Origin of the sequence: Micromonospora thermarum (assembly GCF_012034245.1) — a bacterium.
Classification (GTDB): domain Bacteria; phylum Actinomycetota; class Actinomycetes; order Mycobacteriales; family Micromonosporaceae; genus Micromonospora; species Micromonospora thermarum.
In genome coordinates, this window is the sequence record NZ_JAATEO010000001.1 from 55,810 (window position 1) to 111,223 (window position 55,414).

Here is a 55,414-nt window from a genome sequence, read left to right on the forward strand (position 1 = left end):
CAGCTTCCGTTGCCGCCCGGCGTTCCTGCGCCCGGTCGCCGACCGGATCGGCACGTGGCTGCTCGGCCGGGACATCCGCCGCCGGATCGCCGGCTACGCCGCCGGCTGCGCGGATCCGCAGGTGCTCGCGGCCGCCCGGCGCTCCCTCACCGACGGCTGAGCCGTCGCTACTGTCACCCGCTGCTGCGGGGGCGGGCGGCGGCGATGAAGATACGCCAGGCGTCGGGGCGGAACGCGAGCGTCGGGCCGGACCGGTCCTTGCTGTCCCGCACCAGCACGACCCCCGGCAGATTGTCCGCCACCTCGACACAGGCGCCACCGGTGTCGCCGGAGCGCGTCGATGTGCGCCATCGCGGCTCGGCAGCACTCATGGCGTCACCTTCAGCTTCCGGATCAAGTCCCGCGAGGCGCCTGTGGACAGCGCCTCGCCGAGCAGGCTATCCCACTTGCGGTCGATCAGCCGGACGACCTCTGGGTCGTCGATGACGTGTCCCCGGGCCACGTCCTCCACATAGGTGACGCGTTCGCCGTCAGGCATTTCTGCCAGAAGGAAGCCGCCGATGAGGCCGACGTGTGCCCCCACGTCGAGAGGTATCACGTGCAGTCGGACGCTGGGCAGGGAAGCCACCTCCAGCAGCCGCCCGAGCTGCACGTCGAGCGTCTCCGGTCCACCGATGGGCCGGCGGAGGGCGCCTTCGTCGATGACGAAGACGCAGAGTGGTGGTTCTTCCCGACGGAGCAGCTGTTGACGCTCCATCCGCACCGCGACCAGTTCGTCGACGGTAGCCATGGGATGGAGGCCGCCAGCCGAGATGACGGCTCGCGCATACTCCTCCGTCTGAAGCAGTCCCGGGATCAGACATGGCTCGAATTCGCACAACCGGATCGCCTGCTGCTCATGGGTGCGCCAAGGCACGAACCAGGTCGGCAGCCGTTGGCGATCTGCCGCCTTCAACAGTTCGGCCAGGAGGCCGCCGGTGCCGAGGGCCTGGTCGGCGGCCACGGCGAACTCCATGGTCGGTCGTCGGCGGCCGGTCTCGATGGCGGCGACGGTGGACGGGCTCCACTTGATCAGTGTCGCCAGCCCTTCCTGCGACACCTCCGCGCCGGCCCGGGCTGCCTTGAGCGCCCGGATCCACATGTCGACGTTCATCCTTACGTCTCCGGTAAGTACGTGACCGCGTTCCGTAGTAAGCCCTGGCATCCTCCCCCGTCCCGGCCGGCGAGTCCAGGGTGGAGGATGCGCGGCCCGGCCGGTGGAGGCGACGACCCGGCGGCCGGTCCTGCGTCGGGCCGCCCCGGTCAATCCCCCGGTCGGGGCGGCCCCCGACCTGGAGGAGGCCCCCGATGTTCAAGCTGTTCCGGAGGAACGCCGCGCTGCGGTCGTACCCGGTCAGAACCCGGCCGGCACCGGCCGCGGTGCCGGGCGCGACGGCGTCGGACCGGGCCGTGGCCCGGCCGGAGGTTCCACCGGCCTGGGCGACCTGGCCGACCGTGGCGTTGCCACGACCTGGCCGGGCCGGGTGGCTTACCCCGGCGCAGACCTGGCGGGCCAACGGCGGTCGCTGGTGACCACCGGCCCCTCACACGCGGTGGCGCGGTCGTGAGCCGGCCCATGCCGCACGTGGCGATGCGTCCGCTCTGGCGGTGCCGGGCGTGCGGCGCGCACTGGCCGTGCCAGCCGGCCCGGCTGGCGCTGCTCGTGGAGTACCGGCACGACCGGCCAGCCCTGCTGATCTACCTGGGGACGCTGATGGCCGAGGCGTCGGCTCAGCTCGCGCAGCTCAACGGGAACGCACCGCCGGCCGGGCTGCACGAGCGCTTCCTCGCGTGGGCACGGGTCCGGGACGGCAGAATGTCCACGTGAATCATGAGCCCGGTGCCGAGATCCACCACACCGATCCGTTCGCCGTACCGGTGGACCGGCGCTCCCCCGTACGCCGGTTGCGCGGCCGGCTGGCGGCGCCGGTGACACTGTGGACGGCGCCCGGGCCGGCGGGCCTGACGGTCTCCTCCACGCTGGTGGCGGAGGGCGAGCCGGACCGGCTACTCGGCCTGATCGACCCGGAGGCCGACCTGTGGGCGGCAATGGAGGAGGCCGGCCGCTTCGCGGTCGCGCCGCTGAATCCGTCGCACCGGCAGCTCGCGGACCGGTTCGCCGGGCTCTTCCCGTCGCCCGGCGGCCTGTTCGCCGCCGGCGACTGGACGCAGACGGACTACGGCCCGGTGCCTTCCGACGCCGGCGGCTGGGCGGGCTGCCGGCTCGACACCGCGCGGGAGTACGGCTGGGGCCTGCTGGTGGAGGCCACCATCGAGACCGTCGAGCTGGCCGAGGAGACGGACCCGCTGCTGCACTACCGGGGCCGGTACCGCGAGCTGACCTGACCGGCTTCGACCTGGTCGCCCTGGTCCACGACGCATGGGGACCAGGCCGCCGCTCCGACACGACCACCCGGGGCCCACGCCACCGACCGGTCACCGGAGTGAGCCACGTCACTCGGCGCAGCCACCGTGCCGTTCGGCGCACCCGATGGCCGATGCCGATCTCACGCTTCCCGGGTCGGGAGTGCGCTCCTTACCGTGCGCGAAACTCCCCGATGCCTGTGAAGGTGGTGATCCACAGATGTCCACGGACACACCCGCGTCCGCCCCCGCCGAGTCGGCGGCGGAGCGCTATCTGGCCGTACAACGGTCGGACGAGTTCGCCGGGTTGCGACGCGCGCTGCGCGGCTTCGTCTTCCCGATGACCGTCGCGTTCTTCCTGTGGTACGCGCTCTACGTGATCCTGTCCGCGTACGCGCGGGACTTCATGGGCACGAAGCTCGTCGGCAACATCAACGTCGCCCTGGTCTTCGGACTGCTCCAGTTCGTCTCCACCTTCCTCATCGCCTGGCTCTACTCCCGGTACGCCGACCGGAAGATCGACCCGGTCGCCGACCGGATCCGCGCCGAGATGGGGGAGGTGACCCATGAACACGGTCCTCGCGGCTGAGGCGGGTGACACCACCGCCCGGAACCTCACCATCACGCTGTTCCTGGTGTTCGTGGCGGTGACGCTGGCCATCACGATCTGGGCCAGCCGGCAGACCAAGACGGCGACCGACTTCTACGCGGGCGGTCGCTCCTTCTCCGGCTTCCAGAACGGCATGGCGATCGGCGGCGACTACATGTCGGCGGCGTCGTTCCTCGGCATCGCCGGCATCATCGCCCTGTACGGCTACGACGGGTTCCTCTACTCGATCGGCTTCCTGGTCGCCTGGCTGGTGGCGCTGCTGCTGGTCGCGGAACTGCTGCGAAACTCCGGTCGCTACACGATGGCCGACGTGCTGGCCTTCCGGATGCGGCAGCGGCCGGTCCGCACGGCCGCGGCGGTCTCCACCATCACGGTGTCGATCTTCTACCTGCTGGCGCAGATGGTCGGCGCCGGCGCCCTGGTCGCCCTGCTGCTCGGCATCAAGCCGGGGACCACCTTCCTCGGCATGGACGCGGACGCCGCCAAGATCGCCACCATCATCATGGTCGGCGCCCTGATGATCATCTACGTGACGGTCGGTGGCATGAAGGGCACCACGTACGTGCAGATCGTCAAGGCGTTCCTGCTGATGGGCGGCGCGCTGATCATGACCGTGCTGGTGCTCGCCAAGTTCAATTTCAACCTGTCGTCGCTGCTCGGTCAGGCGGCCGAGTCGTCCGGCAAGGGCAGCGCCTTCCTGGAACCCGGGCTGCGCTACGGCGTCGAGGTGGCCGGGAACTCGACACAGACCTTCTACAACAAGATCGACCTGCTGTCGCTCGGCATCGCGCTGGTGCTCGGCACGGCCGGCCTGCCGCACATCCTGATCCGTTTCTACACGGTGCCGACGGCGAAGGCGGCCCGCAAGAGCGTGCTCTGGGCGATCGGCATCATCGGCACCTTCTACCTGCTCACCCTGGCGCTCGGCTTCGGCGCCGCCGCGCTGGTCGGCGGCGAGGCGATCACCGCGCAGGACAAGGCCGGCAACACGGCGGCGCCACAGCTGGCCGAGGCGCTCGGCGTCGACTTCCTCGGCGGTGATCTCGGCGGGGCCACCCTGCTCGCGGTCATCGCGGCGGTCGCCTTCGCCACCATCCTCGCCGTCGTGGCCGGGTTGACCCTCGCGTCCTCGTCCAGCCTGGCGCACGACTTCTACGCCAACGTCATCAAGGACGGGAGGGCGTCCGAGCGGCAGGAGGTGACGGTCGCGCGGGTCTCCGCGCTGGTGATCGGCGCGATCTCGATCGTGCTGTCGATCTTCGCGCAGAACCTGAACGTCGCCTTCCTGGTGGCGCTGGCCTTCGCGGTGGCGGCGTCGGGCAACCTGCCGGCGATCCTCTACAGCCTCTTCTGGAAGCGGTTCAACACGTCCGGCGCGGTGTGGGCGATCTACGGCGGCCTGTTCGCCGCGGTCTTCCTGGTGTTCTTCTCCCCGGTGGTGTCCGGGGCGCCGACGTCGATGTTCCCCGACCAGGACTGGCAGTGGTTCCCGCTGTCGAACCCGGGCATCCTCTCCATCCCGTTCGGCTTCCTGTGCGGGTGGCTCGGCACGGTGCTCTCCAAGGAGCGCGACGAGGACAAGTACGCCGAGCTTGAGGTGCGCTCGCTCACCGGGGCGGGCGCGCACTGACCACCCCGGGTGGGTCGTGCGGGAGTGCGCCGGCCCACCCGGCGGTGACAAACCCGGCCCCCGGTCGACGCCACGTCGACCGGGGGCCCTTCCTCGCCGGGTCACCCGCCGGGCCGCTCGGTAGGCTGACCGGCATGAAGGTTGTGCAGCGCTTCGGGCCCGGTCACCGCATCCTCGTCACCGGCGGCGCCGGTTTCGTGCCGTCGCACGTGGTGGACGTCCTGATCGGTCGCGGCTGCACGGTGGTCGCGGTGGACAACTTCGTCACCGGGTCGAAGGAGAACGTCGCCCACCTGGCCGACACGCCGACCTTCACCCTGGTCGAGGCCGACATCTCGGAGGGTCTGCCGACCCACCACCCCGCGTTCGCCGAGCGGTTCGACGCGATCCTGCACATGGCCTCGCCGGCCAGCCCGACGGACTTCGAGAAGCTGCCGGTGGAGATCCTGCGGGTCGGCTCGGTCGCCACCCTGCACCTGCTCGAGCGGGCGGTCGCCGACGGCGCCCGGTTCCTGATGGCGTCCACCTCCGAGGCGTACGGGGACCCGAAGGAGCACCCGCAGCGCGAGACGTACTGGGGCAACGTCAACCCGATCGGCGTCCGCAGCGTCTACGACGAGTCGAAGCGGTTCTCCGAGGCCGCCACGATGGCGTACCACCGCAGCCGGGGGCTGGACGTCGCGATCGTCCGGATCTTCAACACGTACGGGCCGCGGATGCGTCCGGACGACGGGCGGGCCATCCCGACCTTCATCTCCCAGGCGCTGCGCGGCGAGCCGATCACCGTGCACGGAACCGGCAACCAGACGCGCTCGATCTGCTACGTCGACGACCTGGTGCGGGGCATCCTGCTGCTGCTCGACTCGACGGAGACCGGGCCGATCAACTGCGGCACCGAGCACGAGATGAGCATGCGGCAACTGGCAGAGACGATCGTGTCACTCTGCGGCAGCAGCTCCGAGGTGACCTACATCACCCGTGCGGCCGACGATCCGGAGATGCGCCGCCCGGATCTCACGCTCGCCCGGGAACTGCTCGGATACGAGCCGCGCGTCACGCCCGAAGAGGGCCTGCGACGCACGATCGCGTACTTCCGCGAGCGGCTGGGGTAACCGGCCGGCGACGAGCGGTGGCGACGCCGGCTCCGCTTCAGGGCGACACTGGCCGGGCGTACGTACCCTGAGTTACATGTCAGCGACCACGCCCGCCGGTTTCCCGCTTCCGCACTCCGGGGGTGTCCCCCTGCACCGCAGCGCCGGGCGCGCGTCGGTGCCGGGCTCCGGCCCGGCTGGAGGCGCCCGGTCGACCGAGACGCAGTGGTATCCCTCGTACGACGACGAACCGTCGGCGGGCGGCCCCCGTGGCCCCGTCGGCCCCGGTGGCCCCGGTGACTTCGGCGGTGGCGACGGCGGTGCCGGCCGGCCCCGGCGGCGTGGCCCCCGCCCGCGCTGGGGCCGGATCGGTCTGGTGGCCGGCATCGCGGTGCTGGTGCTCGCGCTGCTCGGCGGCACCGGCGCCTGGTTCTACGCCCGCGGCCTCAACGAGGACCTGGGGCGCACCGACCCGTTCTCGCAGATCACCGGCGGGCGGCCGGCCAAGGCGGTCGACGGCGCGCTGAACATCCTGATGGTCGGCAGCGACTCGCGGGACCCGGACGCCCCGGTCAACGAGGCCAGCAAGTGGCGCGCGGACACGATCATCGTGATGCACATCCCGAGCAACCACCAGCAGGCCTACCTGGTGTCGATCCCGCGTGACCTGTACGTGCCGATCCCGGAGAGCGCCGGCGCGGACTGCGGCTCGGGCCAGCGCGGAAAGATCAACGCCGCGTTCGCGTTCGGCGGCCTGCCCCTGGCGGTCCGCACCGTGGAGTGCTTCACCGACGTACGCCTCGACCACGTGATGGCGATCGACTTCGCCGGCTTCAAGCAGGTCACCGACGCGCTCGGCGGCGTCGACCTGACCGTGGAGAAGACGATCACCTCGATCCACAAGCCGTACCGGACGTTCACCAAGGGCGTCAACCACATGGACGGCGCCGAGGCGCTCGACTGGATCCGGCAGCGCAAGCAGTTCCCGAACGGCGACTTCGACCGGATGCGGCACCAGCAGGAGTTCCTCCGCGCGCTGATGGACAAGGCCGCGAGCACCGGGACGCTCACCAACCCCGTCAAGCTGAACAACTTCCTGAAGTCGGTGACCGCCGCGGTCACCGTCGACGAGGGGTTCTCCCTGGTCGACATGGCGGTGCAGTTCCGCAACCTGCGCGGGGAGAACCTGACGTTCGTGACCAGCCCGCACAACGGCAGCCAGACGATCAACGGCGAGTCGGTGGTGGTCTCGGACCGGGAGAGGGCGCTCTCCATGTACCAGGCGATGGCCAAGGACACCATGGCGGACTGGGTCAAGGCGAACCAGAAGAGCGACGGCGGCAACTGATCACCCCGCCTTCCGCCACATCGACCCCGATCGTCACCGGTCGGTGGCTGACCACCCCGAACTCCGGGCGCCAGCCGCCGACCGGTCGTATCCGACCCCTCCGTTCGGTCGATATATTCATCGGGCGGCCTGGATAACGGCATTTGACCGTGGGGTGAACTCGCCAGGACGGGAAAGCGTCCGTACAGTGATCCCGCCCCCCGATCACGAGCTGGAGCACGCATGCCGGTTCAGACCAGCGGCCGCCCGCCGTCGCTGGAGGCCCCCCGCGCGTCGGCCCGGATGTCCGCAACCATCCCGACGCAGCCCGGGAGCGGTCGTCCGCCCACCACCACCCCCGCCAGTCGCAAGCGCCGCCGCAAGGACCCGTTGTGGGCGCGCATCACGCTGATCTTCGGTGCCGTCCTGATGCTCACCAGCGGCGTCGCGATCGTCGGCGGCAAGGTGATGATCGACCAGGCCACCGGCAACATCGACCAGCGCAACCTGCTCGGCGACGCCGGCAAGTCGGGTGCCGAGGGCGGCGCCAACCTCGACGGCCCGATCGACATGCTGCTGCTCGGCGTCGACGCGCGGCAGTCGTGGGCACCGGACGACGTCCGGGCCGACAGCATCATCGTGCTGCACATCCCGGCGAGCCACGACCAGGCGTACCTGATCTCGATCCCCCGGGACACCGAGGCGCGGATCCCGGCCTTCCCGAAGACCGGCTATCAGGGCGGGGTGGACAAGATCAATGCGGCGTTCCAGGCCGGCGTCCGCAACGGCGGCGGCTGGGAGGGCGGCGCGCAGCTGACCGCGCAGACCATCAAGCAGATGACCGGCATCAGCTTCGACGGCGCCGCGATCATCAACTTCGGCGGCTTCAAGCGCATCATCGACACCCTCGGCTCGGTCCGCATCTGCGTCAGCCAGGAGGTCAAGTCGCACCACATGGTGTACGTGGACGGCAAGCCGATGTGGAACGCGGAGGCGAAGAAGACCGGCAAGCCGATGACCCCGGTGGTGCACAAGAAGGGCTGCCGGGAGATGGCGGGCTGGGCGGCGCTGGACTACTCGCGCCAGCGCTACGGCCTCAAGAACGCCGACTACGACCGGCAGCAGAACCAGCAGCAGCTGATCAAGGCGATGGCGAAGAAGGCGACCCAGAACGGCACGTTGACCAACCCGGCCAAGATCAGCAAGCTGATCGACGCGGCCGGCGACGCGTTCGTCCTGGACACCGGCGGCGTGCCGGTCGCCGACTTCATCTTCACCATGCGTGGGGTCACCGGCAGCGACCTGACGATGCTGCGGACGAACGGCGGCACCTTCAACGGCAACGGCAACAACCGCGAGGCGCTCAGCGAGCAGACGCTGGAGATGTTCCGCGCCGTCAAGGAGGACCGGCTGGCCGACTTCGTGGTCGCCAACCCGGAGGTGCTCTCCACCCGGAAGTGACCGGGGTCGGGTTTCACCGAAGCGGCCCGGCGGAGACGTGCCGAGCCGTAGCCTGACGTGAAGAGGATTCGCGTACGGTGGCGGGGAGGAACCACGTCCAGGTCGGGGGGTGGACGGGAGCGGGCCGGCGCGGGCGTCCGACCCGGACCGCCCCGCTGGCCCCGCCTCCTGCTCCGTCTCGGCCTCGCCCTGGCGCTGGTGGCCGGGCTCGCGGTGGTCGGCCTCCGGGTGGTCGCCGAGCGGTACGACCGGGCCGTGGTCAAGGAGCGGCTGCTCGACGAGAGCGCCCGCCGGAAACGCACCGACCTGGACGGCCCCCTCAACTACCTCCTCGTGGGCACCGACCGGTGGCGGAGCGGCAGTGCCGCCGACCGGCGGTCGGACAGCATCCTCATCGTGCACGTGCCCGCGGGCGGGCGGGAGGCGTTCCTGGTCTCCGTACCCCGGGACCTGCTGGTCGCCATCCCCGCGACCGCCGGCTACGGCGGCGGGCAGGACAAGATCAATGCGGCGTACGAGCACGGCGGTGGTGGACTGCCGGGCAGCAGACTGCTCTCGGCGACCCTGGCCCGGTTGACCGGGATCCGCTTCGACGGTGCCGCCCTGATCGACTTCTCCGGCTTCCGCCAGGTCATCGACCTGCTCGGCGGCGTCCGCATGTGCGTCGACACCCAGGTCCGGTCGATCCACACCGACCGGGTCTTCACGCCCGGTTGCCAGCGGATGGACGGCGGCACCGCCCTGGACTTCGTCCGCCAGCGGTACGACCTGCCGAACGGCGACTACGACCGGCAGACCCACCAGCAGCAACTGCTGCGGGCCGTGCTGGACCGGGCCGGCGAGACGTCGCTGCGGACCAACCCCGTGAAGCTCGACCGGGTGATCCGCGCCGTGGGTGACTCCCTGACCGTGGACACCAACGGCGTACCCCTGGAGGACCTCGTGATCGCGCTGCGCGACCTGCCGGCGGACGCGCTGCGCGGGCTCCAGGTGCCCTCCCGGCCGCAGACCATCGGCCAGGTGTCGTACGTGGTGCTGGACGACGGCGGCGGCGGCCTCTTCGAGGCGGTCCGGACCACCCGGGTGCCGGAGTGGGCCCGGGCCAACCCGCGCTGGGTCACCCGCCTCTGAGCGGTACGGCCTGAACACGGCCTAAGCTTGGTACCCGTGTTCGGACCCCGCGTACCCACCGTGACCGTCCCCGAGATCGCCGACGACACGTACCTGCTCGACGTCCGGGAGGACGACGAGTGGGCCGCCGGCCACGCCCCCGGCGCCCACCACCTGCCGATGATGGAACTGCCGTCCCGGCTGGCGGAGGTGCCGACCGACCGGGACGTCGCGGTCATCTGCCGCTCCGGCGGACGATCCGCCCAGGTCGTCGCGTACCTCATGCGCAACGGCTGGGAGCAGGTCCGCAACGTCGAGGGCGGGATGGGCGACTGGGCCGCGGCCGGGCGACCCGTGGTCGGCGAGGACGGGCAGCCGGGCCGGGTCCTGTAGCGGAGAGGAACGCATGGACCGACCCCTGGTCTTCGCGCACCGCGGCTCGTCGTACGACCTCCCGGAGCACACCCTCGCCGCGTACCTGCGCGCACTCGACGAGGGTGCCGACGGGCTGGAGTGCGACGTCCGGTTGACCCGCGACGGGCACCTCGTCTGCGTCCACGACCGGCGCCTGGACCGGACCAGCAACGGGCGGGGCCTGGTGAGCGCGCGCACCCTCGCCGAACTGGACGCGCTCGACTTCGGGTCCTGGCACCCCGGCTGCGCCGACGGGGACGAGGTGCTCGACGAGTCGCACACCCGGCTGCTCACCCTGGAACGGCTGCTGGACGCGGTGCTCGCCGCCGGCCGGCCGGTCCGGCTGCTCGTGGAGACCAAGCACCCCTCCCGGTACGGGCGGGACGTCGAACGGCGGCTCGTCGCGCTGCTGCGCCGGTACGGGCTGACCGAGCCCCGGCCCGAGCACCCGGTCCAGGTCACGGTGATGTCGTTCTCGCTGCTGGCGGTCCGCCGGATCCGCGAACTCGCTCCCGCGCTGCCGACCGTACTGCTGCTGGAGATGCTGCCCCGCCGGGTGCGGCTGGGCCGACTACCGTTCGGGACCCGGATCGCCGGGCCCGGGGTGGCGCTGGTGCGGGCCCGCCCGGACCTGGTTCCGGCACTCCGCACGGCCGGCAACCAGGTGTACGTCTGGACCGTCAACGACCCCGCCGACCTGGACCTGGTGCTGGCCGCTGGGGTGGACGGCATCATCACCGACCGCCCGGCCCAGGCCCTGGCCCGCGTCCGGGGCTGAGCGACCGGCCGGACGGGGGTGTCCGGAGATTCGCTCGGCGGGGCACACTCGGGGCATGCCGGAGCGCACGGACCTTTCCGCTCTGATCACCGGCCACACGGTGGTCATCGAGATGATCAACTCAGGGGACGCGGGCCTGCCGGTCCTCACCCAGCTGCTCCGGGTGGCCCAGTCCGCGCTGGGCGCGGCCGGCATGGCGTTCGTCGAGTTCGCGCCCACCGGCGGCCGGGTGATCGCCGCCACCGGCGCCGTCGAGTGGACCCTCGGCCGCCCCCTGCCGGCCGACGACCCGGACACCGCCTGCCTGCTCTCCGGGCCCCGGGTCCGGCAGGTCCGGATCGACCGGCTCACCGGCAAGCTCGGCGCCGAGCTGGCCGACCGGGGACTGCACCGGGTGGTCGCCTCCCGCGCCGAGGTCGGCGGGCTCACCGTCGGGAGCCTGCACGCCCTCTACCACGCGGACGGCGACGACCCGGGCACCGACCAGCACACCGTCGTCGCGTACGTCGCCTCCTGCATCGCCCACATGTACGGCGACCAGAGCGGCCTGCCGGTGCACGGCGACGGCCCGGTGGTGGCCGCGATGGCGGACGGGCTGGCCGTGGTCGACCGCGACGGTCACGTCCGGCTCTGGAACCCGGCCGCCGCCCAGGTGACCGGCCGCTCCGCCGCCGACGCGCTCAACGAGCCGCTGCCGTTCCCCCTCCCCCCGCCCGGGCAGGTGCTCGACCACCGGCTGCCGGGCGGCCGCTGGCTGCGGGTCACGTCGGGCGAGCTGCCCGGCCCCGGCACGCTGCGGGTGGTCACCTTCCGCGACATCACCGACCAGCAGCGCCGCGACAGCGACCGCGATCTCTTCGTGGCGGTGACCAGCCACGAGCTGCGGACCCCGGTCACCGTCATCAAGGGGTACGCCGACACCCTCACCGACCACTGGGAGTCGCTGACCGACGCCGACCGGCGGATGGCCGCCCGCGTGATCGGCCAGCGCGCCAACGAACTGGCCCGCCTCGTCGACCGGTTGCTCTCCTCAGCGACCGAGGCGGGCCCGGGCGAGGAGCCGTCGGCCCCGTACGACCTCGGCGACGCCCTGCGGACGGCGGTGGCCGACCTTTCCGCGGAGCTGCGCCACCGCATCACGCTGGACCTGCCGGTAGGGCTGCCCAAGGCGCTCGGCCACCGGGCGAGCCTGGCCACGGTGCTGACCGAGCTGTGCACGAACGCCGGCAAGTACTCGCCGCCCGGCAGCCCGATCACGATCACCGCCGGGGCCGACGGGCAGACCGTCTCCTTCCGGGTCGCCGACCAGGGCATCGGCATCCGCCCCGAGCACGTGGAGCGCGCGTTCGACCGGTTCTGGCAGGGCGAGTCCGGCGACCGTCGCCGCTACCCCGGCGCGGGGCTGGGCCTCTATCTCGTCCGCCGGATCGTTGAACAACAGAATGGATGGGTATCCCTTCGGCCGAAGGCCGGTGGCGGTACCGTCGCAGAGGTGCGGCTGCCCCGCGGGTGACCGGCGGTGGCGGGGGTGTGGAGGGGCGACGGTGTCAACGGAAGGTGCCGAACGGGCGTGGTGCGTGGTGGTGCCTCACCACGGGACGGGTGCACGGCAGGCGAGGCACCGGCTCGCCGACGAGCTGACCGGGATCGTGAACCCGCCGCTGCTCGCGGACCTGGTGGCGGTCCTCGCGGAGTTGGTGGGCAACGCCGTACGCCACGCCGACCCCCTCCCGGGCGGGGTGATCCGGGTGGCCTGGCGACTCCGCGACACTGCCACCGGCCCCCGCGTCCACCTGCGGGTGACCGACGGCGGCGCGCCGGGCGGGCCGCGGATGCGGGAGGCCGACCCGGACGCGATGGACGGCCGGGGTCTGCACATCGTCTCGGGCCTGTCGAGCCGCTGGGGCGTCGACCGGGACGGGCTCGGCCAGACCGTGTGGGCGGAGTTCGAGCCGGCCGGCTCGGCGCAGCCCGACCTGGTGGTGGCGTGACCGGGGGGTGCGGGCGGGTCCTCCCCACGCCGGCCCACGCCGGCCTCTAGGCTGTCGACCCGTGAGCAAGCGTCGAAAGAGCCAGCGGGCCGCGGACACCACCGGTAAGCGCGAGAAGGTGCGGGACGTCTTCGTGCCCCGCCCCTTCGAGGGGCTGGCCGACGAGCCGGAGTGGATCGCGCTGCGCGAGCTGGTGCCGGCGGCCTCCGCGCCGCTGCGGCTCGCGCCGGACCTCGTCGAGGAGTACGGCGACCGCGAGGTCCTGCTGGCCACCGTGCTGCCGATGGCGGCGCCGGCGATGACCAAGCCGGACGGGCGGGTCTTCGTCGGTCTCCAGCGGCACCAGCAGTCCGGCGACATCTCGCGGGACCTGGCCGAGGCGCTGCTCTGCGCTCTGCGTACCGAGCCCGGTGGCCAGGTCACCGTGCCGCCGCTGCCCGGCCCCGGCCCCCGGCTCCAGGACGTGCTGGTCGACGGGCCGCTCGACATCACCCTGCACGACGGCTTCGAGTTCTGGCTCGACCCGGGCGCGGCGGACGACCCGACCGTGCAGGCGTCGCTGGAGCGGGCCAACGCCGCCATCTACCCCACCGTGCGGCTGAGCGCGGCGCGGGCCGCGTACTGGTGCCAGGTGCCGGAGAAGGCGCACGTACGGTGGGTGCTGCCCGACGACGAGGACGCCGCGCTGGACGCCCTGGCGCGACTGAGCGCGGCCGGCACCCTGACGCTCGGCGAGCAGACGAAGTTCGCCGGCATGTTCCGGGCGCACGGCCGCCTCGTACCGGTCTGGGACCTCCCCGAGGACACCCCGGCCGGCGAGTGGGAGCAGCCGGTGGCGGACTTCGCCAAGCGCTACGCCGAGGCCCTGGCGGACCCCACCCCGCTGGACGCCACGGCCCGGCGCGCCCGCCACGGCCTGCTCGGCCGCCAGCTCACGTTGCGCTGACCGGCGGGACGCGGCGGGTGCCGCGTCGCCACGGGGCGCTTACCCGCGCAGCGGGTCACGGACCAGCGGACAGGACATGCACCGGGGGCCACCCCGGCCGGAGCCCAGCTCGGAGCCGGCGATCGGGATGACCTCGATGCCGGCCCGTTCCAGCTGCGCGTTGGTCTCCGTGTTGCGCTCGTAGCCGACGCAGAGCCGGGGAGCGAGGGCGAGGGTGTTGTTGCCGTCGTCCCACTGCTCGCGCTCGGCAGTGACCGGATCCAGACCGGTGTCGATGACCCGGAGCTGGTCCAGGTCCATCGCGTCGGCCGCGGCCCGCAGGAACGGCGCCGGGCCGTCCACCCGCGGATCCTCGCCGTCGGCGCCGGCGATGACGGTGTACGCGGACAGCGTGCTCGCGATGTTCGGGTACATCAGCACGGCGTCGACGTCGACCATCGTGCAGACGGTGTCGAGGTGCATCGTGGCGCGCTCCTGCGCGATCGGCACGACGAGGATGGTGTGCGCCAGCCGGGCGGCGAAGACCTGGCGCGCGAGACGCTCCGCGCCCGCCGGTGTGGTGCGCTCACCCACCCCGACCGCCAGCACGCCGGGAGCGAGCAGGAGCACGTCGCCGCCCTCGAGGTGCTCCATCTCCGGGTGGTACACGAACTCACTGCCGGCGAAGCGCGGGTGGTGCCGGTAGATCGCGTCGGTCAGCGTGGTCTCCCGCCGGCGGGCCGTCATGGCCAGGCTGGTGACCGCGACCCGGTCACCGATCCAGACCGACGAGTCCCGGGTGAAGAGCAGGTTCGGCAGCGGGTCGATGACGAAGTCGTGCCGGTCCATCAGCGTGTAGACGAGGCCGCCGGGCCGGTCCCGGCTGATCCGCAGTTCCTCGTGCGCCAGGCCGGCGATGAACACGTCGGCCAGCGCCGCCGGGTCGAGGTACGCGAGGTGGTCGGCGACCCGGGCGCGCAGCGAGTCGCCGAGCCGGGGGGTGCGCAGCACCAGTTCGGTGAGTTCAGCACGCGCGTCGGCGACGGCGAGCGTCTCGGCCAGCAACTCGGCCAGGTAGAGCACCTCGACCCCCCGCTCGCGCAGGGCGGCGGCGAACGCGTCGTGCTCCTCCTGCGCGCGGCCCACCCAGGGGATGGCGTCGAAGAGGAGGGAGTCGTTGTTGCGGGGGGTGAGCCGGGCGAGTTCGGGCCCCGGCCGGTGCAGCATGACCGTGCCCAGCCGACCGACCTCGCTGTCCACGTAGTGGGTCACTCCCGAAGCGTAGGGCCTGGGTCGGCATCCCGGCGTCCGTCGCGTCGACTGGGGCGCCGAGGCAGGGTTTGGCGGCATCCGGCAAAACCGCTGTGGATGAATACGGCATTCATCCACAGTCACTCCGGCGCTCCAACTTGCCGACCGGGGGGAGTGGCAACGTAGGGTAGTGAGGACATAACTTCGAGGGACCTTTTGCCGGAGGTCGCGATGACTGTCTTCCCCGCTCGACGAGCCGTACCGTCGCCCCGGGCACTGCCGCCCGTCGCGGTGCCGCACCCCCGAACGGAGCCCCAGGGCGTTCTCAGCCCGGCCCGTCCGTCCCCGTTGGAGTGGGCCCGCCGCCTGCGGGCGGAGCGCGGGGCCCGGCGGCTGGAGGCGGCCGGCGCGCGGGCGCTGGGCCAGCTCGACCACCTGGGGCCCGCCTGGCACGTCATCGAGTGGCCCCGCACCGACGCCACCGACCTGCTGCGCGACCAGGCGGGTGACGACCGCGCCGGCTTCCTCGCCATCGGCCCGAGCGGCCTCTACGCGGTCACCGTCGCCGACCACGGCCGGGCCCGCGTGCTGGTGGCCGGCGACGTCGTGCAGATCAACGGCAAGCGCCCGCCGTACGTGGCCGAGGCCCGCCGCGACGCCAAACGGGCGAGCAAGGCCCTCTCCGACGCGGTGGGGCTGCCGATCCCGGTGACGCCGGTGCTGACCTTCGTCGGCTCCGGCGTGATCAGCGTCTACGGCCTTCCGAAGGACTGCCTGATGGCGACCCACCGGGAGCTGGACCGGCTGCTCGTCGCCGCGGGCAACCGGATCAGCCCGGCCACCGCCGAGAAGCTCTCCCGGGTCGCCCAACATCCGGCCACCTGGCTCAACGGCACCTACCGCCCGACCGCCGACTACCGGTGGTACGAGGAGGGCCGAACGGCCGCTGACAAGCCGGTCGGCCGGCGGTAACGTCAGCCGCGACGCCACGCGGCCCGGGTCGGATCGGCACCCGCCGGTCGCGCCGTCGCCGGCCGCCCGGTCAGGGCCTGGATCACCACCCGGCGGCCCGGTGACCCCGGCGCGGTCAGCGGCCGACCCCCGGACCAGCTAGCGTGGACAGACCGTCGGTGTACATAGGAGGCTCGGTGGCCCACGTCGAACTTTCGCTCTCGGAAGTGTTCGTGCCGACGGCAGGGACATCGCCAGAGCAGGGGTCCGACAACGTTGGGCAGTGGTCCTCGACGGTCTCCCGGGCGGACGAGCCATGCCTGCTGATCGACGCCGAGACCCGGGTGGTCGCCGTCTCCGCGTCCGGGTGCGAGCTGCTCTGCCTGGGCGCCCCGCGGGACGTGATCGGGCGACCGTTGCTCGACGGCAGCCTGCGGCTGCTCGACTTCACCGCCAACCGGGGCGAGCTGACCGAGCCGGAGATCGACAAGATCCCGCCGCTGCTCGCCCTCTCCTCGGGTCGCCTGGCCCGGGGGCTGCTCCGGGTCCAGGGGGCATCGCCGGACGCGCCCGACGCCACCGTCGACGCGATCTCCACCCCCGTCCTCACGGATGGGGAGGTCGCCGGCTCCCTCACCTTCTTCTCCGAGGTCTGACCTGCGTCGGCGTGTGGCGTGCGCCGCACGCGCCGAAGGTGGGGTACGCGCTCGCCGAGGCCGTAAGGTGCCCTCATGCTCGATATCGCTCTGCTGCCGGGTGAGTACGCCGTCTGCCGCCTCGCGGCCGGCTCCGCCCTGCCGCCCGCCCTGCCGCCCGCCCTGTCGGGCGGCCTGAGCGACGGCGATGTCGTCACGGTGAGCTGGACCGCCGACGGGGTCTCGGTGATCTGCCCCGCCGACCGGGCGCCCGAGCAGGCCGTCGTGGAGACCGCCTGGCGCTGCCTGCGGGTGGCGGGCCCGCTCGACCTCGCCGTCTCCGGCACCCTGGCCGCGCTGGTCGACCCGCTGGCCGAGGCCCGGGTCAGTGTGGTCGCGTTCTCCACCTACGACACCGACTACCTGCTGGTCCCCGCGGTACGCCTGGACGAGGCCGTCACGGCCCTGGACCGGGCCGGGCACCGCGTGCTCACCGGGCCGTGACGCCACGTCGCGGCGCGAACCGGCGAGGCGCGGCCGGGCGGTGACGCCGGCACCGGCTCCGGCTTCACCCGGCCGCCGGATGCTCCTACGATGGGCACGGCCTGCCCCGGCCGCAACGGTCAGCGTCGATGTCCTGAGGATCGGTCCGTGACGCCCACCCCGCCCCGCCGTGCCACCGCCCGTCCCCGTGCCGCTGTCGCCCTCCTGGCCGTGCTGCTGACGGCCGGCTGCGGCGCCCCACCCGAACTGCGGCAGCCCACACCCACCCGGGCCGCCCGGACCGCCACGCCGGGTCCCACCGGCACGCCCACCGCCGTCCCGAGCCCGCCGTTGACCGGGCTTCCCGGGCTGCCGGGCACCGGGTCGACACCCTCCCCCGGCCTGGTCGCCGCCCCCTGCACCGCCGGCCCGTCCGGTCAGCGGATCACCGACCTGGTACGCGGGCGTGACGTGCTGCCCCGCAACGCCCGCGTCCAGGTGAAGACCGGCCCGCTCTGCGCCGACGACTGGCACTACACCGTCCTCGACGTGGCGGGCCACGAGCCGCTCCAGGTGGTCACCCGCGGCCCGGGCGGCGCACCTCGCCTGGTCACCGCCGGGACCGACGTCTGCACCGTGGAGGTGCGGGTCGCCGCCCCGGTCGGCGTCCGGACGCTGGCCTGCGACGCCGGCACGGCCCCCGCCTTCGGTGCGTAGGCTGTCGCCATGCCGGGAACACCGCCGACCCGCTTCGTCTACCTCGGGCCCGAGGGCACCTTCGCCGAGCAGGCGCTGCGCACCATCCCCGCCGCCGAGCGGGCCAACCGTACGCCCGCCCGCAGCGTCGGGGAGGCGCTGGAGAGCGTACGGGCCGGGGACGCGGACGCGGCGCTGGTGCCGCTGGAGAACTCGATCGGGGGCGCGGTCGGGGTGACCCTCGACGAACTGGCCGAGGGGGACCCGTTGGTGATCACCCGCGAGGTGATCCTGCCGGTGGAGTTCGTGCTCGGCGCCCGCCCCGGCACGTCACTGCCGGCGGTCCGCAGCGTCGCCGCCCACCCGCAGGCGTCCACCCAGTGTCGGAACTGGCTGCGTGCGCACCTGCCGGACGCCGTGGTGGTGGACGTCCTCTCCAACGGGGCGGCGGCGGCCGGCGCCGCGGCCGGCGAGTACGACGCGGCGATCTGTGCCCCGATCGGCGCGACCCGGCACCGGCTCGAGGTGCTGGCCGACAAGATCGCCGACCATCCGGACGCGGTGACCCGGTTCGCGCTGGTGTCCCGGCCGGGTCCACCCCCGCCGCCGACCGGGGACGACGTGACCTCGCTGGCGGTCTACATCGCCCACGACCGGGTGGGGGCGCTGCTGTCGGTGCTGATGGAGCTGGCCGTCCGCGGGGTCAACCTGACGCGGATCGAGTCCCGTCCGACCGGTGAGGCGCTCGGCCGGTACGTGTTCTTCCTCGACTGCACCGGGCACGTGGCCGACGTACGCCTCGGCGAGGCGTTGCAGGGCCTGCGCCGGGTGTGCGCGGACGTCCGCTTCCTCGGGTCGTACCCCCGGCACCGCTGGACCGCGGCGGCGGGTGAGCGGCCGGTCCCCGCGCCGGCGGGGCTCTCCGACGCCGACTATGCCGACGCCGCCGCGTGGCTGGCCCGGCTGCGCAGGGGCGACCTGACCTGAGCGTCCGCCCACAGGTGCCGGGGCGCACCGCGTTCGCGGCGCGCCCCGACGGGCGTCAGCTCAGCAGGCCACCGAGGAGGCCGCCCTGCTGCTCCTGGGCGCCGCTGCCCATGATCGGCGGCTCCTCGGAGGGCTGGACGACCACGAAGCCCTGCCCGGCGAAGCTCATCGTGAACGCCTCACCGGTACGCCGGCCGAGCAGGGTGCCCAGGCCGAGCTGCTCCGCCCGGTGGTAGCCGGTCTGGAGGTTGGCGGACCAGCAGACCGCCGCCTGCGGGTCGACGTAGGTGGGGGCGTCGACGTTGAGGACGACGGGCGTGCCCTTGGTCGTGATGGCGATCCGGCCGTGGCCGCTGAAGACGCAGTTGAACAGGCCGGACGACGAGGCCATGCCGGCGCCGCCGACCATGCGGATGTCGTACTGGAGGGTGGAGTCGAAGGCGAGCACGCTCGATCCGTTGATCGAGAGGGCGTCGCCCGGCTCCAGCTCGATGATGTGCACGTCCTTGGCGAAGTCGGCCAGGAAGACGTCGCCCTGACCGGTGACCTTCATCAGCGGGACGCCCTCGCCGGTGAGCTTCTGCTTGAGGAACTTGCCGAGCCCGCCGGAGCCGAGTGCCTGGAACTGCACGTGCCCCTGGTAGGCCACCATCGACCCGACCCGGGCCATCGCCTCACCGTTGAGTTCGATCTTGAGCATCTTGGAGTTCTGCAGCCGCATACCGGGCTGTGCGGACTCCTTCTCCAGATTCTCGGAGGAGAAGAGCTCGCTGCGCATGGACGTGCCTCCTACAGTTCGCGGTGCCTTGGGCCCGACGGTAGGTCAGCAGCGCAACGGGCGGCCATCGGCTGACCGGAGCGTCAGCGGCTGCCGGGAAACCCCGGGGGCGGGTGTCCCGACAGCCTCTAGCCCCAGCCCAGCTCGTGCAGGCGGTGGTCGTCGATGCCGAAGTGGTGGGCGATCTCGTGGACCACGGTGATCGCGACCTCGTCCACCACGTCGTGCTCGGTGTCGCAGAGGCGCAGGATCGGGTTGCGGTAGATGAGGATGCGGTCCGGCAGCACACCCGAGTAGTCCCAGCCCCGCTCGGTCAGCGCGTGCCCCTCGTAGAGGCCGAGCAGGTCCTCACCCGGGGGCGGGTCGTCCTCGACCAGGATGACCACGTTGCTCATGAGGGCGAGCAGTTCCTCCGGGACCTCGTCGAGTGCCTCGCCGACCAGTTCCTCGAACCGCTCCCGGCTCATCTCCACCGCCACACCCCCATTCTGCCCACCGACCGACGCCCGCGAGATCCCCGCGTTCGCCGGGTACGGTGCCGCGCACTTTCACGGAAAGAGGCCCATCCGTCGCCGGATGGCCACTCCTTCCGTGAAAGTGCGGCGAGTGCCGGGTGGTGTGGGCGCCCGGGTGTCAGGACGTGAGGCGGGCGCTCAGGGTGATCTGGGCGCCCGGCGAGAGCAGGCGGGAGATCGGGCAGTTCTCCTTGGCGGCCTCGGCGAGCTTGGTGAACTGCGCCTCGTCCATGCCGGGCACCTGGCCGACCGTCTCCAGGTCGATCCGGGTGACGGACATGCCGGCGTCGGTCTTGTCGAAGTGCACCTTGGCGGTGGTGTCCACCGAGGTGCCGGTCGCGCCGGCGTCGGCGAGTTGCTTGGAGAGGGCCATCGAGAAGCAGCCGGCGTGCGCGGCGCCGATCAACTCCTCCGGGTTGGTGCCCTCGCCCTCCTCGAAGCGCGACTTGAAGGAGTAGTTCCCCTCCAGGCCGCCCTTGCCGGTGCGGACGGTGCCGGACCCCTCGGTGAGGTTGCCCTGCCAACGTGCGGAAGCGGTACGGATAGGCATGCACCCGACGCTAGCCGAAAGCGGACGCCGGGGCGACCGACCGGCGCACCCGCCGGTCGCGTACCGCCCGCCGGTCGCCGCCTGTGTCATGATTCCGCCCAGAGGCTGGCGTCAGCGCGGAAGGGGTGTCCCCCGATGTCCCAGGACCTCCCCATCCCCCGACAGGAAGACCGGTCCGACGACGGTGCCGCCGTCGTGGAGTGGGGCGGGTCGGATCCGCGGCCGCCCGGCCGGGCCGGGCGGCTTCTCACCGGCCTCGCCCGGGACCGCCGCCTGCCCTTCGTCCTCGCTGGCCTCGGGGCGGCGGCCGGCCTGGCGTCGCTGATCGGGGAGTGGGTGGTACTGACCATGCCGGCCGCCGGGCCCGACGGTGGCTCGCTCCGCCTCCCCGAGGGGGTCTCCAACGTCGGCGGGTTCGGCGGCGCGTACCTGGCCGGCCTGCTCGCGCTGGTGGTGGCGGTCGCGCTCGCCCTGCGGGGCACCGGGTCGGCCCGGCCGAACGCCCGCACCGCCGGCCTGGCGCTGGCCGGGGCGCTGCTTGCCGTGCTCACCGCCACGGCCGTGACGATCGGCGACGCCGACATGCGCGCCCTCTACTACGGCGGCCAGGACGGATTCGCCATCGAGTACGGACGCGGGCTGGTCGCCGCATTTCTGGCCTGCGCGTTGCTGGGAGCGGCGCTTCTGCCCACCCCGTCCGCCGCCGCGCCCGCCGGCGAGACGGAGAGCGGTGAGCCGATCCCGCCGCCCCGGCGCCGCTCCCGGCGGGACGACCCCGGCGAGTCCCTGCCGCCCCCGGCCGACCTCACCGTCGGGCCCGCCATCCCGTTCACCCGCCCGGAACCGCCGATCTGAGTCGGGCGGCAGCGCCTGGGCCTTCGTCCACGCGATGTGCCTCCGGGCAGCATCGACACGTCGGCGGCCGCCCGGCGCCGTCACCACAGGGCAGACGTTCCCCGTTGGCACCGGATTCGTCTGATCGCCATGGTTGGGACCGCTTTCGCGAGGTACGGTTGCTGCCCGCCGTCACGCCGGGTCACACGACCGGAACGGCTGGCCGCGACGGCGGCGGGCGAAGGAGGAACGATGACCCGCCCGGGCCTGCCCAAGCTGATCGCCACCGATCTGGACGGGACGCTCGTCCGTAGCGACGAGACCGTCTCCGCGTACACCCACGAGGTGCTCGACCGGGTGCGGGCCGCCGGCATCCCGGTGGTCGGCGCGACCGGTCGCGGTCCCCGGCTCACCGAACTGACCCGCAACGACATCCGTGCCGCGGACTTCCTGGTGATGGCCGGCGGCGGACGGGTGGTCGACCAGAGCGATCCGAGCGGGCCGGTGGTGCTGCGCGACGAGCGCCTCCCCGGCGCCGTCCTGGCCGGGCTGCTGGCCGACCTGGAGGCCGAGGTCGGCCCGCTGACCGTGATGGTGGAGGCGTCGGACGAGCACGACGCGCCGCTCTGGGGTGACTACCACCCGAGCTGGCCGTACCAGGACCGGTTCGAGGCGCGCACCCGCACCGAATGCCTCTCCCGGGATGTGATCAAGGCCTTCGCCCGTACCGCCGACCACCACGTCGACGAGCTGCTCGACGTGGCCCGGCGGATCGTCCCGGCGGAGGTCGCCACGCTCACCCAGGCCGGGCTCGGCTTCGTCGAGATCTGCCCGCCGGGCGTCGACAAGGCGACCGGGCTCACCGTGGTGGCGGAGCGGCTCGGCGTCGACCCGGCGGAGGTGCTGGTCTTCGGCGACCAGCCCAACGACCTGCCGATGTTCGACTGGGCCGGCTGGGCCCGGGTGGCGGTCGCCAACGCCCACCCGGCGGTCCGCGCGGCGGCCGACGAGACGACCCTGCGCAACGACGACGACGGGGTGGCGGTGTACCTCGACCGACTACTCTCCCGCTGATGGGAGAGCCACCCCGCCTGGTCGCCACGGACATCGACGGCACGCTGCTGCGCGACGACCGGACGCTGAGTCCGCACACCGCCGACGTACTGGCCCGGATCTCCGTGCGCGGCACGCCGGTCGTGCTGGTCACCGGCCGCCCCATCCGCTGGCTCAAGCTGGTGTACGAGCAGCTCGCCGAGCCGCTGCCGGCGATCTGCGCCAACGGCGCCGTGGTCTACGACCCGGTGGCGGACGAGGTGCTGCGGGCCGACCCGCTCGCCCCGGAACTGCTCGCCGAGGTGGCCCGGCGGCTGCGCGCCGAGGTGCCCGAGGTGACCTTCGCGGTGGAGATCGTCGACAGCCGGGAGATGCGGCACGAGGCGCACTACCCGCTGCGGTGGGACGCCGACCACGCCGCGATCCGGGCCGTCGAGACCCCGGAGGAGCTGCTCGCCGCGCCCGCGGTGAAGCTGCTGGCCCGCGCCGGGGAGCAGGACCCGGACGCGTTCGTCGCGCTGGTGGCCGGGGCGCTGGCGGGGCTGGCCGAGGCGACGCACTCGTCGTACTCGGGGTTGGTCGAGATCTCCGCCGCCGGCGTGACCAAGGCGGCCGGCCTGGCCTGGTACTGCTCCCGGCACGGGATCGACGCCGCCGACGTGCTGGCCTTCGGTGACATGCCGAACGACGTGCCGATGCTCACCTGGGCGGGCCGGGGCGTCGCGGTCGCCAACGCGCACCGCGCCGTCCTGGAGATCGCCGACGATGTCACCACGGCGAACACCGCCGACGGTGTCGCCGCGTACCTGGAGCGGGTCTTCGGGCTGGACTGAGCGGCCGGCTCCGGGCCGGCCGCTCAGTCACGAGGCCGAGCCCGCCGGTGCCGGGCGGGCCTGGCGGAACGGGCCCTAGAGGTACTGGCCGGTGCCGTGCCCCTCGCCGCCCTGCGGCTGGCCCATGCCGGGCATCCCGGGCACCATTCCGCCCGGTCCGCTGGGCAGCGCGGGCCGGCCGGAACGCATCTGCTCCAACTGGACCCGGGCCGCCATCTGCTGGGCGACCAGGGCCGCCTGGATGCCGTGGAAGAGCCCCTCCAGCCAGCCGACGAGCTGCGCGTGCGCGATCCGCAGCTCGCCCTCGCTGGGTGCCTTCTCCTCGGTGAACGGCAGCGAGATGCGCTCCAGCTCCTCCCGCAGCTCCGGGGCGAGCCCTTCCTTGAGCTCGACGATCGACCGCTCGTGGATCTCCCGCATGCGGTGCCGGCTCGCGTCGTCCAGCGGCGCGGCCTTGACCTCCTCCAGCAGCTGCTTGATCATGCTGCCGATCCGCATCACCTTGGCCGGCTGCTCGACCAGGCGGGACGGGTCCTCACCCTGCCCCTCGTCGGTCTGCACCGTGCCGACCGGCCGGCCGTCGGGCCCGACCACCACCACGGTGCCGGAGTGACCGGTGCCGTCCCGGCCCGGCTCGTCGTTCTGTCCAGCGGAATGCGCTTCGGTCATGGGGTCCATCTTTACCCAGCCGCGCGCCCGCATGCGCCCCGGGAGCCGCTGCCGACGACGATCGGGTGCCGGTGGCGCGCTACCGTCGCGGGCATGCCCAGCGACCCGCGAGCCGTGCTCACCCGCCCCGCACCGGCCCCGGACGTCACCGTCGCGTACGGCGACCACCCGGACCAGATCGCGGACCTGCGCCGGCCGGCCGGCACCGGACCGGCCCGGCCGCTGGTGGTCGTCGTGCACGGCGGCTTCTGGCGGGCCGAGTACGACCGGCGGCACACCGGTCCGCTCGCCACCGCGCTGGCCGCGCTCGGCCACCCGGTCGCCCAGATCGAGTACCGCCGGACCGGGCAACCCGACGGCGGCTGGCCGGCAACCCTCACCGACGTCCTGACCGGGGTCGGCCACCTGCCGCGGCTGGCCGCCGAGGCACTGCCCGGCCGGGTGGCCCCCGGCGCGCCGATCCTGGTCGGCCACTCCGCCGGTGGCCACCTCGCCCTGTTCGTGGCGGCGGTCGCTCCGGCCGAGGTCGGTGCGGTGCTGGCGCTCGCCCCGGTGGCGAACCTGGCCGAGGCGTACCGGCTGGACCTGGATTCCGGTGCGGTCGCCGCGCTGCTCGGCGGTGGCCCGGCCGACGTCCCGGACCGGTACGCCGCCTGCGATCCACGATCGTTGGTGCCGATCCGAACACGGAGCGTGATCGTCCACGGCGCACTCGATCAACAGGTGCCGGTCGCCATGAGCCGGGAGTTCGCGGCCGCGGCACAGGCCGCCGGAAGTGACGTACGCCTCGTTGAGCTGCCCGATTGCGAGCACTTCGGCCTGATCGACCCCGAGTCCGGAGCCTGGCCCGAGGTTGCCGCTGCGTTGCGGTCATTGCATGAAGATCACTAGGCATTGACGGAGCGTCGCGGAGCAGGTAGAACGCCGGAGGGGCGAGACCTGCCCCTGCACCCCTTCGGAAGGAACTCGGTGTCGCAGATGAACCGCAGGCGGGCCCTACAACTGCTGTCCGCGCTCGGTACGACCGGACTCGTCGGCGGATGCGGCACCGACGACAGCGGGGCAGAGTCCGCCCCTACGCTCAGCCCGATCAAGATCGGTCTTGTGGCGCCGCAGACCGGCGACCTCAAGCTCATCGGCATCGAGATCATCAACGGTTTCCAGCTCTTCCTCGACCTCAACCAGGCGCAGCTGGGCGGCCACCCGACGGAACTGCTGACCGCCGAGGAGGGTGCCGACGCGGAGCAAGGCAAGGCTGCCGTCGAGGGCCTGCTGAAGCAGGGCGTGCTGGCGCTCACCGGGGTGGCCAGCTCGGCCGTCATGCTGGGCATCCGGGACACGGTGGAGCAGGCCCGCGTGCCGCTCGTCGGGTCCAACGCCTCGCCGACCAGCCTCCAGAGCGTCGTCTACATCTGGCGGACGTCGTACGTGCTGGACGAGGCCGGTCGTGCGCTCGGTCGCTACCTGAAGGCACGGCTCCCGGCGTCGGAGCGGCTGGCCATCATCATGCCGAAGGGCCTGGCCAGCGAGGACGTGCTGCGCGGCTTCCGGCAGGAGTTCGGCGAGTCCGACCCACGGATCAAGGACCCGGTGACCTGGACGACGGGCGCCGCCGCGGACAAGGCCAACTACGCCGCGGACATCGATGCGGCGCTCGACCGCAGGCCCGCCGCGGTGTTCTGCTTCTTCACCGGCGACGCGGCGGTCAAGTTCATCAAGCAGCTTCGGGACGCCGGGTTCCGGGGCAAGGTCTACGCCCCCGGCTTCCTCACCGAGGGCAAGGTGCTGGAGAGCTTCCAGAACACGCCGGACGACGCGCTGAAGATCCAGACGGCGCTGAACTACTCCGCCGACATCAACAACGCGGCGAACCGGCTCTTCGCCTCGGCGTACCGCAAGAAGCACGGCAGCTCGCCGACCACGTACGCCATGGCGTCGTACGACGCGGCGCAGGTGCTCGACCAGGCGATCCGGATCGCCGGCGACGCACCCACGCCGCAGCAGGTGAACCTCGCGCTCGGCAAGGTCGGCCAGATCGACAGCCCGCGCGGCGTGTGGCAGTTCAACCAGCCGCGCACCCCGCAGCAGAAGTGGTACCTGCGCGAGGTCCAGATGGACGGCCAGGTGCTGTCGAACGTCCTCATCACCGAACTGGCCACGCTGGGCTGAACCGACAGCCCCGGCTCCGGGCCGGGCGTACGTACGCGAAGGGCCGGCCGGAGGCCGGCCCTTCGGTGCTCCGCGCCGGGCCGTCTCTCGACATCCCGGCGCGAGCCGAGGCCTGGGGCCTGTCCTAGTGGCGCAGCTCGGCGATGCAGCACTTCACGCTGCCGCCGCCCTTCTTCAGCTCGGCCAGCTCGACCGGCACCGGCTGGTAGCCGGCGGCCTTCAGCTTCCCGGCGAGCCGGGTCGCCTCGCTGTTGAGCACCACGTTGCGCCCGTCGCTGACCAGGTTCAGGCCGAACGCGAGCGCGTCCTCGTCGTCGGCGACGACCGCGTCCGGGAAGAGCTGGGCGAGCACCTTCTGGCTGGCGACGGAGAAGGCGCCCGGGTAGTAGACGATGTTGGTGTCGTCGATCGAGGCGAGCGCCACGTCGAGGTGGTAGAAGCGGGGGTCGACCAGCCGCAGCGAGACCACCGGCCGACCGAGCGCCTCCTGGGCCTCGGCGTGGGCGGCCGGGTCGGTCCGGAAGCCGTACCCGGCGAGGATCAGCCCGCCGTGCGCCTCGGGCAGGTACGCGAAGTCGCCTTCGCCCTCGTTCGTCACGGTCGGCGCGATGAACCGCCAGCCCTGCGCCTCGTAGAAGGCGCGGTGCGCGGCCGCCTCGGCGGTCCGCTGCTCGTGCTTGAACTGAGCGCCGTAGACGGTGCCGTCGACGACGAAGGCACCGTTGGCCGCGAACACCATGTCGGGCAGGCCCGGCTCGGGGGTGAGCTGGTGCACCTCGTGGCCGAGACCGACGAGGGTCTCGCGCAGCCGGTCCCACTGCTTGACCGCCAACTCCGCGTCGACCGGGGTGGTCACGTCCATCCACGGGTTGATCGCGTACTCGACCGCGAAGTGCTCGGGCGAGCACATGAGATATGTCCGCTTTCGCGGCACTCGCTGCTGGTTCACGGTGACCAAGGGTAGGTACCGTAGAACATCGGTAACAGCCACAACCATTGCTTCCCGGAGGCGGAACGTTGCAGATAGACGCGGTTGACCAGCGAATCATTGCGCTGCTCGTCGCCGACGCCCGAGCCTCGTACGCCGACATCGGGCAGCGGGTCTCACTCTCCGCTCCGGCGGTCAAGCGACGGGTCGACCGGCTCCGCTCGGCCGGTGTCATCCGGGGATTCACGGCCGTCGTCGACCCGGCCGCCGTGGGCTGGACGACCGAGGCGTTCGTGGAGCTGTTCTGCGCCGGCCGGACCACCCCCGCGCAGATCGGGGTGGCCGCCCGACGGCATCCCGAGGTGGTCGGCGCGTACACCGTCTCCGGCGAGGCGGACGCCCTCGTCCACCTGCGCGCCGCCGACATCGCCCATCTGGAGGCGGCGCTGGAACGGCTCCGGGCCGAGTCCTTCGTGACCTCTACCCGCAGCACCATCGTGCTCTCCCGACTGGTGGAGTCGCCCGGCGTCGGCCCGTCGGCCGGCTGAGCCGGCCCCGGGCGCGTGCAGGGAACCCCTCGGCCCCGGGAACCGGGCGCGGCCCGGCGGCGTCGGAGTGGGCATGACTCCGGCACGGCCGACCGTCGCGGCGGGCACGCTGCTCGCCCTCACCCTGCTCGCGGGGAGCACCGTGCTGCCCGCCGCGCCCACCCCCGGACCCGGGTCGGCGCCCACCGGACCGGGCGCCCCGCTCCGGCTGGTCTCGTTCGACTCCTGCGCCGACGCGCTGGCCGACCTGCGCGCGGCGGCCGCCCCGCACGTCGGCCCGTGGGGCTTCGCCGGCGACGGGACGGCGTGGCCGGGCCGCCGCACGCTCGACATGCCCATGACCGCCGCGATGGCGGAGCGCGCCAGCGCCCCGGCGTACTCCACCACCAATGTGCAGGAGCGCGGCGTCGACGAGCCGGACCTGGTCAAGACCGACGGGCGGCGGATCGTCACGGTGACCGGCGGGGTCCTCCGGGTCGTCGACCCCGCCACCCGACGGGTCACCGGGCGGCTCGACCTCGCCGGCGACGGTGCCGCCGACCTCCGCTGGGCGCAGCACGACCTGCTCCTGCACGGCGACCGCGCCCTGGTGCTCACCGACTCCGCGATGATGGGCCGGCCGCGGATCCGCGTGGGCGAGGGACGGCCCGCCGGGACGCCCTTCGCGCCCACCCAGGTGCCCGGCACCCGGCTCGTCCTGGTCGACCTGGCCGGCGCGCCCCGCGTGCTCGGGACGTACCGGATCGAGGGCCGGACCGTCGACGCCCGGCAGACCGCTGCCACCGCCCGCGTCGTGGTCCGCTCCGGCGCCCGGGTCGCGTTCCCGGACCTGCCCGCCGCCGACGAGACGGTCCGGACCACGGCCAACCGGGCCGCCGTCGCCGCCGCCGGCATCGACGCATGGCTCCCCGCGTACGAGTGGACGGCGGGTGCGGAACGACGGACCGGGCGGGTCGGCTGCGACCGGCTCAGCCGGCCGGCCACCGCCACCGGCTCCTCGGTGCTGACCGTGCTCAGCTTCGACCTCACGGCCGACCGGCTGGCCGACGGTGATCCGGTCAGCGTGGCCGCCGACGCCGACACCGTCTACGGCACCGGCAACAGCCTCTACCTCGCCGCGCAACGGGTCGTCGGCGGCGAGCCGGTCCCGGGCCGGTGGCTGCGGCCGACCGGTGCCTCCGTCACCGACATCTACCAGTTCGACACCGGGTCCCCCGGCCGCCCCCGGTACGTCGCCGCCGGCAGCGTGCCGGGCTGGCTCGTCAACCAGTACGCCCTGTCCGAGTGGGAGGGCCACCTGCGGGTGGCCACCACCACCGGCAGCGACGAGCGCAGCTCGGAGTCCGGCATCCACGTGCTGCGCCGGCGGGACGCCGCCCTGGTGCCGGTCGGCGCGGTCAGCGGGCTCGGGCGGGGCGAACGGATCTACTCGGTGCGCTACCTCGGCGGCACCGCGTACGTGGTGACCTTCCGGCGCACCGATCCGCTCTACGCCCTCGACCTCACCGACCACGCCGCCCCGAAGGTCACCGGCGAGCTGAAGATCACCGGGTACTCGGCGTACCTGCACCCCGTCGCGGACGGCCGGCTGCTCGGTGTCGGGCAGGAGGCCGACCGGAACGGGCGGGTGGAGGGCATCCAGGTCTCCCTCTTCGACGTACGGGACCCGGCCCGGCCGGCCCGGCTGGACCGCTGGCACCGGCCCGGCGGCTGGTCCACGGCCGAGCACGACCCGCACGCCTTCCTGTACGACCCGGGAACCGGGCTGCTCGCCGTCCCGATCGACCAGGGCGTACGCGTGTTCCGGATCTCCGGCGACACGATCACCGAGCAGGGTGCGGTGGCCCACCCGGCAGGCGCCGTCACCCGGTCGCTGCTCGTCGACGGCGTGCTGTGGACGGTGTCGGCCGCGGGCCTGCGCGCCAGCGACCCCGGCACCGCACGGAGCCTCGCCTGGCTCCCCGCGACCTGACACTCCCTCCCCCGGTGGGTGGGGCCCGGTCGTTCGGGGTTCCGGGTCTCACCCACTGTCAGGTCCCCGGCCGGCGCCCGCAGCGGCCTCACAGGTACATGCCGGTGCGGTGTTCGCCCTCGTCCCGCTTGACCGGCTTGTCACCCTCGCCGAAGAAGCGCTTCCCGCCGAACTCGCCGTGCAGCCGGTCGTCCAGCTCGTCGGCGAGGCCGGTCATCACCTGCACCGCGAGCATGAGGTGGGTGGCCTGGAAGTTGCGGCCGAACACCGGGATGGACGCCCAGACCGTGTCGTCGGCGCAGTAGAGCCGGCCGATCGGCATCCGGTTGGTCAGCTCGGACAGCTTCACGTACAGCCGCTCGGTCGGCTCGACCTCGGTCAGCACCGGGGAGAAGACGTCGACCAGCGGCGGGTTGTCCCGGACCCGGACGAACACCATCGCCGAGCCGGCCCGGATGTTGATGTCGCCGTCCGAGTCGACCTGGAGCCGGTCGGAATCCGACTTGAGCATCGTCGAGACGACCGTCCGGACCCGCTCGGCCAGCCCGAGCACGTCGTCCGTGGCCGGCTGAGCGGCGTTCAGCGCCTCGTCGAGGTCGGCCTCGACGTTCCGGTCCACGCCAAACTCGCTCCGCGCGGTGCCGAGCGGCGCGCCCTCCAGCGGTTCGTCCTCGGCGTCGTGGATCAGGTAGACGAGGAAGGCCGGGTGCGGGGCGCCGTAGACGTCGCGCAGCGTACGGGAGAACAGTGCCGCGAGCTGGGTCGCCTCGGCGACGGTGCCGTCCAGGCCGAACTGCTCGCCGGAACCCTCCACCACACCGGGCGGCGACCAGCCGAGCGCCACCATGTCCGCGACGGCCGCGCGGTCCAGCCGGTACCCGGGGGGCAGGCCGGCGTTGCCGACGGCCCGCGCGGCGAGCTTCCCGTCGGGGCCCACGTCGATGCCGATGGAGTAGACGGCGTCGCCGGTGCCGGACGCGGTCGGATCGAGCGTCAGGTCGACGTGCGCTCCGGCCGGGAGGGTCGCCAGCCGCTCGCCCAGCGCCCGGGCGAACTCCCGCCAGGCCTGCGTCACCTTCACCCGCAGGTCGGCCGTGGTCGGCTCGTCGAGCAGGATCGACTCGTGGTGCTCCGGCAGGCCGCCGGCCGGCGTCGGGGGGTGGTCCGCCGTCATGATCGCCTCCGTCCGTCAAGGTCACCCTACCCACGGACCGGGGGGCGCGAATCAGGGCCGACCGGGATCGGACAGCACGTCCCGTACCACCGCCGCTGGGTTCCATGTCGGATTCCCAGCCGCCGACGTGGTGGCGTGCCGGGCCGGTTCCGCCCGCCGGCCCCCGCGGGGGACGCCCGTGGGGCCCGTCGCGTGACGGCCGTCGCGCGGTCAGGCCGGGTGGTCGCCGGGGCCCTCGGCGCCCAACTGCACCGGCCAGTTGGCGGCCAGGTCGCGGAGCCGGGTCGCGGCGGCGGCCGGGTCCGCGCCACCGCCGACCGCGAGCCCCAGGAGGTACGCGGTGACCGGCGCACCCGGGCGCAGCACCTGGTGGGCCACGTCCTTCGCGAGGTCGAGCACGGCCGGGACCGGCACCTGGGCGGGGTCGAGGCCGAGTTCCGCGCAGGCGGCCGTGACCCACTCGTCCATCACCGTCATCGTGCCCACTCCTCCGCCCGGCGTACGTCCTCGTCAGTGTCGCAGTCGAACCACGGCGGCGGGCCGTCCCCGCGCCACGGCACCTCGTGGACGGTCAGCCCGTACAGCAGCGACCGCAGCGACGCCCCGGCCAGGGCGCGTGTCGACGCCCCGGCGAGCCGGTCCACCGCGCCGCGCAGCGCGGCGACCCGCCACACGCCGCACAGGGTCTGCCGCCGTCCCGCCTCGTCGACGAAGCACACGCCGTCGGACCCGCTGTCGAGGTGGTGCAGCAGGTCGCCGACGGCGGCGCGGGTGAGCAGGGGCAGGTCGGCGGCGAGCAGGGCGACGACGGTCGCGTCCCCGGGCAGCAGCGCCAGCCCGGCCGCGGTCGCGGCGACCGGCCCGCCGCCGGACGGCTCCTCCCGGGTGACCAGCACGCCGCCCGGCACCCCGGCCGCCGGGCCGACCAGGATCCGCGGCGCGGCGTCGGCGACCGCGGCCAGCACCCGGTCCCGCATGGGCCGGCCGCCGACCGGCCGGGCCGGCTTGTCCACACCGCCCATCCGCCGGGCCGCGCCACCGGCCAGCACCACCGCCGCGTACGCGCTCACCCGGCAACCGTAGCCGCCGGGTCTTCCCTCCGGCTGCCGGCGGCGTCGCGGTGTCCGGCGTTCCCGGATGCGCCGTGCCGACGGCATCGAGTCGACCGACCCGCTTCCCGGGAGATCGAGTGGATCACCCCGCCCGTCGGGGGCAGGATGGCGGGATGGGACGGGCGACTGACCGGCGTGGCGTACTGCGCATCGACCTCGGGGCGGTGGACGCGCGTACGTCGGTCCAGCGCCGGGACACCCTCGCCGTGGAGGAGCCGCTGGAGATCCGGGTCGGCCCGGCCGGTCCCGGGCGGCGCCGGCCGCTCGCCGTCACCATGCGTACGCCCGGGGACGACCTGGATCTGGCGATCGGCTTCCTGCTCACCGAGGGGCTGGTCCGGTCGGCCGACGACGTGCACACCGCCCAGCTCTGCGCCGGCGCGGAGGCGCCCAACACGTACAACGTGGTGGACGTCGTGCTCGCGCCCGGCGTGCCGGAACCGACCACCGACCCGGCCCGCAACTTCTACACGACCAGTTCCTGCGGGGTGTGCGGGAAGGCGAGCATCGACGCGGTGCGTACCCGGTCGCTCTTCCCGGTGGCCGACGACCCGCTGCGCGTGCCGGCGGCGGTCCTGGCCGACCTGCCGGAGCGGCTGCGCGCGGCGCAGCGCGCCTTCGACCGGACCGGCGGCCTGCACGCGGCCGGGCTGTTCACGGCCGACGGCGAGCTCGTCGTGCTGCGCGAGGACGTGGGCCGGCACAACGCCGTGGACAAGGTGGTCGGCTGGGCGGTCCGCGAGCGGCGGCTGCCGCTGGCCGGCCACGTGCTGCTGGTCAGCGGACGGGCCAGCTTCGAGCTGACGCAGAAGGCGTGGATGGCGGGCGTGCCGCTGCTCGCGGCGGTCTCGGCGCCGAGCACGCTCGCCGCCGACCTGGCCGCCGAGGCCGGCATCACCCTGGTGGGTTTCCTGCGTGGTCGCACGATGAACGTGTACGCCCGCCCGGAGCGCGTCACCGCCTGACGGCGGCGATCGCGCTGTCCGGCCACCTCCGACGTGCCGGTCGTCGCGTCCCGGTTCAGGTCCCCAGCGCGTCGAACAGGCCCAGCCGGACGGCGGCGTCGCGGGCGATCAGGAAACCGGCGATGCCGAGGACCCAGCCCAGGGTGCTGCCCGACGTCCGGGTGATCCAGGTGTTCAGGCGGGCCAGCAGCGGCTCGATCCCGGCCGGCCAGGCCACCCGGGCGGCGAGCAGCAGCACCGCCGGCAGCACCATCACCAGGCAGTACGCGGCGAGCAGCGCCACCACGGCCGCCGCGCCGAGCCCGGAGGTCGCCAGCAGGCCGAGCGCACCGAGGTACGGCAGCATCGTCGCCACCTCCGCCAGCGCGGCGAGCAGGGCCAACCCGACCAGCCACCGCGCCGACGAATCACCGGCCGTCGCCCGGTCCCGCCACCGCAGCACCGCGCCGCCGCCGGACCGGCGCTTGCCGCCGTACCGGAAACTGAGCGGGAACAGGCCCACCCCGAGCACGAGCTGCCCCCACAGCACCGGCCGGGTGTCCAGGGCACCGTCGAGCGCGCCGGCCAGCCGGCTGCCACCCCAGAACAGCAGCAGGCCCACCCCGAAGTAGAAGGCGGCGATCGTGCCGAGGTAGGTCAGGATCCGCCGTACGCGGACCGGGCCGGATGCCAGCAGCAGCCAGACGGGGATGAACAGGGTGCCGATACTGGTGCTGTCCACCAGCGCCAGTCCGGCGAGGGACAGCAGCAGGCCGCCGCTCACGAGGGCTCAGTTCCGGGTACGACCACCCGCCCATCCTCCAGCGCGGCAGGCCGGCGGGACTCGCCCTGCGGCACGAATACCGACTACATCCTTCGACGGACGAACGGGCCCCCCACGGTCAGCGACCGGGTGGGAAGGCCGGTACCCCGCACGCCTTCGGCGGGGTCAACGCCTGCGTGTCCGAGCTGGTCCCGGTCGCGGCCCTGTTGAAGATCCGGCATCGTCGCCGGACAGGAGCGAAGACCGGCTACCCGTTGGCGCTGCTGCCGCCTCGCCGCCGCCAGGCGTCCCGGCGACCGGCGGTGGCGACCGCCTGAGCCTCCGCCGGGGTCGGCCGGATCACCCGGTCGGCCCCGGCTACCGGCGTCCGGACCGCTTGACGAGAAGCGCGACGAGGCCGACGACGAGCGCGGCGGTCACCACGACGCAGAACAGTACGGCGATGTGCCACGGCTTGATAGCGCCCATCCGGGCACCGTACCGCCATGGTCAACACGTCCTGCGTGGACAGCGCCCAGGTCGCCCTGGTGCCGGTCACGGTCGTGCTGGCCCCGCCTGGCCGGGCGGCTCCCGGGCGGACGGGGCGTTTAAGCGCGCGGCACCGGACCCACGGGCGGCCCGCCCGCTCTCTCCGGTGCGCGGTCGGTCAGCTGCGCTCGGCGACCTGGGCGACGAACGCCCGCCAGGCGTGCGCGCCGAAGACGAGGGCCGGGCCGGTCGGGTCCTTGGAGTCGCGGACCGCGACGACGCCGGGAAGGTTGTCGGCGACCTCTACACAGTTGCCGCCGCTGGTACCGCTACGGGTGGCCTTTCGCCACCGCGCGCCGTTCAGGTCCATTGGTTCGCCACTTCCTTGATTAGGTCTAGGGACTGCCGCCGTGGAAGGGCCTCAGTGCGAACGCTCTCCCACCGCTCGAAGAGCGTATCTAGGTCGGCTGGTTGGTCTACGACATCGCCGCCTAGCTGGCTTTCGAGGTGACCGACCCAACTACCGTCCGGCATGTGCGCCAGGGACAGCGGGCCGGACAGGCCCGCGTGAAGGCCGACATCCGCTGGGATGACGTGGACGCTGATATTGGGTCGCTCTGCGCAAGCTACAAGGTGGAACAGTTGCTCGGCCATCAGTTTCTCGGCCCCGTCGCCAGCTCGGCGGATCGCTCCTTCGTCAACAACCACGACGAGCTGAGGCGGAGCCTCGCGCGTCAGGATGGCTTGCCGCTCGATTCGACCCGCGACCCGGCGGTCTACCTCGTCGTCCGACAGCCGGGGGTCGAGCCGCAGGACCGCGCGGGCGTATGCCTCGGTCTGCAACAGGCCCGGGATCAGGTTCGGCTCGAAGTAGCGAAGCTGAGTCGCGCCGCGCTCGGCGTCGAGCCACGGCAGGAACCACGACGGAGCGCCCAGCGTCGCCGCTAGACGCTCGAACAGACCGCCGTTGTTCAGCGCGCGGTCGGCCCCTCGGATGAAGTCGACGGTCAGTGCCCGAGTGCCGCTTTCGACGGCGCTGACATGGGAGGCGCTGAAGCCTGCGCCACGCCCAAACGCCTCCTGCGTCATACCGGCCGCCCCGCGCGCTCGACGGATCTCGCTAACGATGAACGCTGCCACGGGGTCTGGTACGTCCGGCATTCAAGGCTCCTCAGCTTGAAGATCGACTACCCGCGTCGCCACAGACGAGCGGCTATTTCGCCAGCTCAGCCCGGACGCTGAAAGCACCTTCCGAGGGTAGCGGCCTCCACATCAGAGTGTCACCAGCGGAACCGCTGGCGTGGCCCGAACCGCCGGCGGAACCAGCCCAGGGGCCGCCTCGTCGGGGCGGGGCGGCCCCTTCCCACCGTGAAGGAGGTCCCTGCCGTGCGTCTCCGGTTCTGGCGCTGCAAGCCCGCCCCGCCGCCGCTGCCCCGGCGTATCCGGGGCGCGAACCTGCCGGCCGCCCTCTTCGCGCCGACCCGGCCGATCCCAATCGTGCAGCCGGGCCGCGCCGGGACGTTGACCCCGGCGCAGGAATGGCGCGCGAACGGGGGCCGCCGGTGAGTGCCCCGATGCTGAAGGCGGGGGACGTGGTCCTACTGGCCCGCTCGGCGAGTCCGCAGTTCGCCCGTCCGCTCAGGGTCCGGGTGATCCGTGAGCTGACCGATCGGCACCCCTACACCGGCTGGTTCTGGTTCGAGGGGTACGAGCTGGACCCGCAGGGCGACGCGGTCCGCCGCCGAGAGCTGTACGCACTGCGCGACGGCGTCCGCTGGCTGGGCAACGCCCGCCGCGAGGTCCCGGCCGACCGCCGGCCGCGCCGACGTCGGCCGGTTGTCCGTACGGGGGTGCGCGCGTGAGCCGCCGCAGCCGAGAGCACGTCCCGACCCGCCCGACGTGGCGCTGTGCGGCGTGCGGAATAGCTTGGCCTTGTAGTCCGGCGAAGCTCCGCCTCCTCGCCGAGTACCGGAACGACCGAGCCACCCTCCTGGTCTACCTGGCGACGCTTCAGGCCGAGGCTGCCGAACAGCTCGCCGAGCTGGACAGCGGCACGTCGCCGGCTGACCTGACCGAGCGCTTCACCGGCTGGGCCCGCGCCCGGTAGCCGCCGGCGAGAGTCCGGCAAGCCGGAGCTTCGCCGGCAGACCTGTCAGCGGGGGTCAGGTCGCCTCCTCGCGCGGCGGCGCACCACTCCCGGCAGCCGCACCGCCGGCCACCCGTCGAGGCGTGCGGGGGGCACGCCGCGCCGGAGCAGGTCGTCCAGGAGCAGGGCGAACGAGTAGTCGGGGTGCCGGGTGAGCACCCGCTCCAGTGCCACGGCGGCCAGCGCCCCGTGACCCGCCCGCCAGGCAGCGAACGCCAGCAGCGCACCGGGCGCGGCGATGAGGTCCGGCTGGGCGCGCCGCAGCACGTCGGTCCAGAGCGCGATGTCGCTGTCCCGGCCGTCGGTGCGTTCCCAGGCGTGGTCACGGACGGTCAGATCGGTCAGCAGCACGCTCAACCAGGCCACCTCGTCGTCATCCAGCCGCTCGCCCCGGCGATGGCGGCGCTGGGCGGCCCAGAGCGCCGAGCGCCCGGCCGTGCGCACCGCCCGCCCGCCGAGCAGGTCGGCGGCGGGTGCCGAGCCGAGCAGCTCGGCGAACCGCTGCCCGGCCCGTTCGGCGGCCTGCCGCAAAGCGGCACGCTCCGGGCCGTCGACGGGTGCCACCCGCGCTGCGAGGGCGGCCCGGTCGGGCAGGGCGACCTGACCGGCGAAGACCGCGGCGGCGGTGACCTCGCTCGATCCCGTGTCGTACGGGGTGCCGTCGGGCGGGCAGCACTCCGGCTCGTCGCAGAGGTACGACCAGTACCGGCCGTCGGTGACCCGCAGCGCGTCGAGGACGGGGATCCCGGCGGCGGCGAGCGCCGCGCGGACCGCGTCGACGGCCGGGGTGACCCGGGACGCCGGGCCGTAGCCGAGGACCGTGGCGCGGTCGGCGACCTGCCGGGCCACCACCGCGGCCAGGTGCCGGGCCGACTCATCCACCGGCCGGGCCGGCTCGGCCACGCGCCGGGCGGGATCGACGGGTTCCCGCAGATCCGGCAGGTCCGACCGGGCGGCGAAGGTGACCCGCTTGCCGTGCATGGCCACCACGACCACACTGTCGGCGGGGTGGAACCCCAGCAGGTAGGGCACGGCGGCGATCAGGTCTCCGGGGGACCGGACGGAGAGCCGAGGGACATCGGTCGAGGTCATGCACGGCAGCCTGCGCCGCCCGACCACCTCACGTCCGCCCCTGTGGACGACACACGGGTTTTCCACAGCTACACACCGTAACGACCCAGCTCAGACCGTATCCGCACGGCGAGCGGGCCCGACCGGGGCTGCCACCAGCTACCGTTCCGAGGCATGGATCTGGCGTACCTGCGGGCGCACCCGGAGCACCTGCCGACCTTCCTGACCCACCAGCGGATCCGGGAGACGCCGGTCTCCGGAGGCGACATCTGCGCCGCCTCCCGCCTCACCCTCGACGACGGGCACTCCGTGTTCGCCAAGACCTGGCCGGAGCACGCCGCCCGGCCACGGCCGGACCACTTCTTCGCCACCGAGGCGGCCGGGCTGCGCTGGCTGCGGGAGGCCGGCGCGGTCGCCGTACCCGAGGTGATCGTGGCGCTGCCCGACCTGCTGGCGCTGGAGTGGGTCGAGCCGGGCGAGCCGACCGCCGAGGCGGCCGAGCGGTTCGGTCGGGAGCTGGCCGGGCTACACCGGGCCGGCGCTCCCGCCTTCGGCGCCGAGTGGCCGGGCTTCATCGGCGCGCTCCCGGCCGACAACAACCCCGACGAGGGCCCCTGGTCGCGCTGGTTCGCCGAGCGCCGGCTGGTGCCGTACCTCCGGATGTCGATCGACAACGGCGCGCTCGGTCCGGCGGAGCAGGCCCTGGTGGAGCGGGTCGCGGCCCGGATCGCGGACCTGGGCGGGGACGAGCCGCCGGCCCGGATCCACGGCGACCTGTGGCCGGGCAACGTGCTGTGGGGCGCGTACGACCGGGCGTGGCTGGTCGACCCGGCGGCGCACGGCGGCCACCGGGAGACCGACCTCGCGCAGCTCGCGCTCTTCGGCGGCGCACCCCACCTGGACCGGATCCTCGCCGCCTACCAGGAGGCCTGGCCGCTGGCCGACGGCTGGCGGGAGCGCGTCCCGCTGCACCAGCTCCACCTGATGCTCGTGCACACCGCCCTGTTCGGCTCGGCGTACCGCGATGCGGTCGCCCACACCGCCCGGTCCGCCCTGAGCGGGTCCGACCGCGCTACCGTCGACGGGTGAGCGTCGCCCCTCCGACCGTCGGCGTCCTCGTCGACCGGTACGGCCGCGTCGCCCGGGACCTCCGGGTCTCCCTGACCGACAAGTGCAACCTGCGCTGCACGTACTGCATGCCGGCCGAGGGGTTGCCCTGGCTCGCCGGGCCGCAGTTGCTCGGCGACGACGAGGTGATCCGGCTGATCCGGGTCGCGGTGACCCGGCTCGGGGTGACCGAGGTGCGGTTCACCGGCGGCGAGCCGCTGATCCGGCCGGGGCTGGTCGGCATCGTCACGGCGGTGGCGGCGATGGCCCCCCGCCCGCGCATCTCGCTCACCACCAACGGGATCGGGCTCGACCGGCTGGCGCCGACCCTGGGCGCCGCCGGCCTGGACCGGGTGAACGTCTCGCTGGACACCCTCGACCGGGAACGCTTCACGCGGCTGACCCGACGGGACCGGCTCGACGCCGTGCTCGCCGGGCTGGCCGGCGCGGCGGCGGCCGGGCTCACCCCGGTCAAGGTCAACGCGGTGCTGATGCGGGGCCTCAACGACGACGAGGCTCCGGCGCTGCTCCGGTTCGCCCTCGACCACGGCTACGAGCTGCGGTTCATCGAGCAGATGCCGCTCGACGCCCAGCACGGCTGGGACCGGGCGAGCATGGTCACCGCCGACGAGATCCTGGCCGCGCTGCGGTCCGCGTACGCCCTGAGCCCGGACCCGGCCGCGCGCGGCGCGGCACCGGCCGAGACCTGGCTGGTCGACGGCGGCCCGGCGCGCGTCGGGGTGATCGCCAGCGTCACCCGGCCCTTCTGCGGCGACTGCGACCGCACGCGCCTCACCGCCGACGGGCAGGTCCGCAACTGCCTCTTCGCCACCGAGGAGTCCGACCTGCGCGGGGCGCTGCGCTCCGGCGCGGACGACGACGAGCTGGCCCGGCGCTGGCGCGCCGCCATGTGGGGGAAGCGGGCCGGTCACGGCATCGACGACCCGGCCTTCCTGCAACCCGCCCGGCCGATGTCGGCGATCGGAGGTTGACGTGTCCGACCTGCGACCGGCACACGACGCGACCGACACGGCTGACGCGGGCACCCTCACCGTCCGTTTCTTCGCCGGGGCGCGGGCCGCGGCCGGCCGGACCGAGGAGACCGCATCCGCCGGTCGGTCGCTGGACGAACTCCTGGCCGAGCTCGCGGACCGGCACGGCGAGCGGCTCGCCGCCGTGCTGCGGGTGGCGAGCTTCCTGGTCGACGGCGTGACCTGCCATGATCGTCGGGCACCGCTGCCGGCGGGAGCCACGATCGACGTCCTGCCGCCCTTCGCGGGCGGCTGAGGGAGGCTCAACCTTGTTGGCGGTTCTCGGGTTCGTCGCCACCCTGGCGCTGATCACCGGTCTGATCCACCTCTACCTGTGGAAGCGGCTGGTGCGCGACACCACCACGGCGGGCCGCTGGCGGCGGATCGGCTCGATCACGATCCTGGTGCTCGCGCTGCTGGTTCCCGCCACCATGATGGGCACCCGCGCCGGCGCGTACTGGCTCGCCTGGCCCGGTTACCTCTGGCTGGCGGTCATGTTCTACCTGCTGGTCCTGCTGGCGGCGCTGGAGATCCCGATGCTGGTGGCCCGGCTGGTGCTGCGCCGCCGGGTCGCCGCCGCGGAACCCACGGCCGCCGCCCCCGAGCCCGCCCTGGTGGGGGCCGCCGGCCCGGCCGACCCGCCGGCCGCCGCGGCGGTCGGGCAGCCCGACCACGACCCCGCCCGGCGGCTGCTGCTCGCACGCGGGGCGGCCATCTTCGCCGGGCTCACCGCCACCGGCCTGACCGGGTACGGCGTCCGCACCGCCCTCGGTCCGCCGCAGCTGGACCGGGTGCGGATCCCCCTGGCGAAGCTTCCCCGCAGCATGGACGGCCTGCGCATCGCCACGGTCTCCGACATCCACCTCGGGCCGCTGCGCGGCCGTGCGCACACCGAGCGGATCGTCGCCGCCATCAACCGGCTGGACGCCGACATCGTCGCGGTGGTCGGCGACCTGGTCGACGGCACGGTCGCCGAGCTGGGTGAGGCGGCGGCGCCGCTGCGCGGCCTGCGCTCCCGGTACGGCAGCTACTTCGTCACCGGCAACCACGAGTACTACTCCGGAGTCGAGGAGTGGGTGCCGGAGGTGGACCGCCTCGGCCTGCGGGTCCTGCAGAACCGCCGGGTGGAGATCGCGGCCCGGGGCGGCGTGCTCGACCTGGCCGGGGTCAACGACGCCGAGGCCGAGGGCACCGGGCTGGCGGGGCCGCCGGACTACGCCGCCGCGCTCGGCGACCGCGACCCGAGCCGCCCGGTGGTGCTCCTCGCGCACCAGCCGGTCGCGGCGTTCGAGGCCGCGAAGTACGGCGTCGACCTGCAACTGTCCGGCCACACCCACGGCGGCCAGATCGTGCCCTTCAACTACCTCGTGCGGCTCCAGCAGCCGGTGGTCTCCGGCCTCGGCGAGGTCGACGGCACGAAGGTCTACGTGACCAACGGCGCCGGGTTCTGGGGTCCCCCGGTCCGCGTCGGCGCCGAACCGCAGATCACCCTCGTCGAGCTGCGCTCGGCATAGCGCAGCTCACCCCCGAGCGTGGCGGCGGGCGTACGGCGTGGGCGGCGTGGCAGGATGCGGCGTGCCTCCGATCAGCGCCGCACCCCCCGGTGGCCTCCCGCCCTTCGTCGCGGACCTGCACATCCACTCGAAGTACTCGCGCGCGTGCAGCCGTGACCTCACCCTGCCGAACCTCGGCTGGTGGGCCCGGCGCAAGGGCGTCGCCGTGCTCGGCACCGGTGACTTCACGCACCCGGCCTGGTACGACCACCTCCGCGAGACCCTGCACCCGGCCGAGCCCGGTCTCCACCGGCTGAGCCCCGAGGCCGAGCGGGACATCGCGCGCCGGCTGCCGCCGCGGCTCGCCGGCGAGGCGGAGACCGACCCGGTCCGGTTCATGCTCAGCGTCGAGATCTCCACGATCTACAAGCGGGACGACCGGACGCGCAAGGTGCACCACCTGATCTACCTGCCCGACCTGGACGCGGTGGCCCGCTTCAACACCGCGCTCGGGCGGATCGGCAACCTCGGTTCGGACGGCCGGCCGATCCTCGGTCTCGACTCCCGCGACCTGCTGGAGATCACGCTGGAGGCGAGCCCGGACGGGTACCTGGTGCCGGCGCACATCTGGACGCCGTGGTTCTCCGCGCTCGGGTCCAAGTCCGGCTTCGACGCCATCGCCGACTGCTACGCCGACCTGGCCGAGCACATCTTCGCGGTGGAGACGGGGCTCTCCTCCGACCCGGAGATGAACTGGCGGGTCGGCAGCCTCGACCGCTACCAGCTCGTGTCGAACTCCGACGCGCACTCCCCGCCAGCGCTCGCCCGGGAGGCGACGGTGTTCACCTCCGGCCGGGACTACTTCGCCATCCGGGAGGCGCTGCGGACCGGTGACGGGCTGGCCGGGACGATCGAGTTCTTCCCGGAAGAGGGGAAGTACCACGCGGACGGTCACCGGCTCTGCGGTGTCAACTGGGCGCCGGAGCGGACCCGGGCGGCCGGCGGGCGCTGCCCGGAGTGCGGCAGGCCGCTGACCGTCGGCGTCCTCAGCCGGGTCGAGGAACTGGCCGACCGGCCCGAGGGGCACCGGCCGGCCCACGCCCGCGACGTCACCCACCTGGTGCCGCTGGCCGAGATCCTCGGCGAGATCAACAAGGTGGGCGCCCGGTCGAAGAAGGTCGAGGGCAAGCTCAACGACCTGATCGCCGCGCTCGGCCCGGAGCTGGAGATCCTCACCCGTACGCCGCTGGACGAGATCGGCCGGGTCGGCGGCGAACTGCTCGCCGAGGGGATCGGCCGGCTGCGCCGCGGCGACGTCCGCCGCGTGCCGGGCTACGACGGCGAGTACGGCGTCATCACCCTCTTCGACCCGGCCGAGTTGGGCACCGGCGGGAAGCCGGCGGCGCAGGAGACGCTGTTCGACGTACCCGTGCCGGCACAGCGCCGGCCGGTGGAGCCGGCACCGAAGCCGAAGGCCAAGCGCCCGGCGGCGAAGCCGGAGCCGAAGCGCGCGGCGCCGCCCCCGCCCCCGATCGCGCCGCCGCCGTCACCGCACGAACCGTTCGAGCCGATGCTGTCGGGCATGGAGGAGGTCGGCACCGGCCTGCTCGACCGGCTGGACGCGATGCAGCGGGTCGCCGCCTCCGCGCCGGGCGGGCCGCTGCTGATCGTCGCCGGCCCGGGGACCGGCAAGACCCGTACCCTGACCCACCGGATCGCGTACCTGTGCGCGGAGCTGAACGTCTTCCCGGAGCACTGCCTGGCGATCACGTTCACCCGGCGGGCCGCCGAGGAGCTGCGGCACCGCCTGGACGGGCTGCTCGGGCCGGTCGCCGAGGACGTCACCGTCGGCACGTTCCACTCGGTGGGCCTCCAGATCCTGCGGGAGAACGCCGGGGCCGCCGGGCTGCCGGCGGACTTCCGCATCGCCGACGACGCGGACCGGGCGGCGGCCCGGGTGGAGGCCGGCGACGACCGCGACGCGTACGTGGCGGTGCTGCGCAAGCAGGACCTGGTCGACCTCGACGAGCTGCTCACCCTCCCGCTGGCGCTGCTGCGGGCCGACCGGAAGTTGGCACAGGCGTACCGGGACCGGTGGCGGTGGATCTTCGTCGACGAGTACCAGGACGTCGACGAGGTGCAGTACGAGCTGCTGCGGCTGCTCAGCCCCGCCGACGGCAACCTCTGCGCGATCGGCGACCCGGACCAGGCCATCTACTCCTTCCGGGGCGCCGACGTCGGCTACTTCCTGCGCTTCTCGCAGGACTTCACCGATGCCCGGCTGGTGCGGCTGAACCGCAACTACCGCTCGTCGGCCCCGATCCTGGCCGCCGCGGTGCAGGCGATCGCACCGTCGTCGCTGGTCCGGGGCCGCCGGCTGGACCCGGCCCGGCTCGACCCGGAGGCGCCGCTGGTCGGCCGGTACGCCGCCGGCTCCGTCGCCGACGAGGCCGACTTCGTCGTCCGTACGGTCGACGAGCTGGTTGGCGGGCTCTCGCACCGCTCGCTGGACTCGGGGCGGATCGACGGGCGGTCGACCACGCTGTCGTTCTCCGACATCGCGGTGCTCTACCGCACCGACTCCCAGGCGGCGCCGATCGTGGACGCGCTGGCGCGGGCGAACATCCCGGTGCAGAAGCGCTCGCACGACCGGCTGCGCGACCGGCCCGGAGTGGCCGCCATCGCCCGCGAGCTGCGGCACGCCGGCGGCCTCGCGGGTGGCCTGCCGGCCCGGGTACGCCTCGCCGGCCAGGTGGTCGCGGAGCGCTTCGCCACGCCCACCCTCGACGGCTCGGGCGCGGTCCGGCCGGAGGACGTGCGGGTGGCGGTCGACCTGCTCACGCCGCTGGCCCGGCGCTGCGGCGACGACCTGGAGCTGTTCCTGTCCCAGCTCGTCACCGGCGCGGAGGTGGACGCCCTCGACCCGCGCGCCGAGGCGGTCACCCTGCTCACCCTGCACGCCGCCAAGGGGCTGGAGTTCCCGGTGGTCTTCCTGGTCGGCGCCGAGGACGGGTTGCTACCGCTGCGCTGGCCCGGATCGGAGCCGGACGAGGACGCGGTCGCCGAGGAGCGGCGGCTCTTCTTCGTCGGCCTGACCCGGGCGCAGGACCGTCTCTACGTCAGCCACGCCGCCCGCCGCATCCGACAGGGGGCGGAACGGGACTGCCGCCCGACCCCGTTCCTGGACACGATCGACCCCGGCCTGTTCGAGCGCCTCGGCGAGTCCGAACCCCGCCGCCCGAAGGACCGCCAACTCCGCCTGATCTGACGAGGATCTCCGCGATCTTGCACTTTCGGCCCGCGGAACGCACCTTGTGCGGCCTTTGCCGGGGCACAAAGTGCAAGATCGCGGGGTGGGTCAGCGGCGGGTTGGGCGTTCCGTGGTCACCACCAGGGCCACGCCGGCGACGATTACCGCGCCGCCCAGCAGGACCTGGGGGGTTACCGGTTCCGCCACCAGCAGCGCGCCGAGCGCCACCGCGACCACCGGGTTGACGTACGCGTAGGTGCTGACCAGCGAGATCGGGGCGTGGTGCAGCAGCCACACGTACGCGGTGAAGGCCACCAGCGAGCCGAACACCATCAGGTACGCCAGCGCCCACCACGACCGGGCGGTGACCGCGCCCGGATCGAAGCCGCGCAGCTCACCGCGCCCGGCCGCGAGCACGGCGAGCACCGCCGCCCCGGCGAACATCTCGTACACCGTGGCGACGAACGGGTCGGCTGGCATCGACAGCCGGCCGGACAGGAACGAGCCCACCGACCAGCTCGTCGCCGCCGCGACCACGGTCAACGCGCCGACCAGCGGCACCGCGCCCACGCCGCCGGTCGGCAGCACCAGCAGGACCAGACCGACGAAGCCCACCGTCACCCCGCCGAGCGTGGCCAGCCCCGGCCGGTCGCCGGTGACGGAACGCAGCAGCACCACCAGCAGGGGCACGGTGGCCACGAGCAGCGCGGCGATCCCCGACGGCACCGCCACGCCCGGCGGGCCCGACTCGGCGAGCACCACGAGCCCGTTGCCGCCGGCCAGCAGGAGCACCCCGACCAGCGCGGCGGAGCGGAGCTGACGCCAATCGACCCGCAGCGCACCGGGACCGCGGCGCAGCCGCAGCACGACCGCGAGGACCAGGCCGGCGGTCGCGAACCGGAGCGCCGCCGAGGCCAGGGGCGGCAGCGACTCCACGGTGATCCGGATGCCCAGATAGGTCGAGCCCCAGAGGACGTACACCAGCAGCAGTGCCGTCCAGACGAGCGCGGGTGCCGTGCCGGGCCCGCCGGAAACGGCGGCCGGGCCGGTGGTCGGTGTCGCACTTGGCGGAGATGAGGTCATCGCTCCGCCACGCTACGGTGGCGGGGATGTCGGCGTCCCGCAGAGGTGGCCGGCCTCTCACCACCCGTGCAGGAGGCGCGCATGGCGAACTACGGACCACCGGACGGCACCGCCGGCGAGCCGTGGCGGGGCCGGCGCGCCGAGGACGCGTACGGGCCGCCGGAGCACGGCTGGCGCGACCCGTATCCGCCGGGCCCGACCCCCGGCACCTACCCCTCCGGGTACGGCAGCCCGCCGCGTCACGACGACGTACCGCACGCCGGGTACGGCCCGCAGGGGTACGGCGGGGAGCCGTACCGCCCGGCGTACGCGCCCTGGTCCCCGCCCGCCGACGGACGGTCCGCGCACTCGGGCGACCCCGGCGGCCCGGCCGGTGACCCGGCTTCCCCCTCCCGGCCGTCCCGTCGCAGGGGCCCGCTGATCGCGGTGCTCGCCGCCGTCCTTCTGCTGGTGCTGGGCGGCGGGGCGACCGTACTCTACCTGCTCGGCCAGGGCGACCCCACGCCACCGGCGGCGTCTCCGACGGCTGCGGCGGCCCCCGGATCGGCCGGGCCCGACCAGGCGAGCCCGGCGCCGAGCGTCGCGGCCCCCGAGTCCTCGGCCGACCCCCGTTTCGTGAAGGTCGGTCAGTGCGTCCGCAACGACGGGCCGGCCGGCGGGAAACCCAAGCTGCTGATCAGCGAGTGCGCCACGAGGACGTACGAGGTGCTGCACCGCGTCGACGGCCCGACCACCGGTGAGAAGGACGCGGCGGCGAAGTGCGCGAAGGTCGACAACTACACCAACTGGTACTTCTTCGACAGCGAACTGGACACCCTGGACTTCGTGCTCTGCCTGAAGCAGCGCTGAGCCACCGCACCCCTCGGGAAGAGTGATGACCACGTACGGATCAGCCGGCCCGCCGGACGACGAGACCCCGCGCCAGCCCGGCCCACCGGACGGGTCGTCGCAGCCCGCCGGCACGCCGGAGCCGCCGACCGTTCCCCGGTGGGACTCGCCGACGTCCGACGCCGACCCGACCGTCTCGCAGTGGGCCAGACCGCCGGCCGGCGACGAGCCCACCGTCCGCCAGCCCGGCCAGTCCGGTGACGAGCCCACGGTCCACCAGCCGGCCCAGCCGGGCGGTGAGCCCACGGTCCACCAGCCCGGCCAGCCGGGCACCGACCCGACGCTGCCGGCGTGGGGCCGGCCGCCGGCCGGCGCCGAGCCGACCCTGCCGCAGTGGGGCGCGCCGCCGAGCGGCGGCCCGGCCCCGTCGGCTCCGGCGTGGGGCCAGCAGCCGCCGACCCCCGGCGCGGGCCCCGTCCCGCCGGCCGGCAGCAACCCGCCGCCTCCGACCTCCGGCTCCGGGTTCCCGCCGCCACCCCCCTCCGGCTCGGGTTTCCCCCCGCCTCCGACGTCCGGCGCCGGCTACCCGCCGCCCCCCACGTCCGGTGCCGGTTACCCGCCGCCGGCCGCCGGCTCCAGGTTCCCGCCGCCCGGTCCGTACCCGCCGTCCGGTCCGACGCCCGGCGGCTTCCCCTCCGCGGGTTCCCCGACCGGCCCGGTCCAGCCGGGCGCGGTGCCCGCGGCCGGCGGGCCGTGGGGCGCGCCCGGGGGGTATCCGATGCCCCCGGTGCCCGGGAAGAAGCGCGGCGGCCGGATCGCGCTGATCATCGGGCTGGTCGTGCTGCTCCTGCTCTGCCCCTGTCTCGGCCTGGCCGGCTGGGCGGTCTGGCAGGTCGCCGACGAGGAGGCCTCGGTCGCACCCCCCGCGCCGACCGCTCCGGCGGCCCCGACCCGGGATCCGCTGCCGACCGGTGAGCCGACCCCCACCGAGGACGAGGGCGACGACTTCGCCAAGGGCGACTGCGTGGTCAACGACGGCACCGACGACGACGCCGAGCTGCGCAAGGTGCCGTGCGGCCCGAACACGTACGAGGTGCTGCTGCGCATCCCCGCCACGACCGACGGGGACCGCTGCGAGATCCTGGCGCCGCAGGCCACCGCCAACTACGTCCACGACAACTCGGTGAACCTGCTCGACTACGTGCTCTGCCTGAAGGAACGCTGATTGCCAAAACTAGGGCTGTCTAGCGTGGACGCTAGACAGCCCTAGTTTTGTGTCGAGACCCGGCGAGGCCCGGCCACCCCTCCCGACACGCCGGTAGCCCCATCTACGGATGTCTAGCCCCGTCGCTAGACGGCCCGATACTCTCCGATGCGTGGATCCGGTCCGCAACCCGTACGCACCGGGCGCCGGCCAGCGCCCGCCCGAGCTGGCCGGGCGGGGGCGCGAGCTGGACGTCTTCGACATCGTGCTGGAACGGATCGCCCGCGGCCGGCCGGAACGCAGCCTGATGCTCACCGGCCTGCGCGGAGTGGGCAAGACGGTCCTGCTCAACACGTTGCGCTCGCAGGCGATCAACCGGCTCTGGGGCAGCGGCAAGATCGAGGCCCGGCCCGACCAGTCGCTGCGCCGCCCGATCGCCGCCGCACTGCACATGGCGGTCCGCGAGCTGGCGCCGCGGCACCGCGCCCCCGACCGGATCGACGCCTTCCTCGGCGTCCTGAAGGCCTTCGCACAACGCTCGGCCCCGACCGGGCGGGGCGGCGCGGGGCCGAAGCTACGCGACCGCTGGCAACCCGGCATCGACGTGCCCGCCGCCAGCGGCCGGGCGGACTCCGGCGACATCGAGATCGACCTGGTCGAGCTGCTCTCCGACGCCGCCGCGATCGCCGAGGACGTCGGCACCGGCATCGCGATCTTCATCGACGAGATGCAGGATCTCGGCCCGGAGGACGTCTCCGCGCTCTGCGCCGCCTGCCACGAGCTGTCCCAGCTCGGCTCACCGCTGATCGTGGTGGGCGCGGGCCTGCCGCACCTGCCGGCCGTCCTCAGTGCCGCCAAGTCGTACTCCGAGCGGCTCTTCCGCTACCAGCGCATCGACCGGCTGGACCGGATCGCCGCCGATCAGGCGCTGTGCGCGCCGGCCGAGCGCGAGGATGTCGAGTACGAGCAGAAGGCGCTCGACCTGCTCTACGAGAAGTCCGGCGGGTACCCGTACTTCGTCCAGGCGTACGGGAAGGCGACCTGGGACCACGCGCCCCGCTCGCCGATCACCGCCGCCGACGTGCGGGTGGCGGCCCCCGAGGCGGAGGCGGAACTGGCGGTCGGCTTCTTCGGCTCCCGCTTCGAGCGGGCCACCCCGGCCGAACGGGAGTACATGCGGGCCATGGCGACGCTGTCCCTGGTCGAGGGCGAGACCGACGGCGGCGGCCGGGACGACATGGACGCGGCCGTGCCGACGGCCGAGATCGCCCGCGCCCTGGGCCGCAAGCCCGCGAGTCTCTCCCCGGCCCGGGACGCCCTGATCAAGAAGGGCCTCATCTACTCCGGTGAGCGCGGCACCGTCGCCTTCACCGTCCCCCACTTCGGCCGTTACCTGCGTACCCAACCGGCCTGAGCGCCCGACCGGGGCAGTCCTCCGGCCGGCGAGCGGGACCGCTCAGACCTTGGACCACGGGGGCGGGAAGAGCACCTCACCCCGTGGGGGCGGGCCGTCCCCGCTGGTCGTGGGGGGCAGCACCAGCGCCTGCCACGGCTCACCCAGACCGGACCAGGGGCTGGTGAGGCCCATCTGGTCGGCGCGGCCGAAGCCGAACCGCCGGTAGTACGCGGGGTCGCCGAGCACCACCACCAGGCGCTCGCCCAGCTCGGTGGCCGCGTCGAGGGCGGCCTGCACCACCGCGCTGCCCAGCCCGATGCGCTGCCGGTGCGGGGCGACCGCCACCGGGCCGAGAGCCAGGGCTGGCGCGTCGCCCCGGTCGGACCGCACCCGGACCCGGGTGAGCAGGGCGTAGCCGACGACCTCGCCCCCGTACTCGGCGACCATGGCCAGCTCCGGCAACCAGGCGTCGCTCCCGCGCAGCTCGTCGACGAGACCCACCTCGGGCGGCGTGCTCACGTCCGGGCGGGCGAAGGCGGCGGCCAGCACGCGACGGACCGCGCCGGTGTCGGCCGGGTCCTCCGGGCGGAGCCGCAGTGTCGTCACGCCGGGGAGGTTACCCGTCATCAGGGGTCCATCCGCGACGGTCGCTGGAATCGGCGTGGCGGAAAGGGTCAATGTCGACCGATCCGGATCAGCCGTTGCCGGGGTAGGGGTGGGCGCGACGGGGTATGACTGACCCATGAAACCCGTACGCTCCCTCGCCCGTGCCATGCTGAGCGGCATCTTCGTGGTCAGTGGGGTCCGCAACTTCGCCAACCCGGACCGGCTCGTCGCCGCCGCCCAGCCGGTGACCGAACGGGTGACACCACTGCTGGAGCGGGCCCACCCCCGCATTCCCACCGACACCGAGACGCTGGTCCGGGCCAACGCGGTGGTGCAGCTCGGCGCCGGCCTGATGCTGGCGACCGGGAAGTTCACCCGACCGGCGGCGCTGGTGCTGGCGGGCACCCTGGTCCCGGTCACGATCGCCGGTCATCCCTTCTGGACCAACGACGACCCGGCGATGAAGGCCAACAACCAGATCCACTTCCTCAAGAACCTCGGCCTCTTCGGCGGCCTTCTGCTGGCCGCCGCCGACACCGAGGGGAAGCCGGGTCTGCGGTGGCGCACGGGCCACCGGATCGGCCACTCCCGGCGTTCGGTGCAGCGAGCTGTCCGTACCGCCCGCCGAGAGGCCCGAATCGCCGTACGATCAGCAGCGACGGCTCGACGCCTCCCCGGCTGACCTGCGTCGATCCTCCCCTCCGTCGACCTCCACCCGGGTCAACGCCAGAAGTCTGGCGAACCACCCGCTAGGCGTTAACGCGGTGGAAATGTCAAAAACTTGTGTGGGATCGGACACGGTCGCATAACGCGGGAGGCACTGACGTGAGGGGTCGTTCTAGGCTCCGTACCGGACCTGGACGGTTAGGACGACCTTGGTACGGGGGTGGCCACGCCATGCCGACGACCGTCGGTGGACGTGTGGACCGCCTCGCCCCAGTCCGTCGCGTTACGCGTGGGATCGATCGCAGGACAGTCGTACGGACCGGCATCGTGGCCGCCGTCGCCTACACCGCATGGCTCGCCATCGGTGCGTTCGGGCGGCCGTACAACTTCTTCGACATGAAGATCTACCACGGCGCGGTGGTGTGGTGGGCGAGCGGCCACGAGCTGTACGGGTTCATCGCGCCCGGCACGACCCTCGGGTTCACGTACCCGCCGTTCGCGGGGCTCGTCATGCTCCCGATGGCACACCTCCCGGTGGAGCTGGCCGGCCTGGTCAACGCCGCGGCGAGCATCGCCGCGCTGGCCGTCGTCCTGGCCGGGCTGCTGCGCCCGATCGTCGACCGGCTGGGCTGGCCACTCTGGTACACGGTGGCGATCGCGACGCCGTGCGCCGCGGCCCTCGAACCGGCCCGCGAGACCCTCGGCTACGGCCAGGTCAACCTGCTCCTCTTCGCGCTGGTCATGGCCGACCTGATCGGTCTGCGCTGGCGCGCCCGGCGGGGCACGCACGTCGCCCCGACGGACGGTCTGCTGCTGCGCTTCGTCTACAGCGGCGCCTGGGCCGGCGTCGGCATCGGCCTCGCCACCGCCGTGAAGTTGACCCCGGCCCTCTTCATCGTCTACCTGATGATCACGCGCCAGTGGCGCGCGGCGACGACGGCCCTCGCCACGGTGGTGGCCGTGACGATCGGCTCCTTCGCCGTCGTCGGCCCGGAGTCGCGGGCCTACTTCGGCGGCGTGCTCTGGCAGACCGAGCGGGTCGGCGCCGCCGACATGACGCCCAACCAGTCGCTGGCCGGCCTGCTCGCCCGGCTGTACGACTCGATCGAGACGCCGGGGCTGCTCTGGTTCGCGTTCGCGGTCCTGATCCTCGCGCTCGGCCTGTCCCGGGCCGCCCACGCGCGCGCGGACGGCGACGAGCTGACCGCGTTCACCCTGGTCGGGCTCACCACCAACGTGATCAGCCCGATCTCCTGGACGCACCACCTCGTCTGGGTGATCCCGGCGATCATCGTGCTGGCCGACGCCGCGCTCCGCCGCCGCGACGCCAGCCGGGGTCTCGCCGCCCGGGCCGGGCTGGGCGGGCTGCCGGGGGTGAACGGCCTCCGCTCCCCGATCTGGTACCCGACGTTGACCGGGCTCCGGCACGGGGTCGCCGCCGTGGTCCTCTACCTGCTCTTCCTGGTCTCGCCGATCTGGCCGTACGAGCACCAGCTCCCCGAGGTGTCCCACTACCAGGACGGTCTCTACGGCGCCCTGATGGAGAACTCGCTGGCGCTGGCGCTGATCGTGCTGGTGGCCGCGCTGCCGTGGCGGCCCGGAGCCGAGCCGGCCTTCTACGGTGACCGGGCCGGCCGGCCAGGCGCGCTGGTCACCCGGCGCTGACGAACCCACCCATCGCGCGCGCCCGCAGTGCCCGGACACGGCGGGCCGGCCGTCAGGGGCAGTTCACCCACTCCTCGGTGCCGTCGGCGAACACCTGCCGCTTCCAGATCGGCAGGCGCGCCTTCACCTCGTCGACCAGGCGGGCACAGGCGGCGAACGCGGCTGCCCGGTGCGCCGTGCTGACCGCCGCCACCAGCGCCACGTCGCCGATCTCCAGCGGCCCGATCCGGTGCGACACCGCCACCGCGTAGACGTCGGGGTCGGCAGCGATCTCCGCGGCGACCTCGCGCAGCACCCGCTCGGCACTGGGGTGCCCCTCGTACTCGAGGCTGGTCACGGGGCGGCCGTGGTCGTGGTCGCGGACCACACCCTGGAACGAGACGACCGCACCGGCGCGGCGGTCGGCGACCGCCGCCTCGTGCGCGGCGAGATCGAGCGGGCGTTCGGTCACCTCGCCGAACGCGACGGTGGGCGCGGTCACCACGCACGCTCCCCGGGCAGCAGCGGCAACGGCACGACCGGCACCCGGTCTCCCGCCTCTCCGGACGTCCCCGGGCGGATCACCGCGAACCCGTCGGCGCCGGCCAGCCCCCGCAGCATCGCCGACCCGACGTGCCGGACCGGGTGGGCGGTGCCGGCGGTACGGTCCAGCCGCACCAGCGCGAGGTGCGTGTAGCCGCCGCGGCCGGGGATCGGCTCGGCGAGCGTCGCGGACGGCAGCGCCGGCATCGGACGGCCGGCGAGACCGGCGAGCAGCGGGGCGACCAGCGACACCAGGGCGACGATCGCGGACTGCGGGTTGCCGGGCAGCCCGGCGACGAACCGCACCCGGCCGTCGGCGCCGATCAGCCGGGCCAGCAGCATCGGGAAACCGGGCCGCACCGCGACGGTGTTGACCACGTAGTCCGCGCCCAGCGCCTCCAGCGCGGGGTGCAGGTGGTCGACCGGGCCGTGCATCGTGCCACCCGTGGTGCAGACCAGGTCGGCGTCGGCCAGCGCGGCCCGCAACGCGCCCACGTGCGCCGGCAGTGTGTCCGCCACCGGCCCCACCACGTCGGCCGGGCGCACGACGCACCCGTAGCGGCGCAGCCAGGCCGGCACCGACGGCCCCAGCGCGTCCCGGACCCGGCCGGCGCCGGGCGGACCGGCGGTCAGCAGCTCGTCACCGAAGACCAGCAGCGCCGCGCGCGGCTGCCGCCGGACCCGCAGGGTGTCGTGCCCGCAGGAGGCGGCCAGACCGATCACCGCCGGGTCCGCGGGGGTGCCGGCGGGCAGAAGTTCCTCCCCGTCGTACGCCTCCTCGCCGGGCTCGCGCCACTCCGGCGCCGGCCGCGGCGTGCCGGCCACCCGCCCGTCCGGCGTACGGCTCGACTCCTCGACCCGCAGCACCGCCGTGGCGCCATCCGGGACCATCGCCCCGGTCGCGATCTCGACGGTCGTCCCGTCCTCGGCCAGCGGCGCCGGGGTACTGCCGGCCAGGACCCGCCCGACGATCCGCCACGGGCCGGCGCCGCGCACCGCCCAGCCGTCCACGCTGGAGGTGGGGAACGCCGGCAGCGCCGTGCGGGTGGTCAGCGGCTCGGCCAGGGTGTGCCCGTCGATCTCGGCGAGCGGCCGGCTGACCGCGGGCGGCGCGGCGGCCAGGCCCACCGCGTACACCCGCGAGCGCGCCTCCTCCCACCCGGCGGGCGGGGGCGCGGCGACCCGATCGGCGGCGGGTGCGGTTTCCGTGCTCACCGGACGAGCGTATCGGGGCTTCCGGTCGGCCGCCCCGTCAGCGGGCGCCGACTCCCGCTCAGTGGTCGCCGCCGCGGATCTGGTCGACGGCGTGGGCGAGGATCGGGCCTAGCACGGCGAGCCCGTCGCGGGCGCCGCCGGTCGAGCCGGGCAGGTTGACCACCAGCGTCCGGCCCAGCACGCCGGCGACCCCCCGCGACAGCACCGCGGTGGGCACCCGGTCGCGGCTGTACGCGCGGATCGCCTCGGCGATGCCCGGGATCTCGTGGTCGAGCAGCGCCCGGGTCACCTCGGGCGTACGGTCCGACGGGTTGATGCCGGTGCCGCCGCTGGTCACGACGACGTCCACCCCGTCGGCCGCGGCGGCACGCAGTGCCGCACCGACCGGGTCGCCGTCCGGCACCACCACCGGCTCGTCCACCTCGCAGCCGAGTTCCCGCAGGCCGGCGGCGAGCAGGGGGCCGCTGGTGTCCGCGTACACCCCGGCGGAGGCGCGGTTGGAGGCCACGACGACCCGCGCCCGGATCACGGCCGGTCCTCCGGTCGGACCCACTCGCCGGTCTTGCCGCCCTCCTTGCGGAGCACCCGGACGGCGTCCACGGAGGCCGCCGGGTCGACCGCCTTCACCATGTCCACCAGGGCCAGGCCGGCGACCGCGACGGCGGTGAGCGCCTCCATCTCGACGCCGGTACGGTCCGCCGTCCGGGCCGTCGCGGTGATCTCGACGGTGTCCCCGGTGAGGGCCAGGTCGACGGTGACGCCGTGCAGCGCGATGGGGTGGCAGAGCGGAATCAGGTCGGGGGTGCGCTTCGCGCCCATGATGCCGGCCAGCCGGCCGACGGCGAGCGCGTCGCCCTTCGGCAGCCCGTCCCGGCGCAGCAGGTCGACGACCTCGGTCGTGGTGCGGAGCCGGCCGGCGGCGACGGCGAGCCGCCCGGTGACCGGCTTGGCGGAGACGTCGACCATGCGGGCCGCACCGGCCGCGTCGACATGGGTGAGCTGCCCGGAATCCGTCACGCCGGCGAGCCTATCGGCTGGGGACGACAGGCCCTGCCGGCGTATCCCGTCACCGGGAGGAAGACTCGACGCAAGGCCGGTCTCGCGGGTCGACCCGCCGTCGAGGTCGCTGGGGGATGACCCCGACGGCGGGTGCTCCGACGATCAAGTTCTGCCGCGAGTCAGAACCTCCCCCGTTCGTCGACGCGGGAGAGGTTAACGGTGACCGCGATAAGAAATCGATAAGCACGTCAGCGCGGTCGTGCCGCCCGCTCGTGCGTGAGGCGCGCGGCGTCCCCCTCGCCACCTGCCGCCAGCGTCAGACCAAGGTCGTTCAATGCCGCGCACTGTGCGGGGCGCTCGCCGGAGTCCGCGGCGAGACGGACCGCCAGTTCGTGCTGGCGCCTCGCCTCGCCGAGGAGACCGGCCACAGCTCGTCGACGAGCTCGTCAACAGTCACCAGCTGGCCGGCATTCAGAGCGAGCATTGCGAAGACGGCACGCTGCTTGGGTGTTCCGAGGTCAATTGTAGTCTCACCCACCCGAGCCGTCAGACCGCCGAGAACCAGGATCTCCAGACGGCTCACCCCCGGGCACGTCCGTCAACACATGCGAAGTGACTCCAAAGGTGTCACGACCGAGCGCGACTCTGTCATGGCGCATCATGCACCGTCACACTGTCAGCACAACCCGAATCTCGGATTGAAGTAGCGGCGACAGGCTCCACACTGATAACAACCACGCCAACCAGAACACCCTTTGTGATTGCACGGTCACGCCACGGCGCGGATACAGCGCACTCCGCGAAAAGAGGCCAACTCACCGTGACAAATCATCACCAGCTTGACTGATGTTGCGCATAACGACATCTATCAGCTGACAACGGTCTTTTTCCCTGCTTAAGCTCCGTCCTGACGGTAAATCGCTACGGGTTTACCGCAATCTGCGGCAAACGTCGGGCTGGGGCAGATGTGGGGAGGGTGTCATGCGCGGCAACGAGTGGCACTGAATATTGAAACTCACGCCAGCGCTCGTCTTGCGTTACTGTGCACACAGATAGGC

Annotated in this window: 59 protein-coding genes and 2 pseudogenes (1 of these 61 cut by a window edge); 40 read left to right on the forward strand and 21 right to left on the reverse strand. The window is 73.5% G+C overall.

The features are described from left to right. A protein-coding gene (locus tag HCJ94_RS00290) for an SRPBCC family protein (protein WP_167998912.1) crosses the window boundary here: on the forward strand, positions 1–160 show its final stretch. 332 nt of this gene lie to the left of the window's left edge; 160 of the gene's 492 nt are visible here — the last part of the coding sequence; the start codon falls outside the window, past its left edge; its stop codon occupies positions 158–160. A 13-nt stretch (positions 161–173) separates the two neighbouring features. Here the strand turns inward: HCJ94_RS00290 and HCJ94_RS00295 are convergent, their stop codons facing one another. Further along, entirely contained in the window at positions 174–371 is a 198-nt protein-coding gene (locus tag HCJ94_RS00295; RefSeq protein ID WP_167998913.1) for a DUF397 domain-containing protein, read from the reverse strand. Beyond that, positions 368–1,153: a helix-turn-helix domain-containing protein gene (locus HCJ94_RS00300; protein WP_167998914.1), complete on the reverse strand. Its 786-nt coding sequence runs from the start codon at positions 1,151–1,153 to the stop codon at positions 368–370. Before HCJ94_RS00300 ends, HCJ94_RS00295 begins: the two co-directional genes overlap by 4 nt. A gap of 194 nt (positions 1,154–1,347) precedes the next feature. Between HCJ94_RS00300 and HCJ94_RS00305 the strand changes: the two genes are divergently transcribed. The 13 genes and pseudogenes from HCJ94_RS00305 (at position 1,348) to HCJ94_RS00370 (ending at position 13,761) form a co-directional block, all read left to right on the forward strand. Beyond that, complete coding sequence (locus HCJ94_RS00305; protein ID WP_167998866.1) at positions 1,348–1,572, forward strand: hypothetical protein; 225 nt, start codon at positions 1,348–1,350, stop codon at positions 1,570–1,572. A 58-nt stretch (positions 1,573–1,630) separates the two neighbouring features. Continuing rightward, a pseudogene (locus HCJ94_RS00315) lies at positions 1,631–2,385 on the forward strand (flavin reductase family protein). Positions 2,386–2,623: 238 nt separating this feature from the next. Then, entirely contained in the window at positions 2,624–2,992 is a 369-nt protein-coding gene (locus tag HCJ94_RS00320; RefSeq protein WP_167998916.1) for a DUF485 domain-containing protein, read from the forward strand. Next, a complete protein-coding gene (locus tag HCJ94_RS00325) occupies positions 2,970–4,643 on the forward strand; it encodes a monocarboxylic acid transporter (RefSeq protein ID WP_167998917.1) in 1,674 nt (557 codons plus the stop codon). The genes HCJ94_RS00320 and HCJ94_RS00325 overlap by 23 nt, the downstream gene beginning before the upstream one ends. A gap of 134 nt (positions 4,644–4,777) precedes the next feature. Beyond that, a complete protein-coding gene (locus HCJ94_RS00330; protein ID WP_167998918.1) occupies positions 4,778–5,755 on the forward strand; it encodes an NAD-dependent epimerase/dehydratase family protein in 978 nt (325 codons plus the stop codon). Between the two features lie 76 nt (positions 5,756–5,831). After that, on the forward strand, positions 5,832–7,082 hold the full coding sequence (locus HCJ94_RS00335) for an LCP family protein (RefSeq protein WP_167998919.1): 1,251 nt from the start codon (positions 5,832–5,834) through the stop codon (positions 7,080–7,082). 222 nt (positions 7,083–7,304) lie between these two features. Continuing rightward, positions 7,305–8,522 carry an LCP family protein gene (locus HCJ94_RS00340; protein WP_167998920.1) on the forward strand — a complete coding sequence of 406 codons (1,218 nt, stop codon included), beginning with the start codon at positions 7,305–7,307 and terminating at the stop codon, positions 8,520–8,522. 57 nt (positions 8,523–8,579) lie between these two features. Next, positions 8,580–9,653 carry an LCP family protein gene (locus tag HCJ94_RS00345; RefSeq protein ID WP_167998921.1) on the forward strand — a complete coding sequence of 358 codons (1,074 nt, stop codon included), beginning with the start codon at positions 8,580–8,582 and terminating at the stop codon, positions 9,651–9,653. Positions 9,654–9,689: 36 nt separating this feature from the next. Beyond that, positions 9,690–10,025 (forward strand): rhodanese-like domain-containing protein, encoded by a 336-nt coding sequence (locus tag HCJ94_RS00350; protein ID WP_167998922.1) that lies wholly within the window; start codon positions 9,690–9,692, stop codon positions 10,023–10,025. Between the two features lie 13 nt (positions 10,026–10,038). Then, positions 10,039–10,824, forward strand: a complete 786-nt coding sequence (locus HCJ94_RS00355; RefSeq protein ID WP_167998923.1) for a glycerophosphodiester phosphodiesterase — start codon at positions 10,039–10,041, stop codon at positions 10,822–10,824. Between the two features lie 55 nt (positions 10,825–10,879). Continuing rightward, entirely contained in the window at positions 10,880–12,337 is a 1,458-nt protein-coding gene (locus tag HCJ94_RS00360) for a sensor histidine kinase (RefSeq protein WP_167998924.1), read from the forward strand. Between the two features lie 64 nt (positions 12,338–12,401). Further along, positions 12,402–12,815: an ATP-binding protein gene (locus tag HCJ94_RS29795; RefSeq protein WP_309227103.1), complete on the forward strand. Its 414-nt coding sequence runs from the start codon at positions 12,402–12,404 to the stop codon at positions 12,813–12,815. Positions 12,816–12,876: 61 nt separating this feature from the next. Further along, positions 12,877–13,761: a DUF5926 family protein gene (locus tag HCJ94_RS00370; RefSeq protein WP_167998926.1), complete on the forward strand. Its 885-nt coding sequence runs from the start codon at positions 12,877–12,879 to the stop codon at positions 13,759–13,761. Between the two features lie 39 nt (positions 13,762–13,800). On the opposite strand, the gene HCJ94_RS00375 is transcribed toward HCJ94_RS00370, so the two are convergent. After that, complete coding sequence (locus HCJ94_RS00375; RefSeq protein ID WP_205800459.1) at positions 13,801–14,967, reverse strand: arginine deiminase; 1,167 nt, start codon at positions 14,965–14,967, stop codon at positions 13,801–13,803. Positions 14,968–15,222: 255 nt separating this feature from the next. On the opposite strand from HCJ94_RS00375, the gene HCJ94_RS00380 reads away from it, so the two are divergent. The 5 genes from HCJ94_RS00380 (at position 15,223) to pheA (ending at position 18,743) form a co-directional block, all read left to right on the forward strand. Next, the gene (locus HCJ94_RS00380) at positions 15,223–15,963 is read left to right on the forward strand and encodes a hypothetical protein (protein ID WP_167998928.1); all 741 of its coding nucleotides are present in this window, start codon (positions 15,223–15,225) and stop codon (positions 15,961–15,963) included. Positions 15,964–16,139: 176 nt separating this feature from the next. Beyond that, on the forward strand, positions 16,140–16,598 hold the full coding sequence (locus HCJ94_RS00385; protein WP_167998929.1) for a hypothetical protein: 459 nt from the start codon (positions 16,140–16,142) through the stop codon (positions 16,596–16,598). A 75-nt stretch (positions 16,599–16,673) separates the two neighbouring features. Further along, positions 16,674–17,081: an ACT domain-containing protein gene (locus HCJ94_RS00390; RefSeq protein WP_167998930.1), complete on the forward strand. Its 408-nt coding sequence runs from the start codon at positions 16,674–16,676 to the stop codon at positions 17,079–17,081. Between the two features lie 90 nt (positions 17,082–17,171). Then, positions 17,172–17,777, forward strand: a complete 606-nt coding sequence (locus tag HCJ94_RS00395) for a hypothetical protein (RefSeq protein WP_373684172.1) — start codon at positions 17,172–17,174, stop codon at positions 17,775–17,777. Between the two features lie 9 nt (positions 17,778–17,786). After that, complete coding sequence (pheA, locus tag HCJ94_RS00400) at positions 17,787–18,743, forward strand: prephenate dehydratase (protein WP_167998932.1); 957 nt, start codon at positions 17,787–17,789, stop codon at positions 18,741–18,743. A gap of 55 nt (positions 18,744–18,798) precedes the next feature. Here the strand turns inward: pheA and HCJ94_RS00405 are convergent, their stop codons facing one another. The 3 genes from HCJ94_RS00405 to HCJ94_RS00415 all read right to left on the reverse strand — a co-directional run bounded on the left by HCJ94_RS00405 (position 18,799) and on the right by HCJ94_RS00415 (position 20,586). After that, positions 18,799–19,521, reverse strand: a complete 723-nt coding sequence (locus HCJ94_RS00405; RefSeq protein WP_167998933.1) for an AIM24 family protein — start codon at positions 19,519–19,521, stop codon at positions 18,799–18,801. 128 nt (positions 19,522–19,649) lie between these two features. Next, positions 19,650–19,994, reverse strand: coding sequence for a metallopeptidase family protein (locus HCJ94_RS00410; RefSeq protein WP_309227104.1), 345 nt, complete (start codon positions 19,992–19,994; stop codon positions 19,650–19,652). A gap of 160 nt (positions 19,995–20,154) precedes the next feature. Then, positions 20,155–20,586, reverse strand: a complete 432-nt coding sequence (locus HCJ94_RS00415; protein WP_167998934.1) for an OsmC family protein — start codon at positions 20,584–20,586, stop codon at positions 20,155–20,157. 135 nt (positions 20,587–20,721) lie between these two features. Here HCJ94_RS00415 and HCJ94_RS00420 point away from each other — a divergent pair, with 135 nt between their 5' ends. The 3 genes from HCJ94_RS00420 (at position 20,722) to HCJ94_RS00430 (ending at position 23,306) form a co-directional block, all read left to right on the forward strand. Continuing rightward, the gene (locus HCJ94_RS00420; protein ID WP_167998935.1) at positions 20,722–21,441 is read left to right on the forward strand and encodes a hypothetical protein; all 720 of its coding nucleotides are present in this window, start codon (positions 20,722–20,724) and stop codon (positions 21,439–21,441) included. Positions 21,442–21,672: 231 nt separating this feature from the next. Beyond that, a complete protein-coding gene (locus tag HCJ94_RS00425) occupies positions 21,673–22,494 on the forward strand; it encodes an HAD family hydrolase (protein WP_167998936.1) in 822 nt (273 codons plus the stop codon). Further along, the gene (locus HCJ94_RS00430; RefSeq protein ID WP_167998937.1) at positions 22,494–23,306 is read left to right on the forward strand and encodes an HAD family hydrolase; all 813 of its coding nucleotides are present in this window, start codon (positions 22,494–22,496) and stop codon (positions 23,304–23,306) included. Before HCJ94_RS00425 ends, HCJ94_RS00430 begins: the two co-directional genes overlap by 1 nt. A 75-nt stretch (positions 23,307–23,381) precedes the next feature. On the opposite strand, the gene HCJ94_RS00435 is transcribed toward HCJ94_RS00430, so the two are convergent. Beyond that, positions 23,382–23,984 (reverse strand): bacterial proteasome activator family protein, encoded by a 603-nt coding sequence (locus tag HCJ94_RS00435; protein WP_167998938.1) that lies wholly within the window; start codon positions 23,982–23,984, stop codon positions 23,382–23,384. 84 nt (positions 23,985–24,068) lie between these two features. Between HCJ94_RS00435 and HCJ94_RS00440 the strand changes: the two genes are divergently transcribed. Continuing rightward, the gene (locus HCJ94_RS00440; RefSeq protein ID WP_167998939.1) at positions 24,069–24,866 is read left to right on the forward strand and encodes an alpha/beta hydrolase family protein; all 798 of its coding nucleotides are present in this window, start codon (positions 24,069–24,071) and stop codon (positions 24,864–24,866) included. A gap of 78 nt (positions 24,867–24,944) precedes the next feature. Further along, positions 24,945–26,144, forward strand: a complete 1,200-nt coding sequence (locus tag HCJ94_RS00445) for an ABC transporter substrate-binding protein (RefSeq protein ID WP_167998940.1) — start codon at positions 24,945–24,947, stop codon at positions 26,142–26,144. Positions 26,145–26,268: 124 nt separating this feature from the next. Here HCJ94_RS00445 and ddaH read toward each other — a convergent pair whose 3' ends face one another. Further along, positions 26,269–27,102 (reverse strand): dimethylargininase, encoded by an 834-nt coding sequence (ddaH, locus tag HCJ94_RS00450; RefSeq protein ID WP_373684173.1) that lies wholly within the window; start codon positions 27,100–27,102, stop codon positions 26,269–26,271. 59 nt (positions 27,103–27,161) lie between these two features. On the opposite strand from ddaH, the gene HCJ94_RS00455 reads away from it, so the two are divergent. Next, positions 27,162–27,620 (forward strand): Lrp/AsnC family transcriptional regulator, encoded by a 459-nt coding sequence (locus HCJ94_RS00455; protein ID WP_155329663.1) that lies wholly within the window; start codon positions 27,162–27,164, stop codon positions 27,618–27,620. Between the two features lie 73 nt (positions 27,621–27,693). Then, entirely contained in the window at positions 27,694–29,592 is a 1,899-nt protein-coding gene (locus HCJ94_RS00460; RefSeq protein ID WP_167998941.1) for a beta-propeller domain-containing protein, read from the forward strand. A gap of 88 nt (positions 29,593–29,680) precedes the next feature. On the opposite strand, the gene HCJ94_RS00465 is transcribed toward HCJ94_RS00460, so the two are convergent. From HCJ94_RS00465 to mobA, 3 genes are all read right to left on the reverse strand, one after another. Beyond that, positions 29,681–30,766, reverse strand: coding sequence for a T3SS (YopN, CesT) and YbjN peptide-binding chaperone 1 (locus HCJ94_RS00465; protein WP_167998942.1), 1,086 nt, complete (start codon positions 30,764–30,766; stop codon positions 29,681–29,683). 210 nt (positions 30,767–30,976) lie between these two features. Beyond that, entirely contained in the window at positions 30,977–31,243 is a 267-nt protein-coding gene (locus HCJ94_RS00470) for a DUF6457 domain-containing protein (RefSeq protein ID WP_167998943.1), read from the reverse strand. Continuing rightward, positions 31,240–31,923, reverse strand: coding sequence for a molybdenum cofactor guanylyltransferase (gene mobA, locus HCJ94_RS00475; RefSeq protein WP_167998944.1), 684 nt, complete (start codon positions 31,921–31,923; stop codon positions 31,240–31,242). Before mobA ends, HCJ94_RS00470 begins: the two co-directional genes overlap by 4 nt. A 68-nt stretch (positions 31,924–31,991) precedes the next feature. Here mobA and fdhD point away from each other — a divergent pair, with 68 nt between their 5' ends. Continuing rightward, complete coding sequence (gene fdhD, locus HCJ94_RS00480) at positions 31,992–32,843, forward strand: formate dehydrogenase accessory sulfurtransferase FdhD (RefSeq protein WP_167998945.1); 852 nt, start codon at positions 31,992–31,994, stop codon at positions 32,841–32,843. Between the two features lie 55 nt (positions 32,844–32,898). On the opposite strand, the gene HCJ94_RS00485 is transcribed toward fdhD, so the two are convergent. The 3 genes from HCJ94_RS00485 to HCJ94_RS00495 form a co-directional block, all read right to left on the reverse strand. Continuing rightward, positions 32,899–33,606 (reverse strand): GAP family protein, encoded by a 708-nt coding sequence (locus HCJ94_RS00485; protein WP_167998946.1) that lies wholly within the window; start codon positions 33,604–33,606, stop codon positions 32,899–32,901. A 646-nt stretch (positions 33,607–34,252) separates the two neighbouring features. Then, a complete protein-coding gene (locus tag HCJ94_RS00490) occupies positions 34,253–34,444 on the reverse strand; it encodes a DUF397 domain-containing protein (RefSeq protein ID WP_167998947.1) in 192 nt (63 codons plus the stop codon). Continuing rightward, positions 34,435–35,235, reverse strand: coding sequence for a helix-turn-helix domain-containing protein (locus HCJ94_RS00495; RefSeq protein WP_167998948.1), 801 nt, complete (start codon positions 35,233–35,235; stop codon positions 34,435–34,437). The genes HCJ94_RS00490 and HCJ94_RS00495 overlap by 10 nt, the downstream gene beginning before the upstream one ends. A gap of 225 nt (positions 35,236–35,460) precedes the next feature. On the opposite strand from HCJ94_RS00495, the gene HCJ94_RS00500 reads away from it, so the two are divergent. From HCJ94_RS00500 to HCJ94_RS00510, 3 genes are read left to right on the forward strand one after another with little or no spacing between them, the layout of a single operon-like run. Next, complete coding sequence (locus tag HCJ94_RS00500; protein ID WP_167998949.1) at positions 35,461–35,640, forward strand: hypothetical protein; 180 nt, start codon at positions 35,461–35,463, stop codon at positions 35,638–35,640. After that, positions 35,637–35,936, forward strand: a complete 300-nt coding sequence (locus tag HCJ94_RS00505; RefSeq protein ID WP_205800407.1) for a hypothetical protein — start codon at positions 35,637–35,639, stop codon at positions 35,934–35,936. The genes HCJ94_RS00500 and HCJ94_RS00505 overlap by 4 nt, the downstream gene beginning before the upstream one ends. Beyond that, positions 35,933–36,181, forward strand: coding sequence for a flavin reductase (locus tag HCJ94_RS00510; protein ID WP_167998950.1), 249 nt, complete (start codon positions 35,933–35,935; stop codon positions 36,179–36,181). The genes HCJ94_RS00505 and HCJ94_RS00510 overlap by 4 nt, the downstream gene beginning before the upstream one ends. A gap of 45 nt (positions 36,182–36,226) precedes the next feature. Here HCJ94_RS00510 and HCJ94_RS00515 read toward each other — a convergent pair whose 3' ends face one another. Then, positions 36,227–37,312, reverse strand: coding sequence for a DUF4192 domain-containing protein (locus tag HCJ94_RS00515; protein WP_167998951.1), 1,086 nt, complete (start codon positions 37,310–37,312; stop codon positions 36,227–36,229). A gap of 153 nt (positions 37,313–37,465) precedes the next feature. Between HCJ94_RS00515 and HCJ94_RS00520 the strand changes: the two genes are divergently transcribed. From HCJ94_RS00520 to HCJ94_RS00540, 5 genes are all read left to right on the forward strand, one after another. Next, complete coding sequence (locus HCJ94_RS00520; RefSeq protein WP_167998952.1) at positions 37,466–38,380, forward strand: fructosamine kinase family protein; 915 nt, start codon at positions 37,466–37,468, stop codon at positions 38,378–38,380. Beyond that, positions 38,377–39,390 (forward strand): GTP 3',8-cyclase MoaA, encoded by a 1,014-nt coding sequence (gene moaA, locus HCJ94_RS00525; protein WP_167998953.1) that lies wholly within the window; start codon positions 38,377–38,379, stop codon positions 39,388–39,390. Before HCJ94_RS00520 ends, moaA begins: the two co-directional genes overlap by 4 nt. A 1-nt stretch (position 39,391) precedes the next feature. Then, complete coding sequence (locus HCJ94_RS00530; RefSeq protein WP_167998954.1) at positions 39,392–39,685, forward strand: MoaD/ThiS family protein; 294 nt, start codon at positions 39,392–39,394, stop codon at positions 39,683–39,685. 13 nt (positions 39,686–39,698) lie between these two features. Then, positions 39,699–40,943: a metallophosphoesterase gene (locus HCJ94_RS00535; protein WP_167998955.1), complete on the forward strand. Its 1,245-nt coding sequence runs from the start codon at positions 39,699–39,701 to the stop codon at positions 40,941–40,943. Positions 40,944–41,004: 61 nt separating this feature from the next. Beyond that, positions 41,005–44,190 carry a UvrD-helicase domain-containing protein gene (locus HCJ94_RS00540; RefSeq protein WP_167998956.1) on the forward strand — a complete coding sequence of 1,062 codons (3,186 nt, stop codon included), beginning with the start codon at positions 41,005–41,007 and terminating at the stop codon, positions 44,188–44,190. A 90-nt stretch (positions 44,191–44,280) separates the two neighbouring features. Here HCJ94_RS00540 and HCJ94_RS00545 read toward each other — a convergent pair whose 3' ends face one another. Continuing rightward, positions 44,281–45,255: an EamA family transporter gene (locus HCJ94_RS00545; RefSeq protein WP_205800409.1), complete on the reverse strand. Its 975-nt coding sequence runs from the start codon at positions 45,253–45,255 to the stop codon at positions 44,281–44,283. Between the two features lie 348 nt (positions 45,256–45,603). Here HCJ94_RS00545 and HCJ94_RS31015 point away from each other — a divergent pair. From HCJ94_RS31015 to HCJ94_RS00560, 3 genes and pseudogenes are all read left to right on the forward strand, one after another. Continuing rightward, positions 45,604–46,104: pseudogene (locus HCJ94_RS31015) on the forward strand (LppU/SCO3897 family protein); the annotation flags it as partial. 799 nt (positions 46,105–46,903) lie between these two features. After that, positions 46,904–47,308, forward strand: coding sequence for an LppU/SCO3897 family protein (locus HCJ94_RS31020; protein ID WP_167999163.1), 405 nt, complete (start codon positions 46,904–46,906; stop codon positions 47,306–47,308). Positions 47,309–47,459: 151 nt separating this feature from the next. Then, a complete protein-coding gene (locus HCJ94_RS00560; RefSeq protein ID WP_167998958.1) occupies positions 47,460–48,701 on the forward strand; it encodes an ATP-binding protein in 1,242 nt (413 codons plus the stop codon). Between the two features lie 42 nt (positions 48,702–48,743). On the opposite strand, the gene HCJ94_RS00565 is transcribed toward HCJ94_RS00560, so the two are convergent. Further along, the gene (locus HCJ94_RS00565) at positions 48,744–49,310 is read right to left on the reverse strand and encodes a GNAT family N-acetyltransferase (protein WP_240943718.1); all 567 of its coding nucleotides are present in this window, start codon (positions 49,308–49,310) and stop codon (positions 48,744–48,746) included. 115 nt (positions 49,311–49,425) lie between these two features. On the opposite strand from HCJ94_RS00565, the gene HCJ94_RS00570 reads away from it, so the two are divergent. Continuing rightward, positions 49,426–49,971: a DoxX family protein gene (locus HCJ94_RS00570; RefSeq protein WP_167998960.1), complete on the forward strand. Its 546-nt coding sequence runs from the start codon at positions 49,426–49,428 to the stop codon at positions 49,969–49,971. Positions 49,972–50,186: 215 nt separating this feature from the next. Next, positions 50,187–51,620, forward strand: coding sequence for a glycosyltransferase 87 family protein (locus tag HCJ94_RS00575; protein ID WP_167998961.1), 1,434 nt, complete (start codon positions 50,187–50,189; stop codon positions 51,618–51,620). A gap of 52 nt (positions 51,621–51,672) precedes the next feature. Here the strand turns inward: HCJ94_RS00575 and HCJ94_RS00580 are convergent, their stop codons facing one another. Genes HCJ94_RS00580 through moaC form a run of 4 tightly spaced genes read right to left on the reverse strand, consistent with a single transcriptional unit; the run spans position 51,673 to position 54,374 of the window. Continuing rightward, the gene (locus HCJ94_RS00580) at positions 51,673–52,101 is read right to left on the reverse strand and encodes a molybdenum cofactor biosynthesis protein MoaE (protein ID WP_167998962.1); all 429 of its coding nucleotides are present in this window, start codon (positions 52,099–52,101) and stop codon (positions 51,673–51,675) included. Then, entirely contained in the window at positions 52,098–53,357 is a 1,260-nt protein-coding gene (locus tag HCJ94_RS00585) for a molybdopterin molybdotransferase MoeA (protein WP_167998963.1), read from the reverse strand. The genes HCJ94_RS00580 and HCJ94_RS00585 overlap by 4 nt, the downstream gene beginning before the upstream one ends. Positions 53,358–53,415: 58 nt before the next feature. Next, positions 53,416–53,886: a MogA/MoaB family molybdenum cofactor biosynthesis protein gene (locus HCJ94_RS00590; protein WP_167998964.1), complete on the reverse strand. Its 471-nt coding sequence runs from the start codon at positions 53,884–53,886 to the stop codon at positions 53,416–53,418. Further along, on the reverse strand, positions 53,883–54,374 hold the full coding sequence (gene moaC, locus HCJ94_RS00595) for a cyclic pyranopterin monophosphate synthase MoaC (protein WP_167998965.1): 492 nt from the start codon (positions 54,372–54,374) through the stop codon (positions 53,883–53,885). The genes HCJ94_RS00590 and moaC overlap by 4 nt, the downstream gene beginning before the upstream one ends. Between the last annotated feature and the right edge of the window lie 1,040 nt (positions 54,375–55,414).

Bases quoted from the DNA above. Each gene is read 5' to 3' on its own strand.
- HCJ94_RS00295 (WP_167998913.1), bottom strand. From the start codon at position 371: ATGAGTGCTGCCGAGCCGCGATGGCGCACATCGACGCGCTCCGGCGAC.
- HCJ94_RS00300 (WP_167998914.1), bottom strand. From the start codon at position 1,153: ATGAACGTCGACATGTGGATCCGGGCGCTCAAGGCAGCCCGGGCCGGC.
- HCJ94_RS00305 (WP_167998866.1), top strand. From the start codon at position 1,348: ATGTTCAAGCTGTTCCGGAGGAACGCCGCGCTGCGGTCGTACCCGGTC.
- HCJ94_RS00320 (WP_167998916.1), top strand. From the start codon at position 2,624: ATGTCCACGGACACACCCGCGTCCGCCCCCGCCGAGTCGGCGGCGGAG.
- HCJ94_RS00325 (WP_167998917.1), top strand. From the start codon at position 2,970: ATGAACACGGTCCTCGCGGCTGAGGCGGGTGACACCACCGCCCGGAAC.
- HCJ94_RS00330 (WP_167998918.1), top strand. From the start codon at position 4,778: ATGAAGGTTGTGCAGCGCTTCGGGCCCGGTCACCGCATCCTCGTCACC.
- HCJ94_RS00335 (WP_167998919.1), top strand. From the start codon at position 5,832: ATGTCAGCGACCACGCCCGCCGGTTTCCCGCTTCCGCACTCCGGGGGT.
- HCJ94_RS00340 (WP_167998920.1), top strand. From the start codon at position 7,305: ATGCCGGTTCAGACCAGCGGCCGCCCGCCGTCGCTGGAGGCCCCCCGC.
- HCJ94_RS00355 (WP_167998923.1), top strand. From the start codon at position 10,039: ATGGACCGACCCCTGGTCTTCGCGCACCGCGGCTCGTCGTACGACCTC.
- HCJ94_RS00360 (WP_167998924.1), top strand. From the start codon at position 10,880: ATGCCGGAGCGCACGGACCTTTCCGCTCTGATCACCGGCCACACGGTG.
- HCJ94_RS00375 (WP_205800459.1), bottom strand. From the start codon at position 14,967: ATGCTGCACCGGCCGGGGCCCGAACTCGCCCGGCTCACCCCCCGCAAC.
- HCJ94_RS00380 (WP_167998928.1), top strand. From the start codon at position 15,223: ATGACTGTCTTCCCCGCTCGACGAGCCGTACCGTCGCCCCGGGCACTG.
- HCJ94_RS00390 (WP_167998930.1), top strand. From the start codon at position 16,674: ATGCTCGATATCGCTCTGCTGCCGGGTGAGTACGCCGTCTGCCGCCTC.
- HCJ94_RS00395 (WP_373684172.1), top strand. From the start codon at position 17,172: ATGGGCACGGCCTGCCCCGGCCGCAACGGTCAGCGTCGATGTCCTGAG.
- pheA (WP_167998932.1), top strand. From the start codon at position 17,787: ATGCCGGGAACACCGCCGACCCGCTTCGTCTACCTCGGGCCCGAGGGC.
- HCJ94_RS00405 (WP_167998933.1), bottom strand. From the start codon at position 19,521: ATGCGCAGCGAGCTCTTCTCCTCCGAGAATCTGGAGAAGGAGTCCGCA.
- HCJ94_RS00415 (WP_167998934.1), bottom strand. From the start codon at position 20,586: ATGCCTATCCGTACCGCTTCCGCACGTTGGCAGGGCAACCTCACCGAG.
- HCJ94_RS00420 (WP_167998935.1), top strand. From the start codon at position 20,722: ATGTCCCAGGACCTCCCCATCCCCCGACAGGAAGACCGGTCCGACGAC.
- HCJ94_RS00425 (WP_167998936.1), top strand. From the start codon at position 21,673: ATGACCCGCCCGGGCCTGCCCAAGCTGATCGCCACCGATCTGGACGGG.
- HCJ94_RS00430 (WP_167998937.1), top strand. From the start codon at position 22,494: ATGGGAGAGCCACCCCGCCTGGTCGCCACGGACATCGACGGCACGCTG.
- HCJ94_RS00435 (WP_167998938.1), bottom strand. From the start codon at position 23,984: ATGGACCCCATGACCGAAGCGCATTCCGCTGGACAGAACGACGAGCCG.
- HCJ94_RS00440 (WP_167998939.1), top strand. From the start codon at position 24,069: ATGCCCAGCGACCCGCGAGCCGTGCTCACCCGCCCCGCACCGGCCCCG.
- HCJ94_RS00460 (WP_167998941.1), top strand. From the start codon at position 27,694: ATGACTCCGGCACGGCCGACCGTCGCGGCGGGCACGCTGCTCGCCCTC.
- HCJ94_RS00465 (WP_167998942.1), bottom strand. From the start codon at position 30,766: ATGACGGCGGACCACCCCCCGACGCCGGCCGGCGGCCTGCCGGAGCAC.
- HCJ94_RS00470 (WP_167998943.1), bottom strand. From the start codon at position 31,243: ATGACGGTGATGGACGAGTGGGTCACGGCCGCCTGCGCGGAACTCGGC.
- mobA (WP_167998944.1), bottom strand. From the start codon at position 31,923: ATGCCGTCGGCACGGCGCATCCGGGAACGCCGGACACCGCGACGCCGC.
- fdhD (WP_167998945.1), top strand. From the start codon at position 31,992: ATGGGACGGGCGACTGACCGGCGTGGCGTACTGCGCATCGACCTCGGG.
- HCJ94_RS00490 (WP_167998947.1), bottom strand. From the start codon at position 34,444: ATGGACCTGAACGGCGCGCGGTGGCGAAAGGCCACCCGTAGCGGTACC.
- HCJ94_RS00495 (WP_167998948.1), bottom strand. From the start codon at position 35,235: ATGCCGGACGTACCAGACCCCGTGGCAGCGTTCATCGTTAGCGAGATC.
- HCJ94_RS00515 (WP_167998951.1), bottom strand. From the start codon at position 37,312: ATGACCTCGACCGATGTCCCTCGGCTCTCCGTCCGGTCCCCCGGAGAC.
- HCJ94_RS00520 (WP_167998952.1), top strand. From the start codon at position 37,466: ATGGATCTGGCGTACCTGCGGGCGCACCCGGAGCACCTGCCGACCTTC.
- HCJ94_RS00545 (WP_205800409.1), bottom strand. From the start codon at position 45,255: ATGACCTCATCTCCGCCAAGTGCGACACCGACCACCGGCCCGGCCGCC.
- HCJ94_RS00565 (WP_240943718.1), bottom strand. From the start codon at position 49,310: ATGACGGGTAACCTCCCCGGCGTGACGACACTGCGGCTCCGCCCGGAG.
- HCJ94_RS00570 (WP_167998960.1), top strand. From the start codon at position 49,426: ATGAAACCCGTACGCTCCCTCGCCCGTGCCATGCTGAGCGGCATCTTC.
- HCJ94_RS00575 (WP_167998961.1), top strand. From the start codon at position 50,187: ATGCCGACGACCGTCGGTGGACGTGTGGACCGCCTCGCCCCAGTCCGT.